The 55,724-nt window shown below is 71.6% G+C and carries 56 protein-coding genes and 2 tRNA genes (2 of these 58 only partly in view); 34 read left to right on the top strand and 24 right to left on the bottom strand.

Going from position 1 to position 55,724, the window contains the following annotated elements; all coding sequences use genetic code 11:
- The 5 genes in view from BKA00_RS02390 to BKA00_RS02370 are tightly spaced (at most 43 nt apart) and all read left to right on the top strand, a layout consistent with a single transcriptional unit that may run on beyond the window.
- Positions 1–839, top strand: partial view of a molecular chaperone DnaJ gene (locus BKA00_RS02390; RefSeq protein WP_185023365.1) — the 3' portion only. Its footprint begins 190 nt before the window's first position; only the last 839 of its 1,029 coding nucleotides appear in the window; the start codon falls outside the window, past its left edge; its stop codon occupies positions 837–839.
- Between the two features lie 11 nt (positions 840–850).
- Positions 851–1,822 carry a hypothetical protein gene (locus BKA00_RS02385; protein WP_185023364.1) on the top strand — a complete coding sequence of 324 codons (972 nt, stop codon included), beginning with the start codon at positions 851–853 and terminating at the stop codon, positions 1,820–1,822.
- A 3-nt stretch (positions 1,823–1,825) separates the two neighbouring features.
- Complete coding sequence (locus BKA00_RS02380) at positions 1,826–3,094, top strand: adenylosuccinate synthetase (RefSeq protein WP_185023363.1); 1,269 nt, start codon at positions 1,826–1,828, stop codon at positions 3,092–3,094.
- 43 nt (positions 3,095–3,137) lie between these two features.
- Positions 3,138–5,105, top strand: a complete 1,968-nt coding sequence (locus BKA00_RS02375; protein ID WP_185023362.1) for a hypothetical protein — start codon at positions 3,138–3,140, stop codon at positions 5,103–5,105.
- Positions 5,106–5,129: 24 nt separating this feature from the next.
- Positions 5,130–5,834 carry a 3-keto-5-aminohexanoate cleavage protein gene (locus BKA00_RS02370; protein WP_185023361.1) on the top strand — a complete coding sequence of 235 codons (705 nt, stop codon included), beginning with the start codon at positions 5,130–5,132 and terminating at the stop codon, positions 5,832–5,834.
- A gap of 19 nt (positions 5,835–5,853) precedes the next feature.
- Here BKA00_RS02370 and BKA00_RS02365 read toward each other — a convergent pair whose 3' ends face one another.
- From BKA00_RS02365 to BKA00_RS02355, 3 genes are read right to left on the bottom strand one after another with little or no spacing between them, the layout of a single operon-like run.
- Complete coding sequence (locus BKA00_RS02365; protein ID WP_185023360.1) at positions 5,854–6,465, bottom strand: Rv1733c family protein; 612 nt, start codon at positions 6,463–6,465, stop codon at positions 5,854–5,856.
- 43 nt (positions 6,466–6,508) lie between these two features.
- Complete coding sequence (locus tag BKA00_RS02360; protein WP_185023359.1) at positions 6,509–8,215, bottom strand: MFS transporter; 1,707 nt, start codon at positions 8,213–8,215, stop codon at positions 6,509–6,511.
- Complete coding sequence (locus tag BKA00_RS02355) at positions 8,212–8,895, bottom strand: LppX_LprAFG lipoprotein (RefSeq protein WP_185023358.1); 684 nt, start codon at positions 8,893–8,895, stop codon at positions 8,212–8,214. Before BKA00_RS02355 ends, BKA00_RS02360 begins: the two co-directional genes overlap by 4 nt.
- A 175-nt stretch (positions 8,896–9,070) precedes the next feature.
- Between BKA00_RS02355 and BKA00_RS02350 the strand changes: the two genes are divergently transcribed.
- Positions 9,071–9,144, top strand: a tRNA-Ile gene (locus BKA00_RS02350).
- Between the two features lie 49 nt (positions 9,145–9,193).
- Here the strand turns inward: BKA00_RS02350 and BKA00_RS02345 are convergent.
- Positions 9,194–9,967, bottom strand: coding sequence for an enoyl-CoA hydratase-related protein (locus BKA00_RS02345; RefSeq protein WP_185023357.1), 774 nt, complete (start codon positions 9,965–9,967; stop codon positions 9,194–9,196).
- Positions 9,968–10,030: 63 nt separating this feature from the next.
- Between BKA00_RS02345 and BKA00_RS02340 the strand changes: the two genes are divergently transcribed.
- Positions 10,031–10,423, top strand: coding sequence for a DUF7715 family protein (locus BKA00_RS02340; RefSeq protein WP_185023356.1), 393 nt, complete (start codon positions 10,031–10,033; stop codon positions 10,421–10,423).
- Between the two features lie 15 nt (positions 10,424–10,438).
- Positions 10,439–10,729 carry an MTH1187 family thiamine-binding protein gene (locus BKA00_RS02335; RefSeq protein ID WP_141577257.1) on the top strand — a complete coding sequence of 97 codons (291 nt, stop codon included), beginning with the start codon at positions 10,439–10,441 and terminating at the stop codon, positions 10,727–10,729.
- On the opposite strand, the gene BKA00_RS02330 is transcribed toward BKA00_RS02335, so the two are convergent.
- Complete coding sequence (locus BKA00_RS02330; protein WP_185023355.1) at positions 10,722–11,135, bottom strand: neutral zinc metallopeptidase; 414 nt, start codon at positions 11,133–11,135, stop codon at positions 10,722–10,724. The two genes, BKA00_RS02335 and BKA00_RS02330, sit on opposite strands and share 8 nt — an antisense overlap.
- 193 nt (positions 11,136–11,328) lie before the next feature.
- Between BKA00_RS02330 and BKA00_RS02325 the strand changes: the two genes are divergently transcribed.
- The 5 genes from BKA00_RS02325 to BKA00_RS02305 are packed head-to-tail and all read left to right on the top strand — an operon-like array spanning position 11,329 to position 16,201.
- Positions 11,329–12,126 carry an ABC transporter ATP-binding protein gene (locus tag BKA00_RS02325; protein ID WP_185023354.1) on the top strand — a complete coding sequence of 266 codons (798 nt, stop codon included), beginning with the start codon at positions 11,329–11,331 and terminating at the stop codon, positions 12,124–12,126.
- Positions 12,123–12,944, top strand: a complete 822-nt coding sequence (locus BKA00_RS02320; protein WP_185023353.1) for an ABC transporter ATP-binding protein — start codon at positions 12,123–12,125, stop codon at positions 12,942–12,944. The genes BKA00_RS02325 and BKA00_RS02320 overlap by 4 nt, the downstream gene beginning before the upstream one ends.
- Entirely contained in the window at positions 12,941–13,831 is an 891-nt protein-coding gene (locus BKA00_RS02315; protein WP_185023352.1) for a branched-chain amino acid ABC transporter permease, read from the top strand. Before BKA00_RS02320 ends, BKA00_RS02315 begins: the two co-directional genes overlap by 4 nt.
- Positions 13,824–14,924, top strand: a complete 1,101-nt coding sequence (locus tag BKA00_RS02310; protein ID WP_230298508.1) for a branched-chain amino acid ABC transporter permease — start codon at positions 13,824–13,826, stop codon at positions 14,922–14,924. Before BKA00_RS02315 ends, BKA00_RS02310 begins: the two co-directional genes overlap by 8 nt.
- Entirely contained in the window at positions 14,921–16,201 is a 1,281-nt protein-coding gene (locus BKA00_RS02305) for an ABC transporter substrate-binding protein (RefSeq protein ID WP_230298509.1), read from the top strand. The genes BKA00_RS02310 and BKA00_RS02305 overlap by 4 nt, the downstream gene beginning before the upstream one ends.
- Before the next feature lie 33 nt (positions 16,202–16,234).
- On the opposite strand, the gene BKA00_RS02300 is transcribed toward BKA00_RS02305, so the two are convergent.
- The 5 genes from BKA00_RS02300 to BKA00_RS02280 all read right to left on the bottom strand — a co-directional run bounded on the left by BKA00_RS02300 (position 16,235) and on the right by BKA00_RS02280 (position 21,159).
- The gene (locus BKA00_RS02300; RefSeq protein ID WP_185023351.1) at positions 16,235–16,675 is read right to left on the bottom strand and encodes a MarR family winged helix-turn-helix transcriptional regulator; all 441 of its coding nucleotides are present in this window, start codon (positions 16,673–16,675) and stop codon (positions 16,235–16,237) included.
- Positions 16,672–18,141 (bottom strand): MFS transporter, encoded by a 1,470-nt coding sequence (locus BKA00_RS02295; protein WP_185023350.1) that lies wholly within the window; start codon positions 18,139–18,141, stop codon positions 16,672–16,674. The genes BKA00_RS02300 and BKA00_RS02295 overlap by 4 nt, the downstream gene beginning before the upstream one ends.
- Before the next feature lie 116 nt (positions 18,142–18,257).
- The gene (locus tag BKA00_RS02290) at positions 18,258–19,067 is read right to left on the bottom strand and encodes an ABC transporter ATP-binding protein (protein WP_185023349.1); all 810 of its coding nucleotides are present in this window, start codon (positions 19,065–19,067) and stop codon (positions 18,258–18,260) included.
- On the bottom strand, positions 19,067–20,113 hold the full coding sequence (locus tag BKA00_RS02285) for a FecCD family ABC transporter permease (protein ID WP_185023348.1): 1,047 nt from the start codon (positions 20,111–20,113) through the stop codon (positions 19,067–19,069). Before BKA00_RS02285 ends, BKA00_RS02290 begins: the two co-directional genes overlap by 1 nt.
- Positions 20,110–21,159: an iron chelate uptake ABC transporter family permease subunit gene (locus BKA00_RS02280; protein WP_230298510.1), complete on the bottom strand. Its 1,050-nt coding sequence runs from the start codon at positions 21,157–21,159 to the stop codon at positions 20,110–20,112. The genes BKA00_RS02285 and BKA00_RS02280 overlap by 4 nt, the downstream gene beginning before the upstream one ends.
- A 135-nt stretch (positions 21,160–21,294) precedes the next feature.
- On the opposite strand from BKA00_RS02280, the gene BKA00_RS02275 reads away from it, so the two are divergent.
- A complete protein-coding gene (locus tag BKA00_RS02275; protein ID WP_185023347.1) occupies positions 21,295–22,323 on the top strand; it encodes an ABC transporter substrate-binding protein in 1,029 nt (342 codons plus the stop codon).
- A 7-nt stretch (positions 22,324–22,330) separates the two neighbouring features.
- Positions 22,331–23,164 (top strand): siderophore-interacting protein, encoded by an 834-nt coding sequence (locus tag BKA00_RS02270; RefSeq protein WP_185023346.1) that lies wholly within the window; start codon positions 22,331–22,333, stop codon positions 23,162–23,164.
- A gap of 6 nt (positions 23,165–23,170) precedes the next feature.
- Here the strand turns inward: BKA00_RS02270 and mnhG are convergent, their stop codons facing one another.
- From mnhG to mbhE, 6 genes are read right to left on the bottom strand one after another with little or no spacing between them, the layout of a single operon-like run.
- On the bottom strand, positions 23,171–23,500 hold the full coding sequence (gene mnhG, locus BKA00_RS02265; RefSeq protein ID WP_185023345.1) for a monovalent cation/H(+) antiporter subunit G: 330 nt from the start codon (positions 23,498–23,500) through the stop codon (positions 23,171–23,173).
- A complete protein-coding gene (locus BKA00_RS02260) occupies positions 23,497–23,763 on the bottom strand; it encodes an MrpF/PhaF family protein (RefSeq protein WP_185023344.1) in 267 nt (88 codons plus the stop codon). The genes mnhG and BKA00_RS02260 overlap by 4 nt, the downstream gene beginning before the upstream one ends.
- Entirely contained in the window at positions 23,760–24,299 is a 540-nt protein-coding gene (locus BKA00_RS02255; RefSeq protein WP_185023343.1) for a Na+/H+ antiporter subunit E, read from the bottom strand. Before BKA00_RS02255 ends, BKA00_RS02260 begins: the two co-directional genes overlap by 4 nt.
- Complete coding sequence (locus BKA00_RS02250) at positions 24,296–25,819, bottom strand: Na+/H+ antiporter subunit D (protein WP_185023342.1); 1,524 nt, start codon at positions 25,817–25,819, stop codon at positions 24,296–24,298. Before BKA00_RS02250 ends, BKA00_RS02255 begins: the two co-directional genes overlap by 4 nt.
- Positions 25,816–26,232 (bottom strand): Na(+)/H(+) antiporter subunit C, encoded by a 417-nt coding sequence (locus tag BKA00_RS02245; protein ID WP_185023341.1) that lies wholly within the window; start codon positions 26,230–26,232, stop codon positions 25,816–25,818. Before BKA00_RS02245 ends, BKA00_RS02250 begins: the two co-directional genes overlap by 4 nt.
- The gene (mbhE, locus tag BKA00_RS02240) at positions 26,229–29,027 is read right to left on the bottom strand and encodes a hydrogen gas-evolving membrane-bound hydrogenase subunit E (protein WP_185023340.1); all 2,799 of its coding nucleotides are present in this window, start codon (positions 29,025–29,027) and stop codon (positions 26,229–26,231) included. Before mbhE ends, BKA00_RS02245 begins: the two co-directional genes overlap by 4 nt.
- Before the next feature lie 467 nt (positions 29,028–29,494).
- Between mbhE and BKA00_RS39650 the strand changes: the two genes are divergently transcribed.
- Entirely contained in the window at positions 29,495–29,626 is a 132-nt protein-coding gene (locus BKA00_RS39650; RefSeq protein ID WP_268248190.1) for a hypothetical protein, read from the top strand.
- Positions 29,627–30,146: 520 nt separating this feature from the next.
- Here BKA00_RS39650 and BKA00_RS02235 read toward each other — a convergent pair.
- On the bottom strand, positions 30,147–32,981 hold the full coding sequence (locus tag BKA00_RS02235; RefSeq protein ID WP_185023339.1) for an NACHT domain-containing protein: 2,835 nt from the start codon (positions 32,979–32,981) through the stop codon (positions 30,147–30,149).
- Between the two features lie 444 nt (positions 32,982–33,425).
- On the opposite strand from BKA00_RS02235, the gene BKA00_RS02230 reads away from it, so the two are divergent.
- Complete coding sequence (locus BKA00_RS02230) at positions 33,426–34,259, top strand: class I SAM-dependent methyltransferase (protein ID WP_185023338.1); 834 nt, start codon at positions 33,426–33,428, stop codon at positions 34,257–34,259.
- A gap of 55 nt (positions 34,260–34,314) precedes the next feature.
- Here the strand turns inward: BKA00_RS02230 and BKA00_RS02225 are convergent, their stop codons facing one another.
- Positions 34,315–34,980, bottom strand: coding sequence for a GntR family transcriptional regulator (locus BKA00_RS02225; RefSeq protein ID WP_185023337.1), 666 nt, complete (start codon positions 34,978–34,980; stop codon positions 34,315–34,317).
- Positions 34,981–35,806: 826 nt separating this feature from the next.
- Here BKA00_RS02225 and BKA00_RS02220 point away from each other — a divergent pair.
- The 16 genes from BKA00_RS02220 (at position 35,807) to BKA00_RS02145 (ending at position 50,389) form a co-directional block, all read left to right on the top strand.
- On the top strand, positions 35,807–36,160 hold the full coding sequence (locus BKA00_RS02220) for a hypothetical protein (RefSeq protein WP_185023336.1): 354 nt from the start codon (positions 35,807–35,809) through the stop codon (positions 36,158–36,160).
- A 222-nt stretch (positions 36,161–36,382) separates the two neighbouring features.
- Positions 36,383–36,529 (top strand): hypothetical protein, encoded by a 147-nt coding sequence (locus BKA00_RS02215; protein ID WP_185023335.1) that lies wholly within the window; start codon positions 36,383–36,385, stop codon positions 36,527–36,529.
- Positions 36,530–36,995: 466 nt separating this feature from the next.
- Positions 36,996–37,373 (top strand): RRQRL motif-containing zinc-binding protein, encoded by a 378-nt coding sequence (locus BKA00_RS02210; protein WP_185023334.1) that lies wholly within the window; start codon positions 36,996–36,998, stop codon positions 37,371–37,373.
- Between the two features lie 111 nt (positions 37,374–37,484).
- Complete coding sequence (locus BKA00_RS02205) at positions 37,485–37,787, top strand: hypothetical protein (RefSeq protein WP_185023333.1); 303 nt, start codon at positions 37,485–37,487, stop codon at positions 37,785–37,787.
- Positions 37,788–37,829: 42 nt separating this feature from the next.
- Complete coding sequence (locus BKA00_RS02200; RefSeq protein ID WP_185023332.1) at positions 37,830–38,681, top strand: hypothetical protein; 852 nt, start codon at positions 37,830–37,832, stop codon at positions 38,679–38,681.
- Positions 38,678–38,953: a hypothetical protein gene (locus tag BKA00_RS02195; RefSeq protein ID WP_185023331.1), complete on the top strand. Its 276-nt coding sequence runs from the start codon at positions 38,678–38,680 to the stop codon at positions 38,951–38,953. The genes BKA00_RS02200 and BKA00_RS02195 overlap by 4 nt, the downstream gene beginning before the upstream one ends.
- A 250-nt stretch (positions 38,954–39,203) precedes the next feature.
- Positions 39,204–40,154, top strand: coding sequence for a DUF2637 domain-containing protein (locus tag BKA00_RS02190; RefSeq protein WP_185023330.1), 951 nt, complete (start codon positions 39,204–39,206; stop codon positions 40,152–40,154).
- A 101-nt stretch (positions 40,155–40,255) separates the two neighbouring features.
- Complete coding sequence (locus BKA00_RS02185; RefSeq protein WP_185023329.1) at positions 40,256–40,936, top strand: hypothetical protein; 681 nt, start codon at positions 40,256–40,258, stop codon at positions 40,934–40,936.
- Positions 40,937–40,942: 6 nt separating this feature from the next.
- Positions 40,943–41,839, top strand: a complete 897-nt coding sequence (locus BKA00_RS02180) for a hypothetical protein (RefSeq protein ID WP_185023328.1) — start codon at positions 40,943–40,945, stop codon at positions 41,837–41,839.
- 259 nt (positions 41,840–42,098) lie between these two features.
- On the top strand, positions 42,099–44,108 hold the full coding sequence (locus BKA00_RS02175; RefSeq protein WP_185023327.1) for an FtsK/SpoIIIE domain-containing protein: 2,010 nt from the start codon (positions 42,099–42,101) through the stop codon (positions 44,106–44,108).
- A 233-nt stretch (positions 44,109–44,341) separates the two neighbouring features.
- Entirely contained in the window at positions 44,342–44,653 is a 312-nt protein-coding gene (locus BKA00_RS02170; protein ID WP_185023326.1) for a hypothetical protein, read from the top strand.
- Between the two features lie 208 nt (positions 44,654–44,861).
- Positions 44,862–46,016: a DNA cytosine methyltransferase gene (locus tag BKA00_RS02165; protein WP_185023325.1), complete on the top strand. Its 1,155-nt coding sequence runs from the start codon at positions 44,862–44,864 to the stop codon at positions 46,014–46,016.
- Positions 46,013–46,960: a bifunctional DNA primase/polymerase gene (locus BKA00_RS02160; RefSeq protein WP_185023324.1), complete on the top strand. Its 948-nt coding sequence runs from the start codon at positions 46,013–46,015 to the stop codon at positions 46,958–46,960. Before BKA00_RS02165 ends, BKA00_RS02160 begins: the two co-directional genes overlap by 4 nt.
- On the top strand, positions 46,957–48,525 hold the full coding sequence (locus BKA00_RS02155) for a hypothetical protein (protein ID WP_185023323.1): 1,569 nt from the start codon (positions 46,957–46,959) through the stop codon (positions 48,523–48,525). The genes BKA00_RS02160 and BKA00_RS02155 overlap by 4 nt, the downstream gene beginning before the upstream one ends.
- Before the next feature lie 382 nt (positions 48,526–48,907).
- Positions 48,908–49,114 carry a helix-turn-helix domain-containing protein gene (locus BKA00_RS02150; protein ID WP_221492983.1) on the top strand — a complete coding sequence of 69 codons (207 nt, stop codon included), beginning with the start codon at positions 48,908–48,910 and terminating at the stop codon, positions 49,112–49,114.
- 51 nt (positions 49,115–49,165) lie between these two features.
- Positions 49,166–50,389 (top strand): tyrosine-type recombinase/integrase, encoded by a 1,224-nt coding sequence (locus tag BKA00_RS02145; RefSeq protein WP_185023322.1) that lies wholly within the window; start codon positions 49,166–49,168, stop codon positions 50,387–50,389.
- Between the two features lie 88 nt (positions 50,390–50,477).
- Here the strand turns inward: BKA00_RS02145 and BKA00_RS02140 are convergent.
- Positions 50,478–50,550: transfer RNA gene (locus BKA00_RS02140), tRNA-Asn, on the bottom strand.
- Between the two features lie 143 nt (positions 50,551–50,693).
- Between BKA00_RS02140 and BKA00_RS02135 the strand changes: the two genes are divergently transcribed.
- Positions 50,694–50,957 (top strand): YtxH domain-containing protein, encoded by a 264-nt coding sequence (locus BKA00_RS02135; protein WP_179843081.1) that lies wholly within the window; start codon positions 50,694–50,696, stop codon positions 50,955–50,957.
- Here BKA00_RS02135 and BKA00_RS02130 read toward each other — a convergent pair.
- From BKA00_RS02130 to BKA00_RS02110, 5 genes are all read right to left on the bottom strand, one after another.
- Complete coding sequence (locus tag BKA00_RS02130) at positions 50,954–51,448, bottom strand: hypothetical protein (RefSeq protein ID WP_185023321.1); 495 nt, start codon at positions 51,446–51,448, stop codon at positions 50,954–50,956. The two genes, BKA00_RS02135 and BKA00_RS02130, sit on opposite strands and share 4 nt — an antisense overlap.
- A 17-nt stretch (positions 51,449–51,465) precedes the next feature.
- Complete coding sequence (locus tag BKA00_RS02125; protein WP_185023320.1) at positions 51,466–52,785, bottom strand: MGH1-like glycoside hydrolase domain-containing protein; 1,320 nt, start codon at positions 52,783–52,785, stop codon at positions 51,466–51,468.
- Positions 52,786–52,880: 95 nt separating this feature from the next.
- A complete protein-coding gene (locus BKA00_RS02120; protein ID WP_221492982.1) occupies positions 52,881–53,717 on the bottom strand; it encodes an HAD family hydrolase in 837 nt (278 codons plus the stop codon).
- On the bottom strand, positions 53,714–54,826 hold the full coding sequence (locus BKA00_RS02115; protein WP_230298512.1) for a cysteine protease StiP family protein: 1,113 nt from the start codon (positions 54,824–54,826) through the stop codon (positions 53,714–53,716). The genes BKA00_RS02120 and BKA00_RS02115 overlap by 4 nt, the downstream gene beginning before the upstream one ends.
- Positions 54,823–55,724 carry the 3' portion of a phosphoribosyltransferase domain-containing protein gene (locus tag BKA00_RS02110; RefSeq protein ID WP_230298513.1) on the bottom strand. 442 nt of this gene lie beyond the right edge of the window, so the window shows 902 of its 1,344 coding nt (coding positions 443–1,344); its start codon lies beyond the right edge, outside the window; it ends in the stop codon at positions 54,823–54,825. Before BKA00_RS02110 ends, BKA00_RS02115 begins: the two co-directional genes overlap by 4 nt.

Below are 55,724 nucleotides of genomic sequence, written 5' to 3'. Positions count from 1 at the left end.
ACAACCGCGGCGACGAGACGCTGATCACCACGCGCCGCCACGCCTACCGGCTGGAGGGCGATCCGATCGGCGGCGACCTCGTGCTGCTGTACGCGGCGCGCCCGGAGCCGGGCCGCGGGGTGCTGCTGAAGATGCCGCGCGACCCCGCCGACGGCGACCTGCTCGAACGCGAGGCCGTGGCGCTCCGGCAGCTCCAGAAGGACGGCGACGCCCGGTTCCTGCCGTACGTGCCGCGGCTCGTCGAGTCGTTCCGGCACCGGGACGGCGCCACCGGGACGCGGCGGCAGGTGAACGTGGTCGCCGCGCTGGACGGCTTCCACAGCCTCGCCGCGGTCGGGCGCGCCTTCCCGGACGGCGTCGACCCGCGCGACGCGGCCTGGATGTGGAGGCGGCTGCTCGCGGGCCTCGGCTTCGCGCACCGCGCGGGCGTCCTGCACGGCGCGGTGCTGCCCGACCACGTGATGATCCACCCGGAGGAGCACGGCCTGGTCCTGGTCGACTGGTGCTACTCCGTCCCCGGCTGCTTCGCGCACGCCGACCCCTCGGGGCGCGTCCCGGCGATGGTCGACCGGTACGCCGACTGGTACCCGCCCGAGGTGCCCGGACGGCAGGCCGCGAGCCCGGCCACCGACATCTTCATGGCCGCCCGGTGCATGACCGAACTGATGGGCGACAAGGTCCCGAAGGCGATGCGCTCGTTCGCGCGGGGCTGCATGCCGCCGGCGCCGAACCGGCGCCCCGCCGACGCCTGGCGGCTGCTGGCCGAGTTCGACGAGCTGCTGGAGCGGCTCTACGGCCCGCGCCGCTTCCGCCCCTTCCACATGCCCGCCACCCGCTGAAGGAGAGAATCATGGGAAGCGGAAACTGGTCCACCGACGTCTACGCCGCGCGCGCGAGCTACCGCGCGTCCACCGGCGCCAGCGCGTTCGCCTACTCCGACGGCGGCGCGACCGCCGTCCACCCCGACCTGGACCCGCGCGGCGTGACCGTCCGGGAGAGCCGGGACTCCGCCGACCACCCCGAGTCGCTCGCGATCGGCGTGCTGTTCGACGTGACCGGCTCCATGGGGACCGTCCCGCGGACGCTCCAGGCCAAGCTCCCCGACCTGCTGGGGCTGCTGCTGCGCAAGGGATACGTCGAGCACCCGCACATCCTGTTCGGCGCGGTCGGCGACGCGACCTGCGACCGGGCGCCGCTGCAGGTCGGGCAGTTCGAGGCCGACAACCGCATGGACGACGACCTCGGCAAGATCCTCCTGGAGGGCGGGGGCGGCGGCCAGATGCGCGAGTCCTACGAGCTGGCCATGTACTTCATGGCGCGGCACACCGCGATCGACTGCTTCGACAAGCGCGGCAAGCGCGGCTACCTGTTCATGATCGGGGACGAGCTGGCCTACCCGAAGGCGAAGCGGCGCGAGATCGCCAGGTTCGTCGGCGGCGAGCCGGACGAGGACGTGCCGATCGCGGAGCTCGTCCGCGAGCTCCAGCGCAGGTACGACGTGTACTTCATCATCCCGGAGGGCGCCTACCACTCCGGCAACCGCGAGGTGAAGGACTTCTGGCAGGAGCTGCTCGGCCAGAACGTCCTCTACCTGGACGACCTGGACGCCGTCTGCGAGACGATCGCGCTGACGATCGGGCTCGCCGAGGACGCCATCGACCTGGGCGAGGGACTGGGGCACCTGGCGGAGGCGGGCTCGGACGCCGGCGCCTCGGTGTCGCGCGCGCTCGCCCGGCTCGACGCGGCCCGCGCGCCGGTCGCGGTCTCCTCCACGCCGCCCGGCCTGGACGCCGCCGGCCCGTCCGCGACGACCCGGCTCTGAGCCATGGGCCACGTGATCGTCGTCGATCTCGGCTTCGGGGACGCCGGCAAGGGCACGGTCGTCGACCACCTCTGCCGCGCCGGTGCGGCAGAGGTGGTCGTGCGGTTCAACGGCGGCGCGCAGGCCGCGCACAACGTCGTCGCGCCGGACGGGCGGCACCACACGTTCGCCCAGTTCGGCTCGGGCACGTTCACGCCGGGGGTCCGGACGCACCTGTCGCGGTTCGTGCTCATCGACCCGCTGGCGCTCGCGGCCGAGGCCGACCACCTGCGCGCGCTGGGCGTCCCCGACGCGCTCGACCGGCTCACCGTCGACGGGGAGGCGCTGCTCACGACGCCCTACCACCGGGCCGCCAACCGCGCGCGGGAGTCGGCGCGCGGCGCGGCCCGGCACGGGTCGTGCGGGATGGGCATCGGCGAGACCGCGTCCTACGCCCTGGCGCACGACGACGCGCCGCGGGCGGCCGACTGCCTGTCGCCCGCTCGGCTGCGGCGCCGGCTCGCCGCCGTCCGCGACTGGTACCGGGACGCGTTCCCCGGCGGTGAGGACGTCCCCGGCGCCGACGCGTGCGCCGAGGCGTTCACCGCGTTCGCCGAGCGGGTGCGGATCGTCGGCGCCGGGCACCTGCACGCCCTGCTCCGCGCCGGGAACGTCGTGTTCGAGGGCGCCCAGGGCGTTCTGCTGGACGAATGGCACGGGTTCCACCCGTACACGACGTGGTCGACGACGACGTCCGCCAACGCCGAGACCCTGCTGGCCGAGGCGGGCGCGTCCGCGGCGCGGCTCGGGGTGCTGCGCGCGTACGCGACGCGCCACGGCCCCGGACCGTTCGTCACCGAGGACCCGGCGCTGACCGCGGACCTCCCCGACCCGCACAACGGCACGGGACGCTGGCAGGGCGCGTTCCGGGTCGGCCACCTCGACGCCGTGGCGCTCCGGTACGCGCTGGAGGTGACGGGCGGCGTGGACGGCCTGGCGGTCACGCACCTGGACGTAGCGGGGGCACGTCCAGACCTGCGTGTCTGCCATTCCTACGAGATGGACGGCGAACGGGTCGGGCGCCTGGAGGCGGGACCGCCCGACCTGGACCGCCAGGCCGCCCTCACCCGCCGCCTGCTGGCGGCGCGCCCGGTGTACACCCCGCTCGGCGACCCGGTGGCGACGATCGAGGACGCGCTGGGCGCGCCCGTCGTCCTGCGGTCCCACGGCCCGACCTCGTCCGACAAGCGGGCTGACCACTTCCGGACAACCATTGACCTGAGCGTGCGCTGAGACCAAGATCCCGCTAACGCCGCGGCTCTTCCGGAGGTGGACGTTGCGTCTCCCCCAGCGCACCCTGTCGGCAGTCGCGGCTCTCGCCGCGTCCCTCGCGCTGCTGTCCGGCCCGGCCGCCGTGCCGCCGGCCGCGGCGCAGGCCGGAGACGGCTGCGACCCGATCGACCCGGCCGCGTGCCTGCTGCCGTTCCCGAACGACTACTACACGGTCGCCGACGGCGGCACGCCCACCGGCCGCCGCGTCCACCTGCGCACGACGCTGAAGAACGCGCTCGGGGTGCCCGTGTCCCCGGCCGAGTGGAACCGCGCCGACGGCTTCTCCCCCGGATCGATGCTGCTCAGCCGCGTCCCGGGCCTCGACCTGGCCCGGACGGGCGCCGCGCCCGTCACCGACGTCGGCGCCTCACTGCGCGACGACGCCCCGATCGTCATCGTCGACACCGCGACGGGCGAGCGCTGGCCGTACTGGGCCGAACTGGACGCGAACGCGCCCGCCGACCGCCGCGCGCTGATCGTCCGCCCGGCCCGCAACTTCCGCGAGGGGCACCGCTACGCCGTCGCGCTGCGCGACCTGCGCGACGAGGCCGGCAACCCGATCCGGCCGAACGCCGCCTTCGCCAGGATCCTCGGGCCCGATCTTCCGGCGACCGACCCGCTCGCGGCGCGGCAGCGGGACGGCAGGCGGGTCCTCGCCGCGCTCCAGGCCCGCGGGGTCGGCCGGGACGGCCTGTACCTCGCCTGGGACTTCACCGTCGCGAGCCGGCAGAGCCTCACCGGGCCCGTGCTCCGCATGCGCGACGACGCGCTGCGCGATCTCGGCGACCGCTCCCCCTCGTTCCTCGTCACCCGGGTGGCCGACGACGTGGACGACAAGATCGCCCGAGAGGTGAAGGGGATCGTCTGGGCTCCGAGCTACCTCGACCAGTACGGCGGGCTGCCCGGATCGGCCCTGCACCGCGGCGCGGACGGCATGCCCTCCCGGCTGCCGGGCAACTCCCAGGCCGTGCCGTTCCAGTGCGAGATCCCGCGCTCGGCGCTCACCCGCCCCGCGCGGCCCGCCCTCTACGGGCACGGGCTGCTCGGCGGCGAGGGCGAGGTCGACGCGGGCAACGTCAAGGCGATGGCCGCCGAGCACGGCTTCGTGTTCTGCGCGACCAAGTGGATCGGCATGGCGGACGAGGACGTCCCGAACGTCGTCTCCGCGCTCGCCGACCTCACCCGCTTCCGGACGGTCGCCGACCGCCTCCAGCAGAGCCTCGTGAACTTCACCTTCCTCGGACGGGCGATGACCCGCGGGTTCGCCGGGAACAAGGCGTTCCAGAACGACGCGGGCGCGCCCCTGATCGACGCCGGGGCCGAGCTGACCTACGACGGCAACAGCCAGGGCGGCATCATGGGCGGCGCGCTCACCGCGGTCTCCCCCGACGTGCGCCGCGCCGTCCTCGGCGTCCCGGCGATGAACTACAGCACGCTGCTCAACCGCAGCGCCGACTTCCCCCAGTACGCGAAGGTCCTCGACCTGTTCTACCCGGACAGGCTCGACCAGCAGATCGGCCTCGCGCTGATCCAGATGCTCTGGGACCGGGGGGAGGCCGACGGGTACGCCTGGCACATGACCGACGACCCGCTGCCGGGCACGCCGAAGCACCGCGTGCTGATGCACGTGGCGTTCGGCGACCACCAGGTCGCCCCGGTCGCCGCCGAGGTCGAGGCGCGCACGGTCGGCGCCCGCGTCCACGCGCCGGCCGTCGCCCCGGGCCGCAGCCCGGACAAGGCGCCCTACTGGGGCATCCCGACGTTCGGCTCGTCCTACGACGGCTCCGCCATGGTCGTCTGGGACAGCGGCTCACCCGTCCCGCCGCTCACCAACACGCCCCCCACCGAGGGCCGCGACCCGCACTCGGACCCCCGCAACAACGCCGAAGCGCGCCGGCAGAAGGCGGTCTTCCTCACCACCGGCACCGTCGTGGACGTGTGCGGCGGGGGACCCTGCGTCATCACGCCCTGATCCCGACCTGAGATGATCGGGTCCATGCTCCAGGTCTGCCCGAACGGAAGCCGGACCGAGGGCGTTCCGACGTCCCCGGAGGAGATCGCAGCCGCGGTCCGCGCCGCGGCCGACGTCGGGGCGCGGGACGTCCACCTGCATCCCAAGGACGACGCGGGCGCCGACACCCTGGAGGCGCCCCGGGTCGCCGAGACCCTCGCCGCCGTCCGCGCCGCGACCCCGTCGATCCCCGTCGGGGTGACCACCGGCGCCTGGGCCGCGCCCGACCCGGTCGAGCGCGCCGCGCTGGTGCGCTCCTGGACCGTCCTGCCCGACCACGCCTCGGTGAACTTCCACGAGGAGGGCGCCGAGCTGGTCGCCGAGGCGCTGTTCGAACGCGGCGTCGCCATCGAGGCGGGGATCTTCTCCGGCACCGACGCGGCGGCGCGGTTCCTCCGCTGGCCGCACGCCCACCACGTGCTGCGGATCCTCGCGGAGGTCACCGACACCGACGCGGAGACCGCGACCGACACCGCCAAGGCGCTGCTGCGCGACCTCGGCACGCGCCTGTCGCGGCCGATCCTGCTGCACGGCGAGGACGGCGGCGCGTGGCCGGTGCTGAGGCTCGCGGTCAGGCTGAACCTCGACGTCCGCATCGGGCTGGAGGACACCCTCGAACTGCCCGACGGCTCTCCCGCCGCCGACAACGCGGTCCTCGTCCAGACGGCCCGCGCCCTCCTCCTGCCGTAGGCGCCGCCGGACCCCGGCGTCAGGAGCGCGGGTTGTGGCCGGCGGCGTCCAGGCGCGCCCAGCCCGCCTCCCACAGCTCGTCGCGGTGCCGGTCGCAGCGGCGCCGCACGAGGGCGTAGGCGATCAGGACGGGCAGCGCGCAGCCGAGCACGGTGGCGCCGGCCGCGTACGCCGCGTCGGTGACGGTGCGGCTGTGCGGGCGGGGCCGGACGGTCGGCTCGCCCCGCCGGTCCACCCAGATCGTCCGGCGCCCGCCGACCCTGGCGTCCTTCCAGGCGGGCAGCGACCCGGCGTGGAGCCTGCCGTCCGCACCGGGCCAGCTGGCCTGGACGGTCTCGTGGATGTAGCGGTCGCCGGAGGAGCCGAGGCCACCGGTCGAGGTGACGGTGGCGACGACCCGGTGGCGACCGGCCCGCTCCGCGTTCTCCGCGCGCGTCCCCGCGGAGTAGGACAGGGACGCGGTCCAAGCGGCGAGCGGCGGGGCGGCGCCGAGCAACAGCAGCAGGAGGCCGAGGGCGACCAGCCGCTGGACGCGGTCCACCGGGCGGCGCAACTCGCTGCGCTCCAGGCCGAGACGCCGGCGCAGCCTGGTGAGCGGCGTGCCTCCTCGGCCGATGCCGGACCTGCGCATCTCCGTTCACCTCCCCGGGGTGTGCCCTCCCGGCAAGAGGCCTTTAGCCATCTTCTCCCAGGATATTCCCGCGCTCGCTGATCGGCACATCACCGGTGGCCGAATCATCTCCACTTTCCGGGCCGATATGCGGGGCCGAAGACCTGATCCGGTCGTCGGCCGGGACCGCCGGACGCGCGTCCCGCCGTGCCCCGGCGGCCAGGGCGAGCAGCGCGCCGAGCAGGCACATCCCGGCGGTGATCCAGAAGATCTCCCGGTATTCGGTCCGCAGCGCGTCCTGGAGGGCCGCGTTGTAGATCTTCATCTGCGCCGCGAACTCGCCCTTGGACATCAGGAACGGCAGCGGCGGCCTCAGGTCGGCCGTGAGGGCGTGGAACCGGTGGAAGCCCCACGCGGTGAGCGCGGAGATCCCGAGCAGCATCCCCATCATCCGCGCGACGACCACGGCCGCGGACGCGACGCCGTGCCGCGCGGCCGGGACGAACGCCAGCACCGCCGACGAGACCGGCGCGATCACCAGGCCGAGGCCGAGCCCCGTCACGACGAGGTCGACGTCCATCCTCGGCAGCGGGCCGTACGACGCGCCCGCCAGGTCGGCGGGCCAGCCGGCGATCAGCAGGTAGCCGCCGGCGGAGACCGCCATCCCCACGGCCATCGGCCACCGCTCCCCCACCCGCCGCGCGACCAGGCCGCCCGCCACCGCCGCGACGGGCAGCGCCACGAGGAACCGCGTCAGCAACAGCGCGCCGTCCGTCGCGTCCTTGTGCAGGACGGTCTGCGCGACGAGCACGACGTCCACGAGCGTCACCATCAGCGCCGCGCCCGACAGCAGGCTCACGCCGAGCGTCGCCAGCAGCGGTCCCCGCCGCACGCCCGACAGGTCGAGCAGCCGCGTCCTGGACCTGATCTCCCACAGCACGAACACCGCCAGGACGACGGCGCCCGCGCCCAGCGTCGCCGGTCCCCACGGGGGCAGGGCGGACTCCTGCGGCTCGGGGTTGTAGACGGCGGCGACCAGCAGGCCGAGCCCGAGAGCCAGCAGCAGACCGCCCACGACGTCCACCCCGGGCCGCGCTTCCCGTGGGGGGACGACCCCCCGGTTCGCTTCGCTCGTCTCTGCTTCCCGTGGGGGGACGACCCCCCGCACCCCCCGGTTCGCTTCGCTCATCTCTGGGCCGGACCCCCGCCCGCCCGGCACCGCGACCTGCACGGCGACCATCGCGACCGCCACCAGCGGCAGGTTGATCCAGAAGATCGCCCGCCAGTCGAGCGCCGCCGCGATCCCCGCCCCGTACAGCGGGCCGAGCACGCTTCCCAGCTCCTGCGCCGCCCCCACGGCGCCGAGCACGACCGGACGCTGCCGCTCCTCCCAGAGGTCGCCGGCCAGCGCCATCGTCACCGGCAGCAGCGCGCCGCCCGCGACGCCCTGCACGACGCGTCCTCCCGTCAGCACCGGAACGCCGTGCGCCAGGGCCGTCACCACCGATCCGGCCGCGAAGAACACCAGGCACGCCTGCAGCACCGGCCGCCGCCCGAACCGGTCCGACAACTGCCCGAGCAGCGGCATCGCCGCCACGTACCCCAGCAGGAACCCCGTCAGGACGGGCGTCACCCGCTCCAGCCGGTTCACCGGGATCCCGAGGTCCTTGACCACCGGCACCAGGATCGTCGTCACGACGTAGGCGTCGAGCGCGGCCAGCAGCACCACCGCACCGCCGGCGCCGATCGCGACCCGGCGACGCCCGCTCACCGCGGCGCGCTGATCTTGTACGGGGCGTCGAACTCGGTGAACCGGATCGTCACCGACCCCTGGTCCTTGGGGAACGCCCCCCGGACCTTCAGCAGCCGGTGGTCGGCCTTGCCCACCCAGACCTGGCCGTCCATGTCCTCGCCGATGCCGGGGATCAGGCCCGCGACCTCCTCCTTGGGCAGCTTCGCCGCCACCCGGTAGGCCTCCTTGCCGTCCACCTTCTCCACGGCCTCGGGCGACGGCTCCCGCGCCGACGTCAGCAGCTTCGCGATCCCCCGCTGCGGGTCCAGCACCGCCGACGGGTCGTACACGCTCGCCGCCAGGCCCTTCGGCAGCTTGCGCCACCCGCCCGTCCCGGCGTCCAGGTAGATGCTGTCGCCGACCGCGACGACCTTCATCTCGACCTTCTGGCCCTGCTGCTCCACCGCCAGCGTCCCCTCCGCGTCGCCACCGCGGAGCAGCTTCATGTCGCCGCCCTTCACCATGACCGGGGTCTTGCCGTCTGACTCCAGGGTGAACGCGACGCTCTTGAGGCTCCCCATGGCCTGCGCGGCCTGCCGGAGGGTCTGCGCGGCGTCGAAGTCGGCCTTCTTCGCGGGCCCGCCGGACCCGCCGTCACAGGCGCCGGTGAAGACCAGCGCGAGCAGGACGGGCACGAGAGCGAGGATGCGTCTGGGCATACGCGGGACCCTACCGACGGGTACCGGCACCCGTCACTCGGTAGGAGGTATGACATCCCACCCCCTCAGGTAGGACATCGCGGTTCCAGGACTTCGGCTTTCGCGGTGGCCCTCGCGAAACGCCCGCCGCTAAGATTGCACCCGGCGACGCCCCGGCCGGTCCGGGGACACGCCTGGGGCGGTAGCTCAGCTGGTCAGAGCAGGAGACTCATAATCTCCCGGTCGCGGGTTCGAGTCCCGCCCGCCCTACGCACGGCGGTGCTCCGCTTCGGGAGCGGGGCCGGCCCCTCGGGGGGCCCTACGCGGGCCACTCCGGGCGGCGCTTCTCCAGGAACGCCGTCATCCCCTCCTGCGCCTCCGGGGTCTGGCTGGACGCGGCCATCACCTCGATCGCGTAGGCGTAGGCGTCCTGCTCGGGGCGGTCGAACTGGGCGTACATCGCCTGCTTGCCGAGCGCCTTGCTGCGCGGGCTGCCCTGGGTGGCGCGCCGCAGGAGGTCGTCGACGGCCTTGTCGAGCTCGTCGTCGGGGACCGCGTAGTTGACCAGCCCCCACTCCGCGGCCGTGGCCGCGTCGACGACCTCGCCGGTCAGGGCCATCTCGGCGGCGCGCTTGCGGCCGACGTTGCGGGAGATCGCCACCAGGGGCGTGTGGCAGAACCAGCCGCCCTTGCCGCCGGGCGCGGCGAAGCCCGCGCTCCGCGCGGCGACGGCGAGGTCGCAGCTCGCCACGAGCTGGCAGCCGGCGGCCGTCGCGAGGCCGTGGACGCGGGCCACCACCACCTGCGGGACGGACTGGATCGTCCGCACCAGGTCCGTGCAGACCCGCAGCAGGTCGCGGACGTCGGCGTGGGACCCGCCTGCCATGTCGGCGAAGTCGTGGCCGGCGGAGAAGACCGGGCCGTTCGCGGCGAGGACCACGCCGAGGGCGTCGGTCCCCCCGGCCTCCCGGAACGCCCCCGTGAGCCGGAGGAGGAAGTCGCGGGAGAGCGCGTTGCGGCGGCGCGGCCGGTTCATCGTGATCGTGGTGAAGGGGCCGTCGCGGTGAAGGAGGACGTCGTCGTCTTCGCTCATGTTCCCGACGTTACGTCAGACCCTCGTCGTACGGTGGTCCGGCGTCCACGAGCCGAGGGGGGCATGGCCTTGAAACTTCTCACCGCCACCAACTCCAGCCAGGGATTCCGCGGCAACGACTTCGACTGGTGCGTCGAGGGCGAGCTGGTCCACATCGGGACGGTGTGCGCCCGCGACCGCGACGACCCCGACGGCGGCTGCGGGTGCGGCCGCTCCTTCGCCGGGCTCAACTCCCATCGCGCCACGACCACCGCGATGGTCCGCGAGATCCCGGGCTTCACCGACGCCGACTACGTCCTGGCCATCCGCTCCAGCCTCGAACAGCAGGGCTGCGACCCCTCCTTCGCCGAGCACGAGGCGGCCCTGCTGCGCTGCCTCGTGCGCGACTGGCCGGTGGGGGTGGTCGTCGAGCGGCGGCTGGATGAGATCGTGGTACGGCAGGTCGTCCAACCCTAGTTTCGGAGGTGCGCGATGCTCGTCGCGTTCTCGGTCACCCCGCTCGGCGCGGGCGAGGAGGTCGGCGAGCTCGTCGCCGAGGCGGTCCGGGTGGTGCGGGCGAGCGGCCTGCCCAACCGGACCGACGCCATGTTCACCACGATCGAGGGCGAGTGGGACGAGGTGATGGCCGTGGTGAAGGCCGCCACCGACGCGGTCGCGGCGCGGGCGCCGCGGGTGAGCCTCGTCGTCAAGGCCGACATCCGGCCCGGCGTGACCGGCGCCCTCGACGCCAAGGTCGAGTCGGTGGAGCGCCGCCTCAGGTGAAGCAGGCCCGCGCGCCCTTCTCGCCGCCGCGCGAGAAGGTGCGCAGGCGCTGGACGGCCGAGCCGTGGTCGCCTGGCCTGGTCCAGGGCGCCCGGTCGCCGATGACCTCGAAGGCGTCCACCAGCTCCTGCTCGTCGCCGTCCTCGAAGCGCAGCGTGCCGTCGTCGGACGAGCCGTAGAGGGCGGCGCCCGCGAGGCAGTCGGCCCGCAGCTCCGCGGCGGGCGACACCAGGCCGCGCCGGAGCCTGTTCTGTACCGCGTGGCCCCACTCGTGGGAGATCACCAGGTAGACCCACGCGTCGCCGCGCGCGTAGCCCGACCGCATCAGGTGGGCGTCCCGGGTGACGAAGTCGCCGGACGGGCAGTAGGCCGCGTTGTCGGGTTCGAACCGCTCGCCCCCGCACACCGGCGCTGAGGACGGGTCATACGCGCGCGGGCCCCGGAAGGGACGAACACCCGCCCGAATCGGCCCGCACTGTGCTCCCCGCACAACCCGAACGACGTTCGATTGGACGCCCGCCCCGTCTTGCCCGCGGCCCGTGGACGCAGGTCGGGGCCCCGTGCTGGGGTGCCGGTCACACGAACTTCTGGAGGGGCGCATGGCGAACGGGACCCTCGCGGTCCGCGGGCTGTCGGTGAGCTACGGGCGGGCGGTGCGGGCCCTGCGCGAGGTCTCGCTGGACGTCCCGGCGGGATCGGTCACGGCCGTCCTCGGCGCGAACGGGGCCGGCAAGACGACCCTGCTCCGCGCGATCTCGGGCACGCTGCCGTTCCACCGCGGCGCGGTGGACGCGGGCACGGTGAGGCTCGGCGAGCGGTCCCTCGTGGGCCTGCACCCGGCCACCGTCGTGGCGGCCGGGGTCGTGCAGGTCCCGGAGGGCCGCCGGGTGTTCGGCCGGCTCAGCGTCGAGGAGAACCTGCGGGCGGGCGCGCTCGGCGCGCCGAGCAGGTCCGACGCCGCGAAGGCCCGCGGGCGGGTGCTCGCGCTGTTCCCGCTGCTGGCGGAGCGGGCGCGCCAGCGCGCGGGGCTGCTGTCGGGCGGCGAGCAGCAGATGCTCGCGATCGGGCGGGCGCTCATGGCGTGCCCGGCCGTGCTGCTGCTGGACGAGCCGACGCTCGGACTCGCGCCGATGATGGCCGAGCGCATCGCCGAGACCGTCCGGGAGATCAACCTTCAGGGCACGGCGATCCTGCTGATCGAGCAGAACGCGGCGCTGGCGCTGGAGCTGTCGTCGTCCGCGCACGTGCTGGAGGTCGGCGCGGTGACGCTGCGCGGACCGTCGGCGGAGCTGGCGGCGAGCGACGAGGTCAGGCGCCGCTACCTCGGCGTCGGCGGCGAGGACGCCGAGGCGCCCGAGGCCGGGGACGGGCCCTCGCTGGAGCGGTGGTCCGGATGAGCGGGGCCGGACCGGAGGCGGGCGAGCTGCGCGTCAGCGGGCTCACGGTGCGGTTCGCGGGGCTGACCGCCCTGGACGGGGTGGGCTTCACCGTCGCGCCCGGCAGCGTCCACGCGATCATCGGGCCGAACGGCGCGGGCAAGTCGACGTGCTTCAACGTGCTCTCCGGCGTCTACCGGGCGAGCGGGGGCAGCGTGCGGTTCGCCGGGGCGGAGCTGACCGCGCTGCCGCCGCACCGGATCGCGGCCCTCGGCGTCGCCCGGACGTTCCAGAACATCGCGCTGTCGCGGCACCTGTCCGTCGAGGACAACCTGATGCTCGGGCGGCACCGCCTCACCCGGGCCGGGTTCGCCTCGGCGGGCCTGCGGATGCCGCGGGCGCGCCGGGAGGACGCGCGGCACCGGGCCCGCGTCCGCGACATCGCCGCGTTCGTCGGCGTCGGCGAGCACCTGGCCGCGCCCGTGGGCCTGCTGCCCTACGGCGTGCGCAAGCGGGTCGAGCTGGCCAGGGCGCTCGCGATGGAGCCCCGGCTGCTGCTCCTGGACGAGCCGGTGGCCGGGATGAACGGCGCGGAGCGGCGGCGGATGGCCGAGGTCATCGCCCGCGCCCGCGCCGACCTCGGCCTCTCGGTCCTGCTCGTCGAGCACGACATGGGGATGGTCATGCGGCTGGCCGACGAGGTCACCGTCCTGGACTTCGGCAGGCGCATCGCGGGCGGCGCGCCCGCGGCGGTGCAGCGCGACCCGGCCGTGATCCGCGCCTACCTCGGCGCCGCGCACGCGCCCGCGGGCGCCCCCGAATCGGAGGGAAATCCTTGAGCACGTTCATCGAGCTGGTGGTCAACGGGGTGTCGGCGGGGTCGGTGTACGCGCTGATCGCCCTCGGCTTCGTGATCATCTTCCGGGCCACCGAGGTGGTCAACTTCGCGCACGCCTCGCTGCTGCTGGCGGGCGGCTACGTGACGGCCGTGCTGCACGACGACATCGGGTTCCTGCCGGCGCTCGGCGCGGGCGTCGCCGCGGCGGCCGCCGCGGGCGCGCTGGTGGAGCTGCTGGTGCTCCGGCGCGCCCGGGCGGAGGACCGGTCCGTGCTGGCGATCGTCACGATCGGCGTCGACATCGTGCTGACCACCGCGCTGACCCGGGAGATCGGCACCCAGGTGCTGTCCCTCGGCGACCCGTGGGGGGACAGGGTCGTCGAGATCGCGGGCGTCGGCGTCGCGCAGACGCGCGTCGCCGCGTTCGTGACCGCGGCCGCCCTGATCACCGTGTTCCTGCTGGCGTTCCGCTTCACGCCCTGGGGCGTGGCGATGCGGGCGGCGGCCGAGGACGGCGAGACGGCCGCGCTCATGGGCGTCCGGCTGGGCCGCGTGTCGCTCGCCGCGTGGGCGATCGCCGGCGCGCTCGCGGCGGTGGCGGCGCTGTTCCTGACCGTGTTCCCCACCCCCGGCCTCGACCGCGCCACCTCGTTCGCCGCGATGAAGGCGTTCCCGGCGGCGATCCTCGGCGGTCTGGACTCCACGACGGGCGCGCTCGTCGGCGGCCTCGCCGTCGGGCTCACCGAGTCGCTGGTGACGGGGTACCAGGGCGAGCTGGCGTTCCTCGGGCGCGGCATCGGCGACGTGGCGCCGTTCCTGGTGATGCTCGCGGTGCTGCTCGTCCGTCCCGCCGGGCTGTTCGGGACGAGGGAGCTGTCGCGTGTCTGACCCCCGGATCCGGCTCGCGGCCGCCGCCGCGTCCACCCTCGTCCTGCTGGTCCTGCCGTTCTACCTGGACGCGTTCTGGCTGCAGACGGGCCTGTTCGCGATGTCGGCGGCGATCGGCGCCATCGGCCTGAACCTGCTGACCGGCGCCACCGGGCAGCTGTCGATGGGGCACGCCTTCTTCCTCGCGGTCGGCGCGTACGGGTACGTCTACCTGGCGTCCGGCTCCGGGCCGCGGCTCGCGGGGCTCGGGCTGCCGACCCCGCTGGCGTTCCTCGGCGCGATCGTGCTCGCGGGCGTCGCGGGCGGGCTGTTCAGCCCCATCGCCGGACGGCTGCGCGGCACCTACCTCGGCATCGCGTCCCTCGCCCTGATCTTCATCGGGCAGCACCTGCTGTTCAACGCCGAGAGCGTCACCGGCGGGTTCAACGGGCGCGACGTCCCGCCCCTGGAGATCGCCGGGTTCCGCTTCGACGACGCCCCGGAACTCGTGGTGTTCGCCGTCCCGCTCGGCGCGCTGGAGCGGCTGTGGTTCCTCGCCGTCGCGCTGCTGGTCCCGGCCGTGTGGATCGCGCGCGGCATCCTGCGCGGACGGCCCGGACGGGCCCTCAACACCATCCGCGACCACGAGGTCGCGGCGGCGGTGATGGGCGTCCCGGTGGCGCGCTACCAGGCCGGCGTGTTCGTGCTGTCGTCGATGTACGCGGGCGCGGCCGGGGCGCTGCTCGCGCTGGCGTTCCGGCGGACCGTCCCCGACTACTTCGGCATGTTCCTGTCCCTGGACTACCTCGCCATGATCGTCATCGGCGGGCTCGGCACCGCGGCCGGGGCCGTCGCGGGCGCGGTGTTCGTCTCCGTCCTGCCCCAGCTCCTCACCCGCTACGGCGACGACCTGCCGCTCGTCGCCGCGCCGGGCTCGGGCGGCGTCTCCCCCGCCGAGGCCGCCCGGATCCTGTACGGCGCCGCCGTCGTCGCCGTCGTGCTCTTCCTCCCCGGGGGCCTGGCCGGGACGTGGACGCGGCTGCGCACCGCCGCGTCCCGGCGCCGGGCCTCCCGTCCCCTCACCCGATTCGAGCAAGAGGAGCAACCGATTTGAAGCGCATAGCAAGGTCCGGGGCGGTACGTCTCGCCGCTGCCGCGCTGGCCGTGGCCCTGCCCCTGGGCATGGCGTCGGGCTGCAGCGGCAAGGCGTCCGGTGGGTCCGGCGGAACCGGTGCGGACGGGGTCAAGACCGGCCCCGGCGTCACCGACGGGACGATCCGCGTCGGCGTCGAGACCGACCTGACCGGCGTGTACGCGCCGCTCGGCAAGAGCCTGACGCAGGCGCAGCAGATGTACTTCGAGCAGCTCAACGCCCAGGGCGGCGTCTGCGGGCGCAAGGTCGAGCTGGTCGTCCGCGACCACGGCTACGACGTGCAGAAGGCCGTCGCCGGGTACAGCGAGATGCAGTCGAGCGTCATCGGCATCGCCCAGTTCGTCGGCTCGCCGATGGTGACGGCGCTCAAGGGCCGCATCACGTCCGACAAGATGTTCGTCATCCCGAACGCCTGGTCGACGACGCTGCTCGGCAGCCGGTACATCCAGGTCACCGGCACCACCTACGACATCGACATGATCAACGCCCTGGACTTCCTCACCCGGGAGAAGGGCATCGCGAAGGGCGACAAGGTCGGGCACGTCTACTTCGAGGGCGACTACGGCGAGAGCGCGCTCGCCGGAGCGAAGTACGCGGCGGGCGAGCTCGGCCTGACGCTCGTCGAGCAGAAGATCAAGGCGACCGACAACGACATGTCCGCCCAGGTCGCGGCGTTGAAGAGCGCGGGCGTCAAGGCGATCCTGATGAGCGCCGGGCCGCGGCAGTCGGCGTCGCTGGCGGGCCTCGCCCGTGCCAAGGGCATGGCGGCGCCGATCGTGGCGAGCAACTCCGGGTTCTCCCCGCAGCTCCTGCAGACCGCGGCCGCGCCCGCGCTGCTCAAGGACTTCTACCTCGCCAGCGCCGGCGCGCCCGTCTCGTCCGACCTGGCGCCGATCAAGAAGCTGGCGGACGACTACGGGAAGAAGTACCCGGGGCAGCCGCGCGACAGCGCCGTCGTCAACGGGTACACGGGCGCGGTCATCTTCGCGGACGCGCTGAAGAAGGCGTGCGCGGCCAAGGACCTCACCCGCGAGGGCCTGATCACCGCGCACCGCTCCACCACCGCCCACGACGGCGGCTACGGCACGCCGATGGACTTCTCGAAGGTGGACGAGCCCGGCACCCGCAAGACCTACATCCTGCGGACGGACGCCAAGGCCGTCGGCGGGCTGGTCGTCGAGCGGCAGCCCATGGAGTCGGAGGCGGCCGAGAGGTACAAGGTTCCCGCGGGCGCCTGAGGACGGCCGGGACGCGGGGGCCCCGGCCCGCGGTCAGCCCTCGGCGACCAGGCGCGCCGCGACCCGGTCGAGGACCGCGAGGTCCTCGGCCGGGAGGTCGTAGAGCGACGGCGGCGGGGTGTCCAGGATCCGCTCGGCCTCGGCCGCGGCGGCCCGCCCCGCCGCCGTCACGGTCACGATCTTGGATCGGCGGTCGGCGGGGTTCTCGGTCCGCTCGACCAGGCCCCGCCCGACGAGGTCGTCCACCACGAGGGTGACGTAGGGGCGGTCGGTGAGCAGCTTCTCGGCGAGGTCGCGCAGCGTCACCGGGGTGCTCGCCGCGGCGACGTACCGCAGCGCCTTGACCCGGAAGAAGCTCATGCCGAGCGCGTCGGTGACCTCCCGGCGCCGGTCGCCGCGCTCGTGCAGCAGCACCCGCAGGTTGTGCCACGCCCGCGCGGCGGCGTCGGCGTGCTGGACGGCGGGCTCGGTCATCGCGCACTCGCTCCCGTCACATCGCGTGCGTCCGGCGCCGCCTCGTCGCCGCCGAACAGGCCGGAGGTGCGCGCCGCGCTGCGGGCGGCCCGCCGGCCCGTGGTGGCCGTGCCCAGCACCAGCACGGCGGCGGCGCATCCGGCGAGGATCCAGTATGCCGGTCGGGCGGCCGAGACGAAGGCCGGCGCGGCGGGATGCGCCGCGGCGGTCCCGGCGGCCAGCACGGCGCCGATCACCGCGACGCCGAGCGCCTGCCCGATCTGCCGGCTGGTGGAGGCGACCGCCGCGGCGACGCCCGCCTGGGCGCGCGGCATCCCCGACACGGCGGTGTTCGTGATCGGCGAGTTGAGCATGCCGAACCCGAGACCGAACAGCACGTACGCGGCGAACAGCGTGACGTCGCGGGTCTCGGCGTCGAAGGCGGCGAACAGCAGGCCGCTGGCGAGCATCGCCGCCCCCGCGATCTGGAGCGGGAGCCGCGGGCCGCGGCTCCCGACGAGCCGTCCCGACAGCGGGGCGGACACGGCGGTCATCGCCGCCATCGGCAGCAGGAACAGCCCCGCGTGCAGCGCCGAGAGCCCGCGCACGTTCTGCAGGTAGAGGGTGTTGAGGAAGAGGAACCCGCCGAGCGCGGCGAACCCGCTGACCGCGATGACGGTCGCGCCCGAGAACGGGACACTGCGGAAGAAGCGCAGGTAGATCAGCGGTTCGGGGGCGCGCAGCGCGTGCAGGACGAAGCCGGCGAGGGACGCGGCGGCGACGATCGCGGCGCCGTAGACGGCCGGGTCGGCGGGGCCGCGGCCGGGCGCCTCGATGATCGCGTACGTCAGCGTGCCGAGCAGCAGGATCATGAACGCCTGGCCGAGCGGATCGGGGCGGCGGGGGCGCGGGGCGCGCGACTCGGGGACGAACAGCGCGGTCAGCACGAGCGCGGCGAGCCCGATCGGCACGTTCAGCCAGAAGATCGACCGCCAGCCGACCGAGTCGACCAGCAGCCCGCCGACCAGCGGGCCCATCGCCATGCTGAGCCCGACGACGGCGCCCCACACGCCGATGGCGCGGGCCCGCTCGCGCGGCCCGGTGAACACGTTCGTGATGATCGACATCGCGACCGGGTTGAGCATGGACCCGCCGACCGCCTGCACCACGCGGGCGGCGACGAGCAGGCCGAGGGACGGCGCGAGGCTGCACAGCACCGACCCGGCCGAGAACAGCGCGAGCCCCGTCTGGAACACGCGCCGCCGCCCGATCCGGTCGGCGGTCGAGCCGGACAGCAGCAGCAGGGACGCCAGGACGATCAGGTACGCGTCGATGGTCCACTGCAGGCCCGACAGCGAGCTGTGGAAGTCGCGCTGCAGCGACGGGAGCGCGACGTTGAGGATCGTGTTGTCCAGGCTGACGATGAGCAGACTCAGACAGCAGATGGCCAGCACGCCCAGCCGGCGTCGGGAACTGAGTTCGGGCACGCCGCCTCCAATCGTTATACCCCTACAACCATTAGAAGGCTACAACGATTCCAGGCTCTGTCGACTTGCGGCGTGTTGCCCTTATCAGCGCTCTCATAAGGGCAACACGCCGCAAGTCAACGGAGGGAGGCGGTGCGGGGTCGGGCTGCTGGGACGACCAGGGGGGTGCCTGTTTCCGGGCAGTCGATCACTCGGCATGGCAGCCGGAAGACCTGCTCTACCAGGTCGGCGGTGACCACGTCGGACGGGTCGCCCTCCGCCGCGATCCGGCCGTCCCGCATCGCGATCATGTGGGTGGCGTAGCGGGCGGCGTGATTGAGGTCGTGCAGGACGGCGACGACCGTCCGGCCCTCCTCGTGCAGCCGCGCGCACAGGTCGAGCACCTCGATCTGGTGCGCGATGTCGAGGTAGGTCGTCGGCTCGTCCAGCAGCAGCAGCGGCGTCTGCTGGGCGAGCACCATGGCGATCCAGACCCGCTGCCGCTGCCCGCCCGAGAGCTCGTCCACATGCCGGTCGGCGAGGTCCCCGACGCCCGTCGCGGCCATCGACTCGGCGACGACCCGCTCGTCCTCCCGGGACCACTGCCGCAGCAGGCTCTGGTGGGGATACCGGCCGCGCGAGACGAGGTCGGCGACCGTGATGCCCTCCGGCGCGATCGACGACTGCGGCAGCAGCCCGAGCGTGCGCGCCAGCTTCTTGGCGGGCCAGTCGGCGATGGGGCGGCCGTCCAGCACGACCGTCCCGGCGGAGGGTTTGAGGATCCGCGCCAGCGCGCGCAGCAGCGTCGACTTGCCGCACGCGTTCGGCCCCACGATCACCGTGAACGAGCCCTCCGGCACCGCCACGTCGAGGTCCTCGGCGATGGTGCGCTTGTCGTAGGCCAGGGTGAGCCCGGCGCCGGCGAGCCGCGCGGTCGCGTCCTTCATCACATCCGTCCCGTCTTGCGTTCGGTCACGAGGAGCCAGACCAGGTACCCGCCGCCGAGCAGCCCGGTCACCACGCCGACCGGGAGCTGGTGGCCGGGGAAGCCGCGCTGCGCCGCCCAGTCGGCGGCCGCCATCAGCGCGGCGCCCATGCACGCCGCCGGCAGCAGGTTGGGGCCGGCCGTCCGGGTGAGGCGGCGGGCGAGCTGCGGCGCGGTCAGCGCGACGAACGACACCGGCCCGGCCGCCGCCGCGGCGAGCGCGGTCAGCAGTACTGCCGCGGCCAGCAGCAGCACCCGGACCCGCTCGATGGGGACGCCGAGTCCGTGCGCGGCGTCGTCGCCCATCTCCAGCATCCGCAGCGCCCGGCCGCAGCCGGCGACGACGAGCGGGCCGAGCACGGCGAGCGCCGCGATGACGGGCGCGGCGTCCGACCAGTCGCGGCCGTCCAGGCTGCCGGTCAGCCACAGCACGGCGCGGGCCGCGTCGGTGATCTCCGCCTGGGTGATCAGGTAGCCGTTGACGCCGGTGAGGATCGCGGCGACGCCGATGCCGACGAGGATGAGCCGCTGCCCGTGCGCGCCGTGCCGTCCCGCCACCAGGTACACGGCCAGGCCGGTGAGCAGGCCGCCGCCGGCCGCGCCGGCCGCGACCGCGGCGCTGCCGGCGCCGGTCAGCACGATCACGGCGAGGACGCCGGTCGCGGCGCCCTGGCTGAAGCCGAGGATGTCGGGGCTGCCGAGCGGGTTGCGGACCAGCGACTGGAAGATCGCGCCCGCCAGCCCGAGCGCCGCGCCGACCGCGAGGCCGGCCGCCACCCGCGGCAGCCGGATCTCGTTCACGATGAGCGAGTCGGCGGGCGACCCCTGCCCGGCCAGCGTCCGCACGACGTCGCCGGGGCTCATCGGGAAGTCGCCGCTGCCGATGAGGAGCACGCCCGTCCCGAGCGCGACGGCGAGGCAGAGCGCCGCGACGACGAGAGCGCGCGGCCGGAACCGGAACGACGCCGCGGGCGTCCGGACTACCGCGAAACGCGGCCCCCTGCTCATGCGCGGGACCTCCCGGACCGTCGGACGAAGTAGAGGAAGACCGGCCCGCCCGCGACGACCATCACCACGCCGACCTGGAGTTCGGACGGGCGCACCACGACGCGCCCGAAGACGTCCGCCACGAGCATCAGTGCGGGTGAGAGGACCGCGCAGAACGGGATCAGCCGGCGCAGGTCGGGGCCGGTCAGGGCGCTGACGAGGTGCGGCACCATCAGCCCGACGAAGAGGATGGGCCCGCACGCCGCCGTCGCCGCGCCGCACAGCAGCGTGACGGTGACGATCGCGGCGATCCGGACGCGCCCGGGGTCGGCGCCGAGCCCGCGGGCCGCGTCCTCCCCCATCGCCATCGCGTTGAGCGGGCGCGCCAGCAGCAGCGCCGCCACCAGCCCGGCGAGGACGAACGGCGCGACGCGGACGACCGTGTAGCCCTGCGCGGAGGCGAGCGACCCGACCGTCCAGAAGCGCATCCGGTCGAGGGACGCGGTGTCGAGCAGCTGCACCGCGCTCACGTAGGAGAAGAGTGCGGCGTTCAGCGCGGACCCGGCGAGGGCGAGCCGGGCCGGGGTGGCGGCGCGCCCGCCGCCGACCGCGTAGAGCAGCATCGCGACGGCGCCCGCGCCGGCGAACGCGAACCACACGAACCCGGTGAACGAGGTGACGCCGAGGAAGGAGATGGCCGACACGACCGCGGCGGCGGCGCCCGCGTTGATGCCGAGGAGGCCGGGGTCGGCGAGCGGGTTGCGGGTGAGCGACTGCATCACCGCGCCGCCGAGGCCGAGCGCCGTCCCGGCGAGGAGGCCGAGGATCGTGCGCGGCAGGCGCATCTCGCGGACGAGCGTGTACGCGGCCGAATCGGCGTGGAAAAGCCCGTCCCACACCTGTCCGGGCGACAGCGGCTTCGCGCCGATCCCGAGGCTGAGCACGACGGCGGCGAGGAGGAGAACGAGCGCGCCGACGAGTCCGGCCACCCACCGCGCGCCCGGCGGCCGCGGGACTTCCGCCGGCTCCGCGGGCGGTGTGACCGGCGGCGACTTGGTCGTCAACACGTGGCGGGCTCCGGGGGGGACGGCCGGGGACCACCGTGACGGTCCCCACTCTGGACAAGATCTTAGGTTAGGTTAACCTAAGCTCCCATCGGCCGACCATCCGGCCATGCAACTTGATTTGGGAGAACGTCGGAGATGTCGAACATCGGGGCTCAGCACCTCACCCGCCGCGGCCTGCTCGGCGCGGGCGGCGCCCTCGCCCTCGGGGCGCTCATCAGCGCGTGCGGAGGCGGTGACGACGCGAGCGGAACGGCCTCACCGGGCGGCGGCGCCTGGACGTTCACCGACGACCGCGGCACCCGGGTGCGGCTCAAGGCGCGCCCGCAGCGGGTCGTCGGCTACGTCGGCACCGCCGCCGCCCTCTACGACTTCGGCGTGGACCGGCAGATCGTCGGCGTGTTCGGCCCGACGAAGCTCAAGGACGGCAAGCCCGACCCGCAGGCCGGGAACCTGCCCGTCGACCGGCTGGAGATCATCGGAAACGCCTACGGCGAGTTCAACATCGAGAAGTACGCCGCGCTGCGCCCCGACCTGCTCGTCGACAACATGTTCCTGCCGGGCGACCTGTTCTACGTCCCGGCCGAGAGCAAGGACAAGATCTTCGCGCTGGCGGAGTCGGTCGCCATCTCCGCGGGCGCCGTCGCGCTGCCGAAGCCCATCGAGCGGACCGCCGCGCTCGCCGCCGCGCTCGGCGCCGACCTGAAGTCGGCGAAGGTCACGGCTGCCAAGGCCAGGTTCGACAAGGCGGCGGAGGCGCTGCGCGCGGCGGCCAAGGCCAAGCCGGGCCTGAAGGTGCTGGCGGCGTCCGCGAGCCCCGACCTCTTCTACGCCTCCAGCCCGGGCAAGAACACCGACCTCATCTACTTCAAGGAGCTCGGCGTCGACCTGATCGTGCCGGAGAAGGTGAGCAAGGAGGGCTACTTCGAGAACCTGAGCTGGGAGAACGCCGACAAGTACCGGGCCGACGTCATCATGCTCGACTCCCGCACGCAGGCGCTCCAGCCCAAGGACCTCGGCTCCAAGCCGTCCTGGAAGGACCTGCCCGCGGTGAAGGCGAACCAGGTCATCGCGTGGCAGCCCGAGCCCCGCTTCTCCTACGAGGGCTGCGCGCCGATCCTCGAAGCGCTCGCCGCGTCCATCCGGTCGGCGAAGAAGACGGGCTGAGGCGGCGATGGCGAGGACCCCGGCGCACCCGTACGCGTTCTTCGACCTGCGCGTCCTGCGGTCCGAGCGGCTCGGACCGTCCATGGCCCGCGTCACCTTCGGCGGCGAGTCCGTGGACGGCTTCGTCACCGCCGGGCGCGACCAGCGCTTCAAGATCTTCCTCCCGCACCCGCACCAGGACGCCCCGGTGATGCCGCGCGACAGCGACGGCGACACCTGGTTCGCCGACTGGCGGGCGCTGGACCCGGCCGTGCGCGGCATCATGCGGTCCTACACCGTCCGCGGCAGGCGCCCCGGCGAGCTGGACGTCGACTTCGCGCTGCACATGGACGGAGCGTCCGGCCCGGCCGCCCGCTGGGCCGCGGCGGCGGCCCCGGGCGACCGCGTCACCGTCCTCGGCCCGACCGGCCCCGACAACGGCGGCTACGACTTCCGGCCGCCGCCCGGCGCCCCGGTCGTCATGGCGGGCGACCTCACCGCGCTGCCCGCCATCGCCGGGAACCTCGCCTGGCTGCCCGCCGGGACGCCCGCGCAGGTCTGGATCGACGTCCCGGAGCCCGGCGACCGGCAGGACCTGCCGACCGCGTCCGCCGCGCAGGTCTCCTGGGTCTCCCCCGGCGGCCTGCTGGACGCCGTGCGCGCGGCGACCATCCCGGACGGCGCCTACGCGTGGATCGCGGGCGAGTCCGCCGCGGTCAAGGCGCTGCGGCGGCACCTGGTGAACGAGCGCGGCCTGGACCGCCGCGCCGTCACCTTCACCGGCTACTGGCGGCGCGGCGCCACCGAGGAGGACCTGCTCGCCGAGGTCGTCGCCGGCGGCAGCCCCGCCACCGAGGAGTGAGCGCGGTCAGGGGCCGCGGTCGGTCTCGTCGATGGTGAGGGCGGTCCGGTCGAGGACGCCGGCGCGGTAGGCGGCGGCGCCGATCGTCTGGGCGGCGACGGGCGCGGTGATCAGCTGGAAGACCGCGACCAGCAGCAGCGGGGCGGCGGCCGCGACGGAGCCCGCCTGCGGGGCGGCGCCCGCGAGGACGAGCACCAGCCCGATCGTCTGCGGCTTGGTCGCGGCGTGCAGCCGGGTGAGCAGGTCGGGGAAGCGCAGCACGCCGAGCGCGCCCACCGCGCAGAACGCGGCGCCCGCGGGGAGCAGGACGGCGGTGACGACGTCGCCGGCGGTCACGGGCGCTCCTCCCGCTGCGCCGCGAGGCGGGCGGCGGTGACCGACCCGACGAACCCCAGCAGCACGACGGCCACCAGGATCGTCGACAGCGCGGGCTCGCCCCAGACGGCCGAGTGCACCGCGATGCCGCTGACCAGAAGGACCGCCAGGACGTCCACGGCCATGATCCGGTCGAAGGAGGTCGGGCCGCGCACGAGCCGCGCGGTCGTCATCAGGATCGCCGCGCCCAGCAGGACCATGGTGACGGTGTAGACGACGGTCATCCCTGTTCCTCTCCCTTCGCCGTGTCCTCGGGTGCCACGAGGGCCCGCATCAGCCTGCGCTCCGTCCGCAGGACGCCGTCGCGCATGACGTCGGCCTCCCCGCGGTCGCGCACCGGCATGCCGTGGATGCGCAGGATCGACCGGTCCCAGTCGAGGTCGACGAGCAGGGTGCCGGGACGCAGGGAGATGCTCGTCGTGACCGCGAGCAGGACGAGCTCCGACCGCGTCCGGGCGCTCACCTCGATGACGGCGCCCCTGACCCGGCGCGGGGCGCGCAGCGCGTGCCAGCCGATGACCACGCTCGACGCCAGCAGGTCCCAGGCGAGTTCGGCGGCGGCCTCGGCGAGGCGCAGCGGACGGATCCTGGTGAGGAGCGGGACGGCGGGCAGCCGGCTCACCGTGTAGGCGGCGACCACGGCGACGACGCCGCCGGCGACGATGAGGGCGTCGACCCGTCCCCACAGCAGCACCCAGACCGCGAGCAGCCACGCCGCCATGCCCAGCCTCGCGCCGATCCCGCGCACCGCGCTCCTCACGGCGCCCTCCCGTCCAGCACGGCCCGCCGGTAGGCCGACGGATCCACCAGGTCGGCCGCGGCGCGCGCGCTCCAGGACGACAGCGGCCCGGCGAACACGGCGATGAGGAGGCCGCCGGCGACCATCACGGCGGTCACGGCCTGCATGACCCGCACCCCGCCCCGCGTGTAGGGCTCGGCGGCGGGCGGTTCGCCCGCCTCCTCCGGTCGGGGGCGCCAGAACCCGAGCGCCCAGATCCGCGCCATCGCCATGAGCGTGAGCAGGCTCGCGAGCACCGCGACGCCCGTGACGGCGTACGCCAGCGGCCTCCCCGACCCGAGGCCCGCCTGGAACAGGGCGAGCTTCGCGACGAACCCGGACGTCGGCGGCACCCCGCTCACGCTCATCGCGGGGACGAAGAACAGCACGGCGATGAGGGCCGACAGCCGGGCGAGGCCGCCGAGCCGGTGCAGCGACGTCTCCCCCGTGCGGGCCTGGATCAGGTCGCTGACCAGGAACAGCGTCGCCTGCACGACGATGTGGTGGACGAGGTAGAGGATCGCCCCGGTGAGCCCGGCGACGCTGAACAGCGCGAGGCCGAAGAGCATGTAGCCGATGTGGCCGACGAGGGTGAACGAGAACACCCGGTGGATGTCGTCGTTCGCCAGCGCGCCGAGGGTGCCCACGACCATCGTCCCGGCGGCGAGGACGAGCATCACCCGCGACCCGTGCTCGCGGGGGAACGCCAGCGTCTCGACGCGGATGAGCGCGTACACCGCGGCCTTCGTCAGCAGCGCGGCGAACACGGCGGTGACCTTGGTGAGGGCGGCGGGGTAGGCGTCGGGCAGCCACAGGTGCATCGGCACGATCGCGCCCTTGATCCCGAACACCACGAGGAACAGCAGCCCGAGCGCCGTGCGGGTGCCCGCCGGGAGCGCCGGGACGCGCTCGGACAGGTCGGCGAGGTTCACCGTCCCGGCCGCCGCGTAGGTCAGGCCGAGCGCGGTGAGGAACATGATCGAGGAGGTGAGGCTGACGACCGTGTAGGTCATGCTCGCCCGGAGGCGCTCGGCCGTCGGCTGGAGGGTCATGAGCACGTAGCTCGACGCGAGCATCACCTCGAACGCGACGAACAGGTTGAACAGGTCGCCGGCGAGGAACACCAGGCCGACGCCGCCGGTCAGCGCCAGGTAGGCGGGATGGAACACCCCCGGCTCGCTCCGGCGGTCCAGCGCGCCCGCGCCCTCCGCCACCGCGTGCAGCATGATCGCCAGCAGCACGGTGCTGGACACCACGAGCAGCAGCGCCGACAGCCGGTCGGCGACGAGCGTGATCCCGAGGGGGGCGGCCCATCCCCCGGCCTGGACGGCGACGACCCCGTTCCGGGCCACCGCGACCAGCACCGCCACGGAGGCCGCCACGGCCCCCGCCCCGACGAGCGGGGCGAGGACCCGCAGCCAGAACCGGCGGCGCCGGCTGATCATCGCGAGCGCCGCGCCCAGCAGCGGCAGCGCGAACGGCAGGGGGAGCAGGACGTTCACTCGTCCTCCTCCAGCGGGTCGTGCCGCTCCGGCGGGGCGTCCCACGCCCCGCGGCGGCGCTCGGCGCAGATCCGGCGGTCCTCGACGTCGTCCTGCACCTCGTCCTCGCCGAGCAGCCGCCGGCTCCGGTAGGCCAGCGCCAGCAGGAACGCCGTGACGCCGAACGTGATAACGATGGCGGTGAGCGCCATGGCCTGCGGCAGCGGGTCGGCCATCGCCCGCTTCGATCCCCCGCCGAGCAGCGGCGGCGCCCCCGCCGCCCCGCCCGCCAGCAGCAGGACGAGGTTGGCCCCGTGCCCGAGCAGCATGAACCCGACCACGACGCGGATCAGGGACCGCTGCATCAGCAGGTCGAACCCGGCCGCGAACAGCACGGCGACGGTCAGCACGAGGACCAGCGCCGGCCCGGTCATGCAGCCTCCTCCTCGTCCGGTTCGTCCTCCAGGCTCGCCCCGAGCGTGGTGAGGATCGTCAGCACCAGCCCGAGGACCACCAGATACACCCCGATGTCGAAGAACAGGCTGGTCGGCACGTCCACCTCGCCCAGGACGGGCGGCGACCCGTGCCAGACCTCCCCCTGGAGGAACTCCCCGTGCGGGAACCCGCCGGCCGTCCAGCCGGCCGCGCCCGTGGCGACCGCGAGCCCGAGGCCGCCGCCGATCAGGACGCTCGGCCGCATCGGCAGCGCGGACGCCAGCTCCCGGCGGCCGCCCGGCAGGTAGCGCAGCACGAACGCCATGCCCGCCACGAGACCGCCCACGAACCCGCCTCCCGGGGCGCCGTGCCCCGCGACGAGCAGGTAGAGGGAGAACACCAGGATCGTCGGGCCGAGAAGCCGCGCCGCCGCCTCCAGCACCACCGAGGATCCGCCCAGCGGCGGCCGCCCCCGCGTCGCCAGCCAGCGGCTCCCCGCCTCCCCCGGCCCGCGCTCGCCGCCGGACGGGCTCGGCAGCCGCCGCCCGCTGGTCACCAGCCCGACGACGCCCATCGCCGCGACGCCCAGCACCGTGATCTCGCCGAGCGTGTCGAGCGCCCGCATCTCGACGAGGATCGCGTTCACGACGTTCTTGGCCCCCTCCTCCTTCGCGAGACCCGCGTACCCGCTCCCGACCGGCCGGGTGTCCCGGCTCAGCGCCGCCACCACGAGGAACAGCGCGACGAACCCGCCCAGGCACACGCTGACCGCCCCGACGGCCGCCCTGGCCGGCCCCGTGCGGCGCCGCGGCGGGTACCGGACGGGCAGCCGCCGCAGCACCAGCACCAGCATGATCAGCGACAGGGTCTCCACGACGAAGAGCGTCAGCGCGAGATCGGGACCGCCCTGCACCACGAACAGCCCGCCCACCCCGTAGCCCGTCCCGGCGAGCAGCAGCGCGGCCGTCAGCCTCCGGCGCGCCCGCACCGCCGCGAGCGCGCAGCCGATCACGACCACCGCGAGGACGACCTGCGCCGGGTCGTCCCACGCCCGCAGCCGGTCCACCGGGATGGCAGGTCCCGTCCCGCGGACCAGCGCCGCCGCCAGCGCCGACCCGGGCACCACCAGCGCCATCGTCCCGATCACACCGAGGTAGAAGGGCAGCGAACCGATCTGCACGCGCGCGGTGACCTCGTGCGCCCCGGCGAGGATCCCCTCGACCGTCCCGTCGTAGCCGCGCTGCGCGTCCAGGAACCGCCACCGCGCCCGCCTGACGGGGAACGTCCGTCCGAACAGGACGAACACCACGGCACCCAGGGCGAGCGCGAGCACGGAAAGCCAAAGCGCCAATCCCAGGCCGTGCCACAACGCGAGCTTGTACTCGCCGTCTCCCGGCAGCGTGTCCGCGTAGGGCCCGGCGAGTTTCTGCATCACACCGGGAGCAACCCCCAGAGCGAACCCGGACACGGCAAGGACGACGACAGGCCCCACCAAGCCCCAGTGGCCCCCGGGCGTGACGTCCGCCTGGCCGCCGAACGCCCCGACCAAGAACCGCACGCCATAGGCCACGGTCAGCGCGGTCCCCGCCACGACCCCGGCAAGGACCGCGATGTCCATCCCGCCATGAGCGAACGCCTCCATGGCGGCCTCCTTCGCCACGAACCCCAGGAAGGGCGGCAGCCCGATCATCGATGCCGTGGCCGCCGCCGCCGCGACCGCCAGCACCGGAAGCCTCCGCCACGCCCCCGAGAGCCGATCGGCACGGCGCGTCCCCGTCTCGTGCTCGACCGTCCCGACCGTGAGGAACAGCGGCGCCTTGAACAGGCCGTGGGCCAGCAGCAGCGCGGTGCCCGCCAACGCCGCCGTCCGCGTCCCGTTTCCCAGCAGGACCATCAGCAGTCCGAGCTGGCTCACCGTCCCGTACGCGAGCAGCCGCTTCAGGTCATGCTGGCGCAGCGCGAGGACCCCGCCCGTCAGCAGGCTCAGCAACCCGGCCCCCACCACCAGCGGACGCCACACCCCGGCGTCGCCGAACGCGGGAGCCAGCCGCGCCACCAGGTAGACCCCCGCCTTCACCATGGCCGCGGCGTGCAGATAGGCACTGACCGGAGTAGGCGCCACCATCGCGGCGGGAAGCCACGCGTGCAGCGGCACCTGGGCCGACTTGGCGAACGCCCCGAGCAGCACCAGCACGACCCCGGCCGTCGCCGTCGCGCCGCCCGGCGGATCGGCCACCATCGCCGAGATCCGGTACGTCCCGGCGGTCTGCCCGAGCAGCACGAACCCGGCGAGCATGACCAGCCCGAAGGCGGTCGTCGTCAGCAGCGCCTGTGCCGCCGCCCGCCGGTCCTCGGCACGCTCCGGCCGGGTCGCGCCGATGAGCACGAACGAGCTGACCGTTGTCAGCTCCCAGAACACGTACAGGACGAGCAGGTTGTCGGCCAGCACCAGGCCCGTCATCGCCCCGGCGAACGCGACGAGCGTCCCGATCATCAGCCTCTCGGGACGTTCGAAGTACCAGCCCGCGTAGCACAGGACGACGGCCCCCACCCCGCCGATGAGCAGCAGCATCACGATGGACAGCGCGTCCAGGCGGAAGTCGAGCACCAGCCCCAGATCCGGCGCCCAGTCCAGCCGCGCCGTGACCGCGCCCCGCCCGACCTGCGCCGCGGCCCACCCGGCCGTCGCCGCCGGGAGCACCGCCGCGGCACACGCCATCACACGCCGGCGCCGCCCGAGCGCCCAGGGCACCGCGACCGCGACGACGGCATAAGCGAGAACCAGCGCGAGCATGCCGCCGCAGCCCCCCTCCGCCAGGCACGTCGCCTCCCACTTACCCGATCATCACCCCCGAAACGACCATCCCGCCGTATGGGCAGGGCCGCGCGGCGCTTCGACAGCGACGAGCCGGGGTGGGCGGCCGGCACTTCGCATGGCCACGCGGTGGACTGCCCAGGAATCCACTTCGTTGGGATAATCCGCGGACCCCTAGGAGGAACTCGGCATGCGGCCTCAGCGACCTGACACCTGCGCACTGAGGCCGTCGAGCATCACGCGGGTGACGGCGTCGTCCTCCTGCGCTCCAGGACGGCAGACGGCGGTGCTGAGGATCTCGACCGCCTCGGCCGGACTGAGGTCATCGCACCGACGACCCGGACGGCGTCCGCCGCGACCTGGCCGACCGCTTCGGCGTCGCGGCGGACTTCCCCGCCTACCGGGCGGTCCTGGACCGCCAGGGCCTCTCCGGCGTCCACGAGACGGTGATAGCGGGAAACGAGAAGACGATCACCCGCGAACTGGGCCGCTTCGCCGAAGCGGGCGCCACCGACCTACTGATCAGCCCCTATGGCGACACCGCCGAACTCCTGGCCCTGGCAGCCTCCCTACGCTGACCACACCACCGAATCCGAGGAGGACTGCCGGCTCTGGAGAGGTGAAATGGCGACGTGGGCCGGGTATCTCCGAGGGGGAAGGTAAATCTATCGGCGCACTGGAACGTGCTTTAAAGGCCGCAATCGGCTGACCATCTGAACAGGCCCCGAAACCGCGACCAGGAGCGAAGTCTCCACCGGAGGGTTCCGGGGGCGCCCCCGAGCAGGCGACGCCGCCAATCAAGCTCCCGCGATTGGACTCGAAGCATCTACAGTCGGGCCTCACCATGCGGCAGCATCGTTCCATCAGCTATCGAACCGTCCTCACAAGTCTGCAGGGGTCCACGCCAAGGCGCACCGGTCGTCAGGCAGTTCGTCAGGCATGCCACTTACCCACGAGGTACTCAGATAAGTTAAGAAGCACTCGACGACAGTTGCCCGCAGACATTTACACACCCCTGGCAGTTGCAAAATCGGCGAAGCCCGCCAGGACATGGAGCGGAACGACCATGGGTGCGGTCCGAGCACCCGTGCCACATTTCTAGCGTTGAGGTGAAGATGGCGAGTCAATTCTAAATTGCTCGCCCATAATCCACCGCACCAGCAAGCTGTGGGCATCATCAGGCAAACCCAACTGATTCAGTTCCTGAATTGCCGCCGTACGCTGCGGCTCATTCCATCTCGCATTGGCTATCCATCTAAGACTCTCACTCTCCACCTTTGCCCGAAAGTCGGGCAACTCGAAAAAGGGGACCAGCAACATCAGTATTGAACTGCGCACCTCTGGCGGGTCTAGCGAAGATATCTTCCGCCACTTCAAAGGCAAATCCAAAAATATGTCCCAATAAGCTGCCTTAGAGATCTTTATTCTCTGCAACGCAGAGAAATTAGAAACCAGGCAAGGGTGCAAGTCGGCAAGAGCTTCGATGCACCCAGCCTTGACGTCTTCCGAGGGGGATAGTGCCGGGCCTTCGCAAGCAAGGACATTAATAAATCGCAACGCGCTAGAACCGCTCGTCCTTCTACCTATAGCGGTATTGTAATATAGATCATGCACTCCAAGTTCTGCGATTTCTACTTCTGTTGGACGATTAATTGCCCGATCCCAGAATGCTACCCTCTCTGGAAGAGGAATATCGACCAAGGCAGCCCCAAGATGGTCTTGTAGATGGCTAGTGCGATACTCGAGAGTGTCCCAGTGTCGCAATTTCGCCCACAGTAGGGCCGCCGATTCCAACTCTGGTCGAAATACTGCATTCTGCAACGAAGTAACGAAGGCTTTTACCGCTCGATCGCGGTTATCAGGAGATTGCAGTTCCAAAAATTGTTGCAGTGGCAAATCGTTACGCATGATATCGGCAATCTTCAAGTGTCTCCTCTCGCTTACCGGAAGAGCGGATGCAAGTAGAACAGATTCCTCCGCGAGTCGCTTAATTATATTTGCGCCAGGAAAGACCGTTTCGAGGTTTCTGATAGCGAACGATAGATAAATGGCCCGGGTAGCGGCGCTAGATGACCTCTTAGCCTCGTCCACAATCATAGACAAAATGGCGTCAGCCCCGCCCTCATAGTTTCTATCGAGGATCTGGATAGCCAGCTGGGATACTATCTCCCACGTGCCATCATTCACATGGGTGCGTATTTTCTCCCATACAGCCTTCGGCTGTGGGTTCTGCTTTACAAGTTGGCTCGCCGCAAAGAACTCGAGAAAGGTGCGGTGAGTGAAGCCATAGAGCGGCTGAAGCGAGTTACTCCCCACGTCGGTAAGCACCCACGCCCGTCCCGCACAGAAGTCGAGAAATTCGTCCGCCGCTTGGTAGGCTTCATCTTCATCTTCGTACCTGGAGGCCAGTACGGCAGTGACCAAGAACCGGCGGATTTCAGACCGGGGCATTGCCTGGCGGCCTTCTGGATCGGTGAACAATCTCCATGCTAGGCGTTGTACAGCTGGCCTGACTTGAGAGCCAAACCGCATGGATACTTCAATTCCACGGGATCGGTCCCAGGTGTCGAATAGCACTTCCGCGCATTTGTGGTAAATCTCTGGCTTGTTGAGCGGAATAAAACGCTCTGAAGAGTAGAGTGCGCACAAAAGGGAAAGCATTAGGGGATTTTGCAAGAGTTCAGAAACATCCGAACTCTCGTCTAGAAAGGAGTCTCTTAGCTCATCTTGCTGTTGTCGCGTCAGGCTATTGTCAAGATGAAACCACTTATTGACATAGCTTGCGATTTGCTCACGACTGAACCTTTTCACGCCGACAACGGGAAAGAGGTCTTCGTCCAAAGGTGCCTCTGGGTACCCGATAGCCCTTGTAGTAACAATCACTCGTACCAGAGGGTACATATGAGCGAAGGAGTTTACAAGCTGACTGAAGGCGGTGCGATACTGGGCTTCGCCCAGCTCATCTAGTCCATCGATGATCACTACTGCCTGGCCATTCAGCAAGAGGTACTCAATGGAATCACTCGGCGGATCGACATTGAAGGGCTTTCGACAAGAAGCTTCTAGATAATGCGTAAGCGTCCTATGGTCAGTCCTTAGAGAGTGTGTGTGTTCGCGGACAATAAGAACCAGAGGAACTAGGCCCTTAAGACTTTCAATCCGGTCGGATGATATATCGTAGGCAAGTTTCCTTGCGAGCGTGGACTTGCCCGCTCCCGGGTCGCCTACCACGACGAATCTCTGGCACTCATCGATCAGTAGTTTGATCGATGAGTGGGTTTTCTTACCCTCTCCCTCTGTTTCGAGGCTAGGTGGCACATAGAGTCCGGAGTATGGCGCAGACTTCGAGTGAGCTACTACGCTCGGGAGCGCGATCTTCGCGTAAGTACTTTTGACCAATGCTCGAAGCCGGTTCGCGAACGCGTGATGAACGTCGAGTCGATCTATCCGTGTGAGTAGCTCGCTATTTCTCGCAGCCGCGGCCGCCACCTGTGCAGCAATCGCTGCAGAGTAAGCCGATTCGATGCCGCCAGGGATAGCGCTATGGACGGTAAAAATAGAAGTCGTCATCAAGTCGAGTACGGCATCTACAGCCTGAAGAAGGTCTGCCTCAGCAAAAAGCCCCTGATGCTTGAGGGTGAGCCGCACCTGCAAACGTAGATTCGCTATCCAGTCCTCCGGATAGCCGCCGATAGCGCACGTCATAGCTTGAAGCGTGAGATGCGTGTATTGTGGAGATTCAAAAAACTCTTTAAGTCTCCGCAATTGCGGTGCGCTTAGTTGACTTATGAACTCGTTCGTTCCATCGCCGATATTGAGATCTTCAGTCTTGGCAGCCAGGGCCGTCTGCTGCTTCTTTGTGAAAACTTTTTTTCCCGCTATAGGGAGAATCGAGCACACCACTCGTACCGCTGCAATCTCTAGCGCTCCCATAGCGCGCTCTCTTTTGAGGGACGATAGGGCTGTCTCGCCACCTAGCAACCTCTTCACCTAGACAGAAGTGGGCATGTTCGGCATGTCCTGGCATGCTAACCCAGAGACGGCAGAGAGGTCAGGCGAACGGGAAACAGGCAGGTCAGGCCAAGCGTCGCGGACCAACATCCCGCGGTTACGCCTGTTGCACCCTCCCTCCGTCAGTTGCCTCACTGCGGCGCGATCAGCAGCGCTCACGGCATCACCACAGCAGGGTGGCGCTCGTGATCTTCTCCATTACCGGCGGACAGACTGGCCGCTCTCCCCATCTTTTGATCTTGGGGCGGTGGCCCGGGCTATCACGGGGGCGGGAGCCCGCCAGCGGTTACCTGGCGCTAGCCGCGGGGTTTGGCACTCGGGGCAAGGGCCCTGGACCATCTAAGCGCAGTGCGAGACACTCGAAGCATGGCTGAACTGACTATGACCTCAGGTAGATGGGACGAGCTCACCGCACTGCTGCAAGATGAGCAGAGACTTCGCTCTGAGTTTCCCAAGGTGGCCGATTACCTGGACATGGCGCCTGGCCTGGCGGGAACAGGTGACGATCAAGTCGATGCACAGTTCGACCTGCGGTTCGTGCACTACATGACCGGTGGCCACGCCGTGAGCCAGAACCCGTACTGGGACATCGTCGAGCCGTTCGTGATTGAGGAGCACGGTCGACGCGTGGTGAATGGTGGTCGATCGGAAGGAAGTGCCCGACTTGCCTATGCACAGTTGCTCTTGCAGGCGAGTTACGCGTGCGCCATACCCTCACCACAAACTATCGCCTGGGTGGCGAACTTCTGCACAGATAGGCCGATCGTGGAACTTGGTGCCGGACGAGGCTATTGGGCAGCGCAGTTGGCTCGCGCAGGACTGAGCGTTGATGCGTACGATTCGGAACCACCGGACAAGACACGGAACGCTTCATTCCCTAAAGTGGCCGGCCAGGCAGACGTCTGGCACCCCGTCAGGGACCTTACCGAGTTCGCGATTCGTGCCGAGCCAGCGGACTACGTGCTGGTCCTTTGCTGGCCGCCTGGCTGGGGAGACACGATGTCTTCTGAAGCGCTAACTCTGTTCGAGGAGGCCGGGGGCGAGCGCCTGGTCTACATCGGGGAACGCAAGGGCGGAAAGACGGGCAACGATGCCTTCTTCACTGCTCTGTCCGCTCGCTGGAGGCTCGAATCCGTAGACCCACACTTCGTCTCCTGGTGGACAGACGCGGACGTTGCCCAGGGGTGGGTCCGAGCCTGAATCCACACATGGCAAAGGGGGTGCCGGTTACTCGGCACCCCCTTTGCCATTTCCCCTACTTGAGGGGCATGCGGAACACGAACGCTTCGTAGCGATCGCGGGGATATGAGACGTCGGAAATCATGATGACTCGGTCGTCGGCAGAGAGGAATCGCTGGCGAACCGTCTTGACGAGGTCGCCGGGGGGTGTCCGCAGCCAGTCAGCATGCGTAGCCGTCGGCAGTTGATCGGAGAGTGTCTCTTCCAGGAAGGCAGTGTCTGAAGCGTCGGCTACGTCCAGCGGGTGGTAGGTATCCGAGATCGAAATCGGGCGCCCATTCTCAGCCGCCCGGGTGGTGACGTGGTTGATCTCCTGGCCTGCCGGGATGTCGAGAGCCTCCGCGAGTTCCGTCGTGGCGGGGATCTGCCGAACTTCGCGCTCTACCTGGATCTGCTGATCTGACTCGTTCTGGAACGACCGTTCAGCACTCTCCAGCTGGCGCTCGGGAGACACACGGACGAGGTTCGGGCGGTCTGCGACGAAGATGCCTCGCCGTCGGACGGATCGCACAAGCCCTTGGCTCTGGAGTAGTTCGAGGGCTTTCCGAACCACGATGTCCGACACGCCGTTCTGCTGTGCGATCTCGCTGTAGCTCGGCAGCTGTGTGCCTGGGGGGAGGTCCCCACCGCGGATGCGTCGGGCGTACTCGCCAGCGATGCGGACGTAGGCCGGTTCGGTCACTGCGTGATCAACTCCTCGTTCTTCGACTGCACTCATCGAACGTATACGCATCATCGTATGCCCAGGGGTTGTGCGTATACGAAGCTACGTATACGCTGCTGCCCGGTGGCCCGTTCGGTACGGGTGGGTCACTGGCAGTACCCAGAAGTCCCCAACTGAACATGGCGTCGGTGATCGGAGCCCTGGAGTGTCCGGGTTGACGATTCATGAGGTCCCTGGACCGGCACTGATCAGGTGATGCCACCCAACTTGCAGCGCTTGCGCTGCCTGTCCCGTGCGGGACGGCGGCCCGGTCTGGGCCCGTCGGTCTCCGTGCGGGGTGGGGAAGGCAAGCGCCAACTTCTGGAGGGCCCGTCCCATGCGGCACAACGGCAAGCCGGTCATTCTCGCCAGCAAACTGTCTCCGAGCCTGATCAGTGTCTCGGAGCGCAGTTGCGCGCTGGTGGTGTGCTCGGAGTGCGGAACGTGGAAGTCGATTAAGCGGGGGATGGTGACCGCGCATCGCGGTCCGCACGTGCCGGGCGCGGACGCCTGGCCGGCGGAGTTCCGGCCGTCGCCGCCGCGGTGTCCTGGTAGCGGTCAGCGGGTGCGTGTTGACCTGTCGGCCCAGGAGTGGCGGCAGCGGCTCGCGGACGCGAGTCGGGAGGCTGGCCTTCGCCGCGCCACGCGTGTGATCCCGCGGCCGAAGCCGCCCGTTGCGCGGGCCCTGGTCCAGGTCGCCGCCCGCTGACCTCTGGTCTTACTGGTCTCTGTGCAGGCGCTCCGGCCCGATCGGGCCGGAGCGCTTTGTCTTCTGTCCACCTGTGAACGAGAGGAAGCACTGCTCATGGCGATCATCGCCGAAGGTGACCTGACGCGTGCCGGTTATATTGCCGGTCTGCGCCAGCTGGCCGACTTGCTGGAGGCCCAGCCCGACATCCCGCACTACCAGCACGGGCGGCTCAACTTCGCCTTGGACGGCACGGAGACCGAAGCCGCCGAGACCATCGAGCGAACCGCGGCGGCGCTGACCGCTGCGGGGATCGAGTTCAACCGCCGCGACACCGACCATGCCCAGGCGATTGAGTTCGTGCTGGCCGGTGTCGAATACGGGTTCTCCCGGGTGCACGACGCGGCGTGGGCCGTTCACAAGGCCCAGCAGTCCTATGAGGAGAACGTCCAGGTCGCGTTGCCGTGCTGAGTGTGCGGCTAATCGGCCTGCCCGATGACGTCGTGGCCGGGGTCGCCCGGCTGCGCGAGACCTTCGAGGTGATCGAGGTCTCTTCGCCGCGGCCGTGCCGCGGTGAGTCCCTCCGGGTGCGGGTCTATGTGACGGCCCATGCCCCTGTCCCTGATGCCCGGGACGCCCCCACCGCCAAGTAGCGACGCCCCGGGCCCCTCCCAACAGGAAGGAAGTCCCATCATGACGTACCTGCGTCTCCTCCGCCACGTGTCGGACGTGGTGAGGGCCCAGGCCTGCCACTACTGCGGTGGCGCGAAGAAGATCGGCGCCACCAACCGGACGTGCCCGGTGTGCTCGGGCTCCGGCACGTGCCCCGGCGGGCGGTGACCGCGCGATGAGTTCGTGGAACGAGTGCCCCACGTGCGGCACGGCCTACGACACCCCGGCCGATGCCGCGCGCTGCCGGGAGAGCCACTGACATCGGCCCGCTGACACCCGAGTCCGGGCGGCCCCGCCCCGCTGCGAGTGGTTCGCGGCGGGGCGGGGCCGTCTCACCCGGTGCCAGACGCCCGGACACCTCGTCATCCGATCCCCCGCAAGGGGGAGAAGGGAGCGCTGCGCGCGATGACGACCCCCAAGGCGATGCCGGTCGCGGTGACCGGCCTGCGCCGTATCCCGACCGGCCCCACCCACCCCACCGGCGTCATGAGCGGCGTGACGGGCGGGTGTTCCAACTGTGGAAGTGTCCGCAGCGTGCGGGTGCTGCCCGACGGGCGGTTCCGGTGCGGGTGCGGACACCGCTGGACCCCGGCCGCTGGTCACACGAGCCCGCCGACGAGCGGGCATCCCGCCGATGGCGCGCCGTAGCTCGGCGCGGTTCTGGGACCCGTGCGGGGACCGCTACGGCATTCCCACTTATCCGTGGCGGCAGGCGCCGCCGCACCTGGCCACCCGCCGCCAGCTCGCCGCCGCCGGGCTCCGCCCCGGCGGTTATGTGGTGGCGCAAGTGCTGTGGCACCGGTGGCGCGGCCAGGGGGTGGCCTTCCTGTACGACCGGCGATGCGCGCTGCCCAAGCGCGCCCCGAGTCCCGCGCAGCGCGCCGCGCTGGCCAAAGCCCTGGCCGCACGGCGCACCTGCCCGCGGTGCCGCACCGACGTGGGTTACGTGCTGCCCCGGCGGCTGGGCTGCTGCCTGGGTTGCGCCAGTGACTGGGAACGCGACGCCGCGTGACCCCCCGCGCTCCCCGCCCCGTGTTTCCGGGCCCGCCGCCACTGCGGCGGGCCCGCCCCCTTTCCCCTGCCCTTTCTCTGCTTTCCTGCGACTCGATAAGGACGGCTTGCCATGAGCATTGACCTGACCGCCGGCGCCACCAACGCCGCCCCCAAGACCGCCGCCAAGGCCGCGCCGCGGGTGCTGCCCGAGGACGGGATCGTGGATCCGATCGCGATCGAGATCGCCGTGAGCGGTTCACGCCCGGTGGATCTCACCCACACCGAACGGGTGCTGGCCGCGGCCCAGATCCTGGCCGCCGGTGGCGGCGCGAGCACCATCGCGGCCCGGCTGTACGTGTCCGGCAGCACCGCCCGCGCGCTGGCCCACCAGGCGCGCAAGGCCGGGGCCCCCGGCGACGTGCGGGCCGCCTGACTCCGATCCGTCCCACCGTTCCCCACATAGGGAGTTGCCCCCATGTCCGATCCCGTTCCGTTCTTCCCCGCCCCGGCCCCCGGCTCCAGCGGTGCCGATGCCGACGACCTGGCGGCGTTGTGCGATGCCGACCGCCGCCGCACCCGGACCCGTACCGCGGTCGCGGTCGGGTTCGCGTTGATCGGTGCGGCGTTGACCGCGCCGGTCGCCGCGCAGGTCCCGCCCCGCCAGGCCACCACCGCTGTGGTGGTGGCGCTGGCCGTGGTCAAGGTCATCGGCCTGTTCGGCGACGCGTGGCACTGGGTCACCCGCCGCTACGAGCTGGCCAGCGGCACCGGTCCGGGTGTGCGGCGGTGGATCGTGCGGCGCTGGTACGCGCCCGGCTCGCTGGTCTGGTACGACGACTTCGTCAGGGGCACGACGCCGCTGGTGGTGCTGGGCTGGGTGCACGATCCGGCCTGCCACCAGCCGTGGGCGCTGGTCTACGACGGCACCGAACCCGACCCGGCCGCCGGTGTGTGGGGCGCGTACTGGGTGCCGCTGGAGGAACTGTCACCCCGACCCACCGAGCCGCCCGCCCTGCGGGCGCCGCAGGACCTCGGCGAAGCCGAGTTCGGAGACCGCCTGCTCGTGCGGCCTCTCGGCGTCGATCGGGTGGTCGCTCTGGACGTGACCGGCTGGCGCGCCCGGCCCGCCGACGGCAACACCGGCGGTCACCGGTCCGGCGTGTGGGTCATCGAGGCCGGCGACTACGCCGACGAAGGCGAACCCGACCTGTTCATCGAGGTCACCGCCGAGTTCTCCCGCGATGTCGCCGAGTTCATCGTGCGCGCCGTGGGCAACGAGGCCGCCCGGTCCGCCCCCGCCAGCTACCGCTCGGGGTGGATGGCATGAGCCCCCGGCAGATCCTGGCCCGGCTCGGGCTGATCGACATGGTCATGCTCGCCGGTATCGCCGCCGGGGTGGTGTGGCTGGTCCTGACCCACCTCACCGCGATCGACCCGGCCGCCGCGGTGATGCTGGCCGGGCTCGCCGCGCTGGCCGCGTTCAGTGCCCTGCACAAGCGGTTGCGGCACACGCCCGGCCCGCGGCACACCGCCTTAACCGGTTCCCGCGCCCCGTCCGGCGAGCGCACACCGCCCGGTGATCAGACCTCACGCGAGTGAGGCATCCGCGGGGCCCGCGCCCCTGAACGCCCCGCACCGCCCCCGAGCCGCCCCGGCTCCGGGGGCGGTGCGGTGAAAGGAGACCCCTTCCATGAACGCCGCCCCGACATCCCCCGCCCGGGTGAACACCGGCCCCCAACCCGCCGGGACGCGTTCACCCCGCACCCCCGCCCCGTTCACGCCCACCCGCGAGACGTTCACGACCGACCGCGCCCCGTTCACGCCGGACCCCGGCGCGATGAACGGTCCGGTGAACACCGATCAGATCCGTTCAGCCGAGCGTGCGCTGTCGGCGGGAACGTGGCTGATCGTGTTCGGCGCCATGCTCTACTCGGTGCTGACGGTCACCCCGCTGATGCGGGCCCACACCCCCGACCGATGGGACTGGACGGCGCCGATTCTGCCGCTGGTGGTGGACGCCGCCGTGGTGATCGTGGTCCGGCTTGACTCGGTCCTGGCCCGCCTGGGCCAGGACGGCGGCCGGTGGCCCGCCGCGCTGCGTTGGATGACCGGCACCATGACGCTGTCGCTCAACATCGCCGAATCGGCCCTGGACAGGGACATGGTCGGGGTGGCGGTGCACGCGGTGGCGCCGCTGCTGTTGATCGTGACAGCCGAGACCGGGCTGGCCTACAGGCGGGCCATCACCAAAGCGCTGACCGCCCGCGAGCACGCCGCTGCCGAGCGCCTGGAGGCCGAGCGTCAGCGGGCCCGTGAGGAGCGCGAGCGGCAGGCGCAACTGGCCCGTGAGGAACGCGAGCACGAGGCCGCCATGGCGCGCCAGGAGGCCGAGCGCCGCGAGCGCGCCGAGCGCGAGGAACGCCAGCGCGCCGAAGCGGCCGAACGCGAGCGGCGCGGCGAGCGTGAACGCGCCGACCAGGAACGTGAACGCGCCGAGCGTGAACGCCAGCGGCAGCAAGCAGAGGCCGAGCGTCGTGAACGCGAGCGTGAACACGCCCGGCGTGAGGCCGAGCGGCAGCGCGCCGAAGCGGCCGAGCGTGAACGCCGCGCGCTGCTGGCGGCCGGTCCGGCCCCCCACAAGCTGCCCCAGCCCCAAGCCCGCCAGATCGTGGCCGCGGCGTTCGCGGCCGGGCTGTCGGTGCGTGACGCCGCCGAGCGGTGCGGCTGGTCCATCGGCTGGGTCGCCGGCCGCTACCAAGAGCTGCGCGACTCCCCGGCCGATCAGCCCGCCGCCGTCTGACCCGTCCCCCCATCCGTCGCCGCCCCGGGCCGAAGCACATGCCCCGGGGTGGCCCTGCGCATGCCCCCTGTGTCTGTCTCAAATCGAAGGGAACCCATCTCATGGAAGTCGGCAAGTGGATCGTGTTCGCGTTCCTGACCGGTGTGGTCATCGTCGGGTTTAAGACCCGCTCGCTCAAGGGCTGGGAGTTCGCCGCGTCCGGCGCGTTCGTCCTGCTGCTGGACCAGTTGGTGTTCAAGGGCCAGATCTCGTCCTGGCTGGGGAACCTGGGCTCCAACGTCCGGGGCGCGGCCGGGAACGCATCGGCCGGGATGCTGCTGTTCACCCCCGGTGCCTGGCCGCGGGCCCGCCGGTTCGGTGCCCGCATGTGGAAGCACCGCCCTGGCCCGGCAGACCTGGCCATGTACGCCGCTGCGGGCGTGCTCATGCATGTGTGGCTCGGCGCGCCGTGGCTGGTGGTGGCCCTGACCATCACCGGCCTGCCGATCGCCTTCACCGCAATCAGCGCCGCCACCGCGCCCCAGCCCCGCACTAACACCCACACCCCCGCCGCCCGCACTGAGCAGGAGGAAGCGGGAGACGTGCCGGTGTGCCCGGTGTGCGGCGACGCCGCCACCACCTGGGAGACCGGCCACGACATCGGCCATGACGGCGACCCTGACGGCGAGCTCGCCGACCAGCAGGCCGAGCCCGGCGGGGTGGACAGGTGGAGGTGCGCTCAGGGGCACAGGTTCGCCCTCACCCCCGGCGGGCACGTCCGCGGCCTGACGGTGCGGGAGTGATCGCCCATGGTCGATCCGATCATCGGCGGGGCCGTGATGTTCCTGGTCCTGACCGGCGGCACCAAGACCGGCCGGGACGCCGTCCGCAACGCGGGCACCTCCGCTTACAAGGCCACCGGCTGGAAGTCGCCCAGGACCGCGATCGTGCACTACTCCGGCCGCGCAGGGGACAAGACCGGCGCCGCGTTCGCCGCCACCGCCCGCAAGACCCGCAACGCCGCGGTCAAGCTCGCAGAACGCCGCTGGAACAAGCGAGCCACCAGCGACGACCCGCCCGGCGCTACCCCGCCGATCCGGCGCGTCCAGCCCGACCGGCCCGCCCCCGGCGTCGCCGCCCCGGGCCCCGCTGGCCCGCCGCCGGCCTGGGGGAACCCGCCCCAGCCCCAGCCAGGGCCCGCACCTCTGCCAACGCCGGGGCCGGCGGCGGGCTCCGCGCCGGGTGACCCGCACGTTCCTGACCCGTTCTTCGGCTCGGTCGTTCACGACGACGACCTCTACACGCTCAAGCCCCGCAACCCCGCCCCCGGCCCCACCGGCCGCGGCGGGACCGGCGGGCCCACCACCGGCGAGACCGCCGCGACCGCAAGGAGGACCATGACCAGCCGTTCGGGTTTCCGCATCGACCTGGAGAAGCCGACCACCGACGCCGAGTTCCTGGAGACCTGCGTGACCCTGGCCGACGCGCTGCGCTCCTTCTCCAAGCAGGTAGAGGAATGGGCCGCCGACGTGTCCGGGCTCGGCCTGCCCACCCAGGTCACCGCGCCGCTGGACGCCGTCTCCGAAGGCGTCGGAGAGGCCGCCACCGCGGTCAACCGCGCCGCGTCCACCTTCGCCGACCTGTTCGAGGAGCCCCGCGAGATCGCCGCACGCGGGATGAAGTTCACCGGCGAAGACGCCGCCTGACCAGGCGGGGCCGCGCCCCGCTGCGGTCCCGCCCGCTCCCGTCCGTGTTCCTGCTGTGTCTCGCACGGCCCCGGCCACCCGGCCGGGGCCGTGCCCTTTCTCGACCCTGGAGGAGGCTGCCTCGATGGCGCGCCGCACCCGTCAGCCCCGTTCCGCCACCAGCTGGCGGGACGTCGCCCACCGCAACCGCACCAACTCCCGCCGCGGCCCCACCGCCGGAACCGTCGCGCTGACCGCTGTACGTGGCTATGGCCGATGGGTGGCGCGCTCGCCTGACACCCGCGGGCTGGCCAACGCCCTGGCCGTGCTGTATCCGCTCGGCGAGATCGGCCACCAGACCGGCGCCGACCCGCTCATGCTGGGGGCGTTCGCGCCCCCGGCGGCGCTGGCCGCCTGGGTCGGCACCCACAAAAAGCACGCCAGCCACCGCTACTCGGCCACCGTCGCCGCGACCGCCGCCGCGATCCCCGCGTGGCTGGCCACCGCCGCCCAGCTGGGCATCGTCAACCTGCGCACCCTGCTGGCCTACACGATCTCCGCCAGCGTGACGTGGTCGGCCTACACCTGGTCCGACGTGCTGAAACAGCGGCGCGCATGGGCCCGCGAACAACTCAAGTGGGATGAGCTGGCCACCGCCGCCGGGCTGGAAGGCTCCCGCCTGGTCGGCATGGACGACACCCGGCTCGGGGTCCGGTTCCGCGTCGATGTCCGCGCCACCAACAAGCGCGCCAGCCAGCTGGCCGGGAACGGCAAGGGCCTGGCCGAAGACATCGCCGCCCAGATCGGCCTGCCCGCCGAACGGGTCCGCATCACCACCGACGACAAGCACGCCGGCATCATCCGCGTCCTGGTCCAGATGACCGACCCCTGGGAAGGCCCCGTGCTGCACCCGGCGATGCCCGCCCACCCCGACCGCGCCACCGTGCCCGCCTCCCGCGAACAGATCGCCGCCGCCCGGCGCTCGATCAAGGGAACGCCGCTGGTGGTCGGAATGGACCCCGACACCGGCACCGACATGACGGTCACCCTGTTCGACCACGAGGGGGGTCACCACGCGTTCATCGTGGCCCCGACCGGTTCCGGAAAGACCACCCTCTACAACAACCTGATCGAACAGGCCACCACCTGCACCGATGTGCTGGTGTGGGGGATCGACCTGGGCAAGGGCACCATCGGCCGGTTCTGGGGCCCGGCCCTGGACGCCTCCGCTGGTATCGGAGAGGAGAAGAAGGCGCTGGCCATCCTGCGGTGGGCGCGCACGGTGGTCGAGGAACGCTCAAAGGACAGCGGCGGCAAGAACCACATCCCCAGCCCCGAAGAGCCGGTCATCCTGGTGTTCGTCGATGAGCTGGACACCCTCACCGGGATGCACTCGCCGATCGCGTATGAGGCCAAAGAGCACGTCGAGCAGATCTGGCGGCGGGGCCGCTCGGCCGGGGTGGAACTGCTGACCGCCTCACAGCGTGGCGTCCAGCAGTACACCGGGTCCAAGGACCCCAACGCCAACGCCGACTACCGGATCGTGCTGCGGATGAAGCGCGCCAGTGAGATGGGCAACGCCATCGAGGACTGGGAAGGCGCCGGGATGCCCAACATGGCCACCTACGCCCGCGGCGTGAAGGGCGTCGCGCTGGTGGTGGACGGTGAGAACACCTGGACCGCCGGACGCGTCCGCGACCTGTCCGACCTGAACGCCGTCGAAGACCTCGCCAAGCGCCGCGGCGCGCCGGTAGCCACCCTGGAGCCGGCCATCGCCGCCAAGCTGCCCGGCTACGCCGACCGGCACCGCACCCCCGCCCACACCGGTAGCCGGACCGGTGGCGGGACGGGCGGGCACACACCCGGCCACGACGACCCCGGCCCCACCGCTGCCCGGCCCGCTTCCGGCGGGGACGGGTTCGGGGTTGACCCGGGCGACCACGACGCTGTGGACCGGCTCGCCGGTGAGCTGGTGGCCGAAGTGGAGGCCCGGCTGCGCGACATGCCCGAACCGCCCGAACAGGGCATCCCGCTGGCCGACCTGGTCAAGGCCAACCAGTCCATCAAGGTCCCCGACGACGCCGCCCGCACCATCCTGGACCTGCTCACCGAACGCGGCCCGGACGGAGCCCGCCGCGACGAACTGGTGACCGCCCTGGACAAGCCCGAGAGCACCGTCAAAAAGTGGCTGGCCGCCATGCGCAGCCACGACCTGATCACCCGACACGGCAGCACCAAAGCCGCCCGCTACTACCTCCCCGACCACCACCCCGACAACCACACACAGTGACCAAACCGGGGCCGACTTGGTCCACGACTTGGACCACGACTCGGCTCCACCACTTGGCTCCACCGCCCCCTACAGAGGGGGCAACGAGCCAAGAGAGCCAAAACAGCGAGAGCCAAAACCACTCTCACACTCCGTTACCAACCTGCGGGCCCGCACCCCCGAGCGGCACGGCCACACGCCGCACCGCCCGGGGGTGTTTCGCATGCCCGCACTCACCTGGAAGGCACCCGTCCATGCCGCTGTCCGCGCTGCACTCCCTCGCCCCGCTCGCCGCCGACACCGCCCCCCAGGACGACGGCGGCGGGCGCAGGTGGCTGCTGCTGATCCTCGCCGCCGCCGTCTACGGCCTCGGCTACGCGATCTCCATCCGGATCCACCCCTACAAGAACTGCCCCCGCTGCAACGGCTCGGGCCGCCACCGCGGCGCCCTGTTCAGCCACGCCTACCGGGCCTGCGACCGCTGCGGCGGAAAGGGCCGCGAGTACCGCGCCTTCGCCCACCGCCCCTACGCCCAAAACGAGCACAAGCGCCGGGGCCGTCGATGACCCGCCCCCGCACCGGCCTGGACTGGCACTCCGCCGCACATTGGGGCGGCGGCCGCCGCCTCCCATGCGTGCACTGCGGTCGCGGCGCGTTCTGCCGCGACCGCAAGGGCCACCCCTGCCACAAGACGTGCGCAGAGACCGCCATCCGAGACGCCGCCGAACCCGCCTGGAACACGAGCGGCGCCCTAGGGCTGGGTGGTGAAGCCGCATGACCTGCGCGGCCGTGCTGGAAGGATTCGCCGGCGCCGGTGGCCTATCCGAGGGCCTGCGGATGCTCGGCCTGGGCGCCGCGCTGGGATGGGAGGTGAACGGCGACGCGTGCGCCACCGCACGCGCCGCCGGGCACCCCCGAACGCGTGCCGACGTCCGCACTCTCGACCCCGACGCGTTCGCCGACGCCGAAGGCTGGGTGTCCGGTCCGCCGTGCCCGACCTACGCCGACTCCGGTAAGCGCACCGGCCGCGCGGACTACGCCACCGTTCTAGACGCCGTCGAGCGTCTCGCCGACTCGACCGAGCCGCGGCGCACGCTGGACGAGGTCGCCGCCGCGGTCACCGACCCGCGTACCGCGCTGGTCCTGGAGACCCTCGAACTCGCTCTGTCCTTGCCCGGTCTGCGGTGGCTGGTCGCCGAACAGGTGCCCGCCGTGCGAAGGATCTGGCAAGAGTTCGCCGCCGAACTGGCCGCGATGCACCGGTGGGACACCTGCACCGTCCTGACGTTGCGCGCCGACGACTTCGGTGCCGCAACCCGGCGAACCCGCGTGTTCTTGATCGCCACCCGCGGCCACACCCCCGCACTGGACGCCCTGCCCTACCGGGCTCGCTGGGACTGCGACCGGTTCGGGGCCGCTCCGGCCGACCGACCACCGAACCCGATCACGCCGTTCCCGGCTACCACGATGGCCGCCGCCCTGGGGTGGCCGCCCGGCAGGCGCATCAACACCCGCGGCAGCCGCACCACCGCCGGCGGCAACGAGTTCAGCGCGGACGGCCCCGCCGTTTCGCTGACCGGCAACGGCGCCCGAACCTGGTACCGCACCGACCTGGGCAGCGTCGCCGGCCGCTTGTCCGACTCCCAGGCCGGGCTCTTGCAGACCTTCCCGGCCGACTACCCCTGGCACGGATCCCGGTCGTCACGGTTCCAACGCATTGCCGACGCGGTACCGCCGGTGATGGCCGCCGCCGTGCTCGGCGCCGCCACCGGCCGCCCCTGGCATGACGCCGTCTGGGACCGCCTCACCGAGATCTACGGAACGGCCCGCCCGGACGTCTCCCATGCCCGCCTGTGCACCGACCGCCCGGCAACACCGCAACTCGACCTGTTCGCCCTGCCGACGCCGCACGAAAGGACCGCAGCATGACCGAACCCGCCCCGACTCCCGCCCGGTCGCGCGTTCCGCCCCGGCCCGACGCCGCGGCGCTGGCGCGCTACGCGCTGGCCGCCGCCGCGCGCGGCTGGCACGTCTTCCCGCTGGCCCCCCGCGACAAGGAACCGCCCCACGGGGTGCGGTGGACCAAGGTCGCCACCACCGATCCCGAGGTGATCCGGCGTATCTGGGCCCGGCGCCCCTACAACATCGGGATTGCGTGCGGGCCCTCGGGCCTGCTGGTGATCGACCTGGACATGCCCAAGCCCGGCGAGTGCCCGCCACCCCGGTGGGCGGTGCCCGGCGTCAACGAGGGGGCCGACGTGTTCGCCATGGTGTGCGAACAGGCCGGCCAGCCGCTGCCGCTGGAGACCTTCCACGTCCGGACCCGGCGCGGCGGGTCTCACCTGTACTTCACCGCCCCGGACGGGGTCCGGCTGACCAACACCTCCGACGACCGCGGGAACGGGCTGGGGTGGAAGGTCGACACCCGCGGCGACGGCGGATACGTCGTAGGCCCCGGCTCCTTCGTCGACCTGCCGGACGGGACCGGCGCTTATGACCCGATCCACACCCCGGCCCCGGCTCCGCTGCCCGGCTGGCTCGCCGAACGGCTCCGCCCCGCGCCGCTGCCGCCGCAACGCCCGGTCACGGTGCGGGTGGCCACCGGCAACCGCGGCGCCTACCTGAACAAGGCGGTCACCGCCAGCCTGACCGCGATCGCCGACGCGCCCCAGGGACGCCGCAACGCCACCTTGTACGGCGCCGCCGTAGCCCTCGGCCAACTCGTGGCCGGCGGCGCCCTCGACCCCGACGACACCGAGCAACTGCTGACCGCTGCCGCCGAGCGCGCCGGGCTGGCACCCATGCCCGCCCGCCGGACCATCCGGTCCGGGTTCCGCGCCGGCACCCAACGCCCCAGGAGCGTGCCCGCATGACCAACCTGCCGCGACTGCAAGCCGGATCCGGCCCCGAGACCATCCGCGTCCTGAAAGCCGAACTCGCCAGCGGCACCCTGCCCGACACCTACGTCTCGGCAGGGTCCCTGGTCCACATGGAAACCGTGTCAGGCGGGCAGACCTCCCCGGCCGCCGACGAGGACTCGCCCCTTCCGGTGACCGCCAGCCCGGTCACCCCGGCCACCCTGGCGGGTCTACTGGCCGAACACGCCTACGTCTACCGGCTCCGGTCCCGCCGAACCGGCAACGGCGGAACCGAGACGTTCGAAGAGGAGGTCACCCCGCCGCGCGACATCCTGGCCTCAGTGCTGGCCGGTAAGACCTGGCCGGGCCTGGCGCCGCTGCGTGGTGTGATCGGCGCCCCCGTGCTCCGCCGAGACGGCACCCTTCTGCAACGCCCCGGCTACGACGCCGCGACCGGCCTGTATCTGGCGTCGAAAGTGGCGCTGCCGCCCGTCCCGGACCAGCCCACCGCCGAACAGGTCGACACCGCCCGCGACTTCGTCCTGAACCGGTTCCTGCGTGACTTCCCTTGGGCGAGTGCGGCCGACCGGGCGAACTACCTCGCGCTGCTGGTCACCCCGATCCTGCGGCACTTCACCCGGTCCCTGACGCCGTTCGCGCTGATCGACGCGACCATGCCCGCCTCTGGCAAGAGCATCCTGACCGGCGGGCCCGGCATGCTCTACGGCCAGCGCGTCATCCCCTGGGCCTACACCGAGGAAGAACTCCGCAAGTCCATCACCGCGGTGCTGGCCGAACAGGTCGGCGTGGTGGTGTGGGACAACCTCGCCGAAGGCACCGTCATCGACTCGGCCACACTCGCGCTGCTCGTCACCGCCGGCGTCTGGTCCGACCGCCAACTGGGCGCGTCCCGCAACATCGCCACCGTCAACGACCGGCTCTGGATGGCCACCGGCAACAACCTCCAAGTCGGTGGGGACATGGCCTCCCGCACCGTCCGAGTGCACCTGGACCCCAACATGCCGCGGCCCGAGCAGCGCGACCAATCCCGGTTCGGGATCCCGCACCTGGACCAGTGGATCACCGACCCGCGCAACCAGCTCACCGTGCTGTGGCACCTGCTGGTCCTGGTCCTGGACTGGACCGGCGACGGAGCGCCGCGCGCCGACACCGTCTCGATGCGGCAGTTCACCCCGTGGGCCCAAGCCCTCGGCGGGTTCCTGGCCCACCACGGCATCGAGGGGTTCCTGGCCAACGCCGCCGACGTCCGCGGCATCGACGAGGATGAGACCCGCTGGCGCGCGTTCCTGGCCTGCTGGCACGATCTGCACGGCACCGAGCCCATGACCGCCGCCGAGTTGCGCCGCTCCGGCGACCCCGACCGGATCGGCCTGGACGAACACGACCGGTGGGACGGGCAGTTCATCACCACCCACACCGGCCGCCTGCCCAACGCCCTGTCCCTCGGCCGACTGCTCACCGGGCAGGCCGGGCGTTGGCGCGGCGACTACGTCATCCGCTCGGCCAAGCACGACCGGGGCAACCGCAACGTGTTCTGGGTGGAACACCATGAGCAGTGACCCGGCCCGGGACCCGCTGAAACATCCCGGCATCTCGGCATCTCGGCAAACCCGCCACTGAGCTGCGAGGACTCTTGCCGAGATACAGCAACCCGGCAAAGGTCCATCTCGGCATCTAGGCACCGGTTGCCGAGATGACCCCCGGTTGCCGAGATAGCCCAAGCCCGATCATTGCTAACTCGGCACCCATCACCGCAGGTCAGGTCCGCATCTGCCGAGATGCCGAGATGCCGAGATGTTTCAGCCCCTCCCGCATAGCGCAACGGCCGCCCCCACCTACGGGGGGCGGCCGACCCTCGCTCACCACGTTCAGACGGCCCCGGCGGACACACGACCAAGCACACCCGCCGGGGCCTACCTCATCAATGGAGGTCGCCCCATCATGTCCGAACAGCCGCTGACCGTGCCGCCCGACATGCGCCTGTTCAAGGTCGAAGACGCCATGAACCTGCTGTCCCTCGGCCGCAACACCATCTTCGAACTCATCCGCTCCGGCCGCCTGCGATCGGTCAAGGAGGGCCGTTCCCGCCTCATCCCGGGTGCCGCGATCACCGAGTACATCGCGCTGCTGGAACGTGAGGCGTCATAGGAGGCTCTGCCTTCCACATGCAGACGAGCCGAATCAGAGAAGGGGCCCGGATTGGCCAATAGCAGAGACTCCAAGCGTCGTCCCCGCGGTGACGGCGGTCTTCGTTGGAGTGAGGAACGCCAGCGATGGATAGCCGAGATCACCGTTGGCTACACGCCGGCGGGGAAGCGTATCGTCCGGACCGCCAGCGATAGGAGCAAGACCAAAGCTCTCAAGAAGCTCCAAGCCAAGCTGCGCGACCGCGAGGACGGGTTGCCGAGCGAAGACAACCGATACACCGTCGCTGACGCCGTGAAGAACTGGCTCGAATTCGGGCTTCCCGATCGGGACGAGAACACCGTGAAGAACCGGACGAGCCTCGCACAGAACCACGTCATCCCAGATCTGGGCGCGCGAAAGCTCCGCGAGCTATCGGCAGACGATGTAGACCGCTGGCTTGCACAGAAGGCCAAGACCCACAGCACGAAAACGCTCCGGGAGATGCATTCCGTACTCAAGCGGGCCGTCGCGCGGGCCCAGGCGCGGGACAAGGTCAAGAGAAACGTCGTCCTGCTCTGCGAGGTCCCGCGGGGCAAGCGCGGTCGCCCCTCGAAATCGCTCTCGTTCAAACAGGCTGTCGCGTTGCTGGAAGCAGCGGAATCCAGCGGTGAGGCCGACATGCACGCCTACATCGTGCTCTCACTGCTCACCGGCGCACGTACGGAGGAGTTGCGGGCATTGCGCTGGTCCCACGTCGTTGCCTACCACGACGAGCAAGAGGCTTGGCTTCCGGTCGATGAGGCCGGATGGAACCATCGTGAGTTCGCCTTCTACGTCTGGCGTTCCGTTCGTCGGGGCGGCGACACAAAGACGGAGAAGTCGAGACGCAGTCTGAAGCTGCCAGCCAGATGCATCCTGGCGCTTCATGACCTCTACAGCGTGCAGGGCGGCGCCCATATGGACGCTGGAGGCGCCTTCCCTTTGCCTTCGGATCGGTTCGTCTTCCCGGGAGCGGAGGGTGGCGAGCGCGACCCTATGAGCGTCCTACGCGGCTTCCGGAGGGTGGCGGCACGCGCCGGCCTCACTCCAGAGGACTGGACGCCCCGAGAGCTGCGACACAGCTTCGTCTCGCTGCTGTCGGACAACGGGATGCCTACCGAGAACATCGCCCGGCTGGTCGGGCACAGCAGCACGCGCGTGACGGAGATGGTCTATCGGCACGAACTTCGTCCGGTGCTGGAGGACGGCGCCACCGAGATGGATCGCATCTTCTCGGGCGTGATCAGCGATCCCTAGTCAGGCAGTTGGTCAGGCACAACGCATCAGGGCCCGTCTCGACACAGCGAGACGGGCCCTGAACTGGAGTTATGCACCTATGGCACCGCTCCCGCGATTGGACTCGAACCAATAACCTGCCGGTTAACAGCCGGCTGCTCTGCCGATTGAGCTACGCGGGATCGTGCGTCCGCTGGGGCCTGTCGGCCCCTGGCGGCGGGTCTAGGTTAGCGCATGTCCGGGGCTGTTCGCGCACGCGCGGGGATTGAGGCGGCGAGGGCGGGTATAGGGGGTGTCACGATTCCGCCGTCAGTAGGAGTTGGACATGAAGGCTCGCACGATGTTCATGGCAGGCGCCGCGGTCGGCTACGTCTTCGGGACGAAGGCCGGACGGGAGCGGTACGAGCAGATCAAGCAGCTCTCCAAGCAGGTGTCGGAGAACCCGAACGTGCAGGAGGCCGCCGGGAAGATCCGGTCGAAGGGCGAGACGTTCGCCGGGGCCGCGCGGGACAAGGCGGGGCACCTGAAGGACCGGGTGCCCGAGCAGGTCACGGGAGGCCGCAAGGAGGAGCAGCCGTACCCCGGCTAGAGGCCGGTCTGACGGCGCAGGTCTTCGAGGACCTGTTCGGCCTGGGCCCGCAGGCCCGGGTCGGACGGGTTCAGCCCGGCGTCGAAGACGAACGTCCAGCGCACATCGCCGCCGGCTGCGGGGCGCCGGCCGGCGATGCGCACCTTCCCTCCTCCGGGGAGGGCGGCGTGATGGGTGACGGCGATGGTGGCGGTGACGCGCTCCCGGACGGTCTCGGGCACCGAGCCGGGGGCGGTGAGCCGGACGTGGTGCTCGGCGCCGCCGGAGGTCTCCTTGACGTGCAGCCAGCCGTCCTTCCAGGTGGCGTGGTCGACGCGCTCCCAGGGGATGCGGGTGAAGCCGCCCGAGGGGGTCGGCAGGTGCAGGGCGAGGAGGGTGGCGGTGACGTACGAGCCGCCGCGGGTGGGGGCCGCCGCGAGGACGCGCTCGCCGCGTTCCAGCGCGAGTTCGTCGCGGACCGCGGCGGGCAGGGGACCCCGGTTCAGGCGCATGCCCCCACGGTAGGCGATCAGGCCGCCTGGGGGGCGCGGCGGGCCCCGAGGAGATCCAGGACGAGGGCCGCCGACCAGGCGTAGTCGTGGCTGCCGCGGCCGGTGCCGTCGAACGGGTCGAAGAACTCCCGGAAGCCGGACTGGCGGACGAGCCGCATGGTGGAGCCGTAGAGCAGGTCGGCGACGACGGGCAGGTCGTGGCCCAGGGCGCCGTACCAGACGAGCCAGTTGGTGCTGATCCAGGTGGGGCCGCGCCAGTACCCGGCGCGGTCGAAGGCGGGCGCCTGGATGTCGCAGGTGGGGACGGGGTAGCCGGCGGCGCCGGCGAAGCGGGCCGACAGCAGCAGGTCGACGAGGTTGCGGACGATCGGGGCCGGCAGTTCGGGGTCCAGGAGCGGGCCGAAGGACCCGGCGGTGATGACGGGGAGCAGTCGGTCGTCGCGCAGGTCGCGGGCGCGGAAGCAGCCGGTGTCGGCGTCCCAGAGCCGGTGCAGGAGGGCCTCGTGGACGCGCTGGGCGCGTTCGCGGTGCGGGACCGGGTCGGCTCCGATGATCTCGGCGATGGCGGCGAGGGCGTGCGTGGAGGCGAGGTAGACGGCGTTGACGAGGGGGTCCTCGACCGCGAACGGGTGCGCGTCGCGGAGGTAGCCGGGGCGGTAGGCGGCCTCCCGCATGAGCGCGACGAGCCGCACGTAGCGGTCGTAGTCCTCGCCGGTCGGCAGGGCGTGGGGGCGCAGGCCGGGGGCGTAGGAGGACGGGGGCAGCGGGAGCGCGCCGAGGGGCCGGTCCCAGGCGGGGCTGTTGTCCAGGCCCGACTCCCACGGGTGGCAGATGGCGATGAGGCCGCTGGAGTCCAGGTCGCGGCAGCGGGCCAGGTAGCGGTGCTGGGCGGTCAGCATCGGGTACAGGCGGGTCAGGAACGCCCGGCTGCCCTCCCCGTCGGCGGCGCACTCGTGCAGGCGCAGGGCGCTGAGGGCGTGCAGCGGCGGCTGGGTGAGGGCGGAGGTGTGCACGCCGCGGGGGGCGTCGGGCTGCCGGTCGCTGCGCCACAGCTCGGGGCCGGGGAAGAAGGCGTGCCGGTCGAGGCGCGTGTTGAACACGATGTGGGGCAGCATTCCGTCCGCCCACTGGCCCCGGAACAGGGAGAGCAGCTCGGCCTCGGCCCGGTCGCGGCGGTGGCGGGCCAGGCCCATGCTGATGAAGGCCGAGTCCCAGCTCCACTGGTGCGGGTAGAGGCCGGGAGAGGCGGCGGTGGCGTTGCCCGTCCAGTTCGCGTCGAGGACCCGGGCCGCGGCCTTCCACAGCGCGGTCTCGTCGCCGGTGAGACGGGAGCTCATGTGGTCCAGGTGGCCTCCCCTGGGCGAGAGAAGGGTGCTCTCTGATTGTCGCCTCAGATCGCCGTCTCGGCGACCCCTGCGGCGGGGACGGTTGTCTACCGGCCGGGAGGTCGGCCGGTGAACATCTCCGGCGCCGCGGCGCGGGCCAGGAGCCAGTGCGCGATCTCCTCGCCCGCCGCGACTCCCCGCGCGGCGGTGACGGCGGTGGCCGGGGCCGTCCAGCCGGTGTCGTGCAGTTCCCCGTGGGCGGGGCGGATCGACAGGTCGGCGGCCTCCAGCAGCTCGGCGTCCAGGAGCGCGTCGCCGGCGGCGATCATCGTGGAGGCGCCGGCGCGCCCCGCGACCTCCTCGGCGGCGGCGGCCTTGGTCAGGCCGGAGGGCAGGCAGTAGACCTTGCGGCCCTGGAGGGACGTCCGCCAGCCGCGTTCGGCGCACCATCCGGTGAGGTCCTCGACCCAGCCCGACGGCAGCGCGGCCCGGTCCACGACCGTGTAGGCGAACAGGTCGGAGGCGGTGCGCCGCTTGAGGACGAAGTCGCCGCCGTTGCTTGCCAGGTGCTGCTGGACGTCCGCGAGCGGAGCGCATCCGCCGGCGATCCGGTTCCGGACGGCCGCCGCCCATGCCGGGTCGTCCTCGCCGTCCACAAGGATGTGGCCGCCGTTCGCGCAGATGGCGTACGGGGGCGGTTTCTCCAGAAGGTGGACGCGCCGGTACTGCTCGGGAGTACGCGTCGTCGTCGGGACGAACGTGGAAGACGTCGCGAGTGCCTCCAGTGTGCGCGCGGACGCCTCGGTCATGTAGGAGAGCGGCGCGCCCTGGTAGAACTCCACGCACAGGAGGCGCGGCATGGTCTCGTCTGGGCCTTCCAGGGCGAAGGCCGCGGTCGAGTAGATGAGCGTGCGGTCCAGGTCGGAGCACACCAGGACGGTCACTGCACGGCCCCCTTGTCGAACCGGGGATGGATGAATCCCATGCACGCGTAGGGGAATCGGCCGGGCTCGACCTCGTGGACGGGCACGCCGCGTTCGCGGGCGAGCAGCCTGATGTGGGTCACTTCCGGCCCCGCGTCGGCCCGCACGAGCACCTTCCATGGGACGCGGCGCAGCAGCACCCGCGTGGTCTCGCCGATCCCCGGCTTGACGAGATTCAGGTCGTCGATGCCCTCGGCCTCGGCGCTGCGCCGGACGGCGTCCCAGCCCGACCAGTCGGGCGCGCGGTCGGCGGCGCGGAGTTCCGGCAGGTCCTTCGCGACGCGTTCGGCCACGTGCCCGAAGCGTGCGCAGACCGCGTCGAGGAAAACGTCCGACACGTCGTCCTGGGCGAGTTCGGCGTAGAACTTCGCGCCGTGGAAGTCGCCGGGCCCGATGAGGGAGTCGTTCAGGACGGTCCGGCTCACCAGGCCCGACACGGTCGAGTTGAGGCAGGCGGACGGGATCAGGAAGTCGTCCCGGGTGCCGTACAGGGACGCGCACCGCCCCGGGTCTGCCAGCACGGCGAGATCGGCGGGGAACGGGTGCTCTGCCAGGGCGGCGGTCAGCTCCTTGGTGATGGCGCCCTTGCCCGTCCAGCCGTCCACGAACATCACGGACTCCGGGTCGTGGTGCTCGGCGAGATATCGCAGGGCGACCGTGTCGATGCCCCGGCCCCGGACGATGCTGACCGCGTAGTGCGGAACGTCCAGGCCGTGCGCGTACCGGGCCCAGCGGCGCATCAGGATGCCGACGGGCGTCCCGGCCCGCGCCAGGGACACGAGGACGGCGTCCGGGCCGCGCTCGGCGAGGATCATCTCGGTGACCAGCCCGGTCGCGTAGGCCAGCCGCTCGGCGGACGCTTCCAGCGCGTCGTGGAACAGCCGAAGGTACTCGGGGCCCGGCTGGTACTCGACCGGGAGCGACTCGGCGTAGTGCGCCCGCCCCGACTGGATCGCCGCCTCACGTTCCTCGGTAGGCGCTTCGAGGCGTGCGTCGGACAGGTCTTTGAGCAGCCAGGCGACGTCTTCCGCCGGGTAGCTGCCGAAAGCCGGCCCGTACAGCGGCTTCACGATGCCCTCCTATAGGACGGGACGGTTGCGACCGTCACGGGGGCAAGCGCGCGGAGCCGCTCCAGTAGGCCGTTAGTGAGCGCCTGGGTGTCACCGACGTCGTCCACCACGAACACGATCCTGTCGAAGCGGCGTTGTCCGACGCCAGGGGCGACGTTGTAGGCGTACCGCTCCCCCGGCCCATCGGCGGGATCGTCATGGGACGGGAACACCAGACGGGTCCTGATGGCGTAACCGGGGTCGTCCACTGCCAAGACGGGCGAACGCGTCGTGGTGGAGTAGCGGACGTCCACGTCCGGCCGGGCATCGGCGAGCGCCTCCGCGAGGCGAAGCGGCGCGTACATCAGCTCCTCGAACCCGAGGACGAGGACACGGGAGGCGTCTCCGCCAAGACCGGCTGCGAGGACGTCGCCCATCCGCGGCAGTTCCTTCTCCAACCGCGTGCGGTGTTCGGGCAGGAACCCGTGGCGTCCGCCGTCCGGCAGCGCAGCCGGCCACTCCAGCTCGATCCGCGAGACTCCGAACGCTGGCTCTGCCTCGGGAATGAAGGGCGGGGAGGAGATTCCGGCAACGAGCGCCCTGCCCGCCTCAAGGATGCCCTCAGGAAGCTCGACGCTTCCCCCGGCCAGAGCCACCGCGTCTATGCGAGTGCCCAGCCGGGCGGCGAGATCGTCCATTCGGGCCCGGTCGGCAGCGTCTCGCAGGTCGACCAGAGCCGCCAGCACGTAATGGCTCCTAGGACGGACGGCGTGCAGGGCCTCGATGGTGTTCAGCACCGTCCGGCCCGTCGAGAGCTCGTCGTCCACCAGGACCACCGGCGCGTCGCGATCGAGCGGCGCGGTGTCGGCGGGGAGCAGCAGATGGCTCGTGGCGTGGCTGTGCTCTTCCTCGAATCCGC

It is taken from the genome of Actinomadura coerulea (assembly GCF_014208105.1).
GTDB lineage: Bacteria > Actinomycetota > Actinomycetes > Streptosporangiales > Streptosporangiaceae > Spirillospora > Spirillospora coerulea.
This window is presented reverse-complemented; position numbering and strand designations above follow the sequence as displayed.

What these genes read in the sequence shown, in the direction of transcription:
- BKA00_RS02385 (WP_185023364.1), top strand. Translation starts at nt 851, where the DNA reads ATGGGAAGCGGAAACTGGTCCACCGACGTCTACGCCGCGCGCGCGAGC.
- BKA00_RS02380 (WP_185023363.1), top strand. Translation starts at nt 1,826, where the DNA reads ATGGGCCACGTGATCGTCGTCGATCTCGGCTTCGGGGACGCCGGCAAG.
- BKA00_RS02370 (WP_185023361.1), top strand. Translation starts at nt 5,130, where the DNA reads ATGCTCCAGGTCTGCCCGAACGGAAGCCGGACCGAGGGCGTTCCGACG.
- BKA00_RS02365 (WP_185023360.1), bottom strand. Translation starts at nt 6,465, where the DNA reads ATGCGCAGGTCCGGCATCGGCCGAGGAGGCACGCCGCTCACCAGGCTG.
- BKA00_RS02355 (WP_185023358.1), bottom strand. Translation starts at nt 8,895, where the DNA reads ATGCCCAGACGCATCCTCGCTCTCGTGCCCGTCCTGCTCGCGCTGGTC.
- BKA00_RS02345 (WP_185023357.1), bottom strand. Translation starts at nt 9,967, where the DNA reads ATGAGCGAAGACGACGACGTCCTCCTTCACCGCGACGGCCCCTTCACC.
- BKA00_RS02340 (WP_185023356.1), top strand. Translation starts at nt 10,031, where the DNA reads ATGGCCTTGAAACTTCTCACCGCCACCAACTCCAGCCAGGGATTCCGC.
- BKA00_RS02335 (WP_141577257.1), top strand. Translation starts at nt 10,439, where the DNA reads ATGCTCGTCGCGTTCTCGGTCACCCCGCTCGGCGCGGGCGAGGAGGTC.
- BKA00_RS02325 (WP_185023354.1), top strand. Translation starts at nt 11,329, where the DNA reads ATGGCGAACGGGACCCTCGCGGTCCGCGGGCTGTCGGTGAGCTACGGG.
- BKA00_RS02320 (WP_185023353.1), top strand. Translation starts at nt 12,123, where the DNA reads ATGAGCGGGGCCGGACCGGAGGCGGGCGAGCTGCGCGTCAGCGGGCTC.
- BKA00_RS02300 (WP_185023351.1), bottom strand. Translation starts at nt 16,675, where the DNA reads ATGACCGAGCCCGCCGTCCAGCACGCCGACGCCGCCGCGCGGGCGTGG.
- BKA00_RS02290 (WP_185023349.1), bottom strand. Translation starts at nt 19,067, where the DNA reads ATGAAGGACGCGACCGCGCGGCTCGCCGGCGCCGGGCTCACCCTGGCC.
- BKA00_RS02285 (WP_185023348.1), bottom strand. Translation starts at nt 20,113, where the DNA reads ATGAGCAGGGGGCCGCGTTTCGCGGTAGTCCGGACGCCCGCGGCGTCG.
- BKA00_RS02275 (WP_185023347.1), top strand. Translation starts at nt 21,295, where the DNA reads ATGTCGAACATCGGGGCTCAGCACCTCACCCGCCGCGGCCTGCTCGGC.
- BKA00_RS02270 (WP_185023346.1), top strand. Translation starts at nt 22,331, where the DNA reads ATGGCGAGGACCCCGGCGCACCCGTACGCGTTCTTCGACCTGCGCGTC.
- BKA00_RS02260 (WP_185023344.1), bottom strand. Translation starts at nt 23,763, where the DNA reads ATGACCGTCGTCTACACCGTCACCATGGTCCTGCTGGGCGCGGCGATC.
- BKA00_RS02245 (WP_185023341.1), bottom strand. Translation starts at nt 26,232, where the DNA reads ATGACCGGGCCGGCGCTGGTCCTCGTGCTGACCGTCGCCGTGCTGTTC.
- mbhE (WP_185023340.1), bottom strand. Translation starts at nt 29,027, where the DNA reads ATGCTCGCGCTGGTTCTCGCTTATGCCGTCGTCGCGGTCGCGGTGCCC.
- BKA00_RS02235 (WP_185023339.1), bottom strand. Translation starts at nt 32,981, where the DNA reads ATGGGAGCGCTAGAGATTGCAGCGGTACGAGTGGTGTGCTCGATTCTC.
- BKA00_RS02230 (WP_185023338.1), top strand. Translation starts at nt 33,426, where the DNA reads ATGGCTGAACTGACTATGACCTCAGGTAGATGGGACGAGCTCACCGCA.
- BKA00_RS02220 (WP_185023336.1), top strand. Translation starts at nt 35,807, where the DNA reads ATGGCGATCATCGCCGAAGGTGACCTGACGCGTGCCGGTTATATTGCC.
- BKA00_RS02215 (WP_185023335.1), top strand. Translation starts at nt 36,383, where the DNA reads ATGACGTACCTGCGTCTCCTCCGCCACGTGTCGGACGTGGTGAGGGCC.
- BKA00_RS02210 (WP_185023334.1), top strand. Translation starts at nt 36,996, where the DNA reads ATGGCGCGCCGTAGCTCGGCGCGGTTCTGGGACCCGTGCGGGGACCGC.
- BKA00_RS02205 (WP_185023333.1), top strand. Translation starts at nt 37,485, where the DNA reads ATGAGCATTGACCTGACCGCCGGCGCCACCAACGCCGCCCCCAAGACC.
- BKA00_RS02200 (WP_185023332.1), top strand. Translation starts at nt 37,830, where the DNA reads ATGTCCGATCCCGTTCCGTTCTTCCCCGCCCCGGCCCCCGGCTCCAGC.
- BKA00_RS02195 (WP_185023331.1), top strand. Translation starts at nt 38,678, where the DNA reads ATGAGCCCCCGGCAGATCCTGGCCCGGCTCGGGCTGATCGACATGGTC.
- BKA00_RS02185 (WP_185023329.1), top strand. Translation starts at nt 40,256, where the DNA reads ATGGAAGTCGGCAAGTGGATCGTGTTCGCGTTCCTGACCGGTGTGGTC.
- BKA00_RS02180 (WP_185023328.1), top strand. Translation starts at nt 40,943, where the DNA reads ATGGTCGATCCGATCATCGGCGGGGCCGTGATGTTCCTGGTCCTGACC.
- BKA00_RS02170 (WP_185023326.1), top strand. Translation starts at nt 44,342, where the DNA reads ATGCCGCTGTCCGCGCTGCACTCCCTCGCCCCGCTCGCCGCCGACACC.
- BKA00_RS02165 (WP_185023325.1), top strand. Translation starts at nt 44,862, where the DNA reads ATGACCTGCGCGGCCGTGCTGGAAGGATTCGCCGGCGCCGGTGGCCTA.
- BKA00_RS02160 (WP_185023324.1), top strand. Translation starts at nt 46,013, where the DNA reads ATGACCGAACCCGCCCCGACTCCCGCCCGGTCGCGCGTTCCGCCCCGG.
- BKA00_RS02155 (WP_185023323.1), top strand. Translation starts at nt 46,957, where the DNA reads ATGACCAACCTGCCGCGACTGCAAGCCGGATCCGGCCCCGAGACCATC.
- BKA00_RS02150 (WP_221492983.1), top strand. Translation starts at nt 48,908, where the DNA reads ATGTCCGAACAGCCGCTGACCGTGCCGCCCGACATGCGCCTGTTCAAG.
- BKA00_RS02135 (WP_179843081.1), top strand. Translation starts at nt 50,694, where the DNA reads ATGAAGGCTCGCACGATGTTCATGGCAGGCGCCGCGGTCGGCTACGTC.
- BKA00_RS02130 (WP_185023321.1), bottom strand. Translation starts at nt 51,448, where the DNA reads ATGCGCCTGAACCGGGGTCCCCTGCCCGCCGCGGTCCGCGACGAACTC.
- BKA00_RS02125 (WP_185023320.1), bottom strand. Translation starts at nt 52,785, where the DNA reads ATGAGCTCCCGTCTCACCGGCGACGAGACCGCGCTGTGGAAGGCCGCG.